Here is a 55829-nt window from a genome sequence, read left to right on the forward strand (position 1 = left end):
AGGCGGCTCCGGCTCCGGCTCCCGAGGCGGCTGCAAACGCTCCGGCTCCGGCACCGGCGGGACCGGCTCCTGCGCCCGCACCGGAAGGCGCCGCGCCGGCTCCGGCACCTGCACCGGGCGGCGCGCCGACCTTCAGCCCGGACAGCCCGCCGACACAGGACTTCATGTACCCATCGATCAGCAACGGGTGCACGAAGGACGGCGGAAACGTTCTCGCGACGGCGATCTCGGTGGCCGGGCCGGCGAAGATCCCGACACCGGGGCCGGGCCCGGGGCAGACCGCCTACGTGTTCACCGCGGTCGGCACGCCCGGACCCGCGGCCGAGCAGGCGTTGCCGCTCAACGTCACCTGGGTCAACCTGACCACCGGCAAGTCCGGGAGTGCAACGCTCAAGCCGCACGCCGACATCAACCCGCAGGGGCCGACGACGATGACGGCGATCGCCGACACCGGGTCGGGCAGCATCATGTCGACGATCTTCGGTCAGATCACCACCACCGAGAAGCAGTGCCAGTTCATGCCGACCATCGGGTCGACGGTCGTGCCCTGACCCTGACCCTGGTACGAAACGGAATTCCCGGCCGTCGAGCGTGCTCGACGACCGGGAATTCCGTCTCTCGGGTGGTCTAGTAGGCCATGAAGAGGATGGCGTCGCGGTCGTAGTCGCGACCAGGATGCGCCTCGCTGAGGTGGGCCTGAGCCTTCTCGACCAGGTCGTCCTCGTCCTTACCGGTGATGGCTTCCCCGCACGGGCAACTCAGATGTGTCTTCATGGGTCCATTCTGCACACATGCATCACCGGGCATGTCGGGATGGGCGACGCCGAAACTGCGCCCAGGGCTGTCAGCCGGGGCGCGCCACGACCCTGTGCGCAGTCTCGCGGAAATAGTCAGGCCTTCGCGGCCTTGGCCGCCGCCTTCGCCTGCTTCTTGTACGAACGCACCCGCTCCAGCGAGCCGGCGTCGGTGACGTCGGCGACCGACATGTGCGAGCCCGCCTTCCCGTAGTCACCCGCCGCCGCGCGCCAACCCTTCGGCGTCACGCCGTACTGCTTGCCCAGCAGCGCGAGGAAGATGCGCGCCTTCTGGTCGCCGAACCCGGGCAGTCCCTTCAGCCGGCGCGCCACCTCGGCGCCGTCGGGATCGCCATCGATCCACAGCGCGGCGGTGTTGCCGTCGTACTGGTCGACGATCACCTGCGCCAGCGCCTGGATCCGCTTGGCCATCGACCCCGGGAACCGGTGCACCGCAGGGCGTTCGGCGCACAGTGCGGCGAACGCCTCCGGGTCGTACTCGGCGACCTGGCGGGCGTCCAGGCCGCCGAGCCGGTCGGCGAGCTTCTTCGGCCCGGCGAAGGCGACCTCCATCGGGATCTGCTGATCGAGCAGCATGCCGACCAGCAGGGCGAAGGGGTTGGCCTCCAGCAGAGCGTCGGCCGCCGGATCCTGAACAAGCTGCAGTTTCGGCACGGCGCCAGTCTAAGGTGACCAGAGGCTGGTGAGGTGACATGTCTGGCGAGCTCGCGTTGGTGCTGGCGGCGGTCCTGCTGCTGGCGGCGGTCGCCGCCGCGGTCGCGGTGGTGCGCACGCGCCGCGTCGTGGCCACCCCGACCGAACGCGCGGTGCACGCCGCGCTGCACACCGCGTCGCTTGCGGCCCGCGCCCTGCGACAGGGCCTCGACACCGAGTCCGCTCAGACGTCGGCGCCTTTCCTGCGCGGCCTGACCGGCGCCGACGGCGTCGCACTGTTCGGCCGCGACGGTGACCTGCTGGCCCGCGACCCCGCCGACGAACCGGTGTGGACGGCCGACGTCGTCGACGATTGCGAACGCACGGCGGCGCAGTCCATCTCCGGTGAGCGCCGGGTGCTCGAGGCCGGCCGGACATCGGCGGTGGTGGCCCAGCCGTTGCTGGCCGAGGACGGCGACGTGCTCGGCGTCCTGGTCGTGGTGACCACCCGCACGCCGGGCCCAGGCCTGCTCGGCGCTGTCGGTGAGGTCGCCCGGTATGCGGCCAGCCAGCTCGAACTCGCCGAGCTCGACGCGTCGCGGGCCCGGCTCGACCGCGCCGAGGTGCTCGCGCTGCGTGCCCAGATCAGCCCGCACTTCATCTACAACGCACTCAACACGATCGCCTCGTTCGTGCGCACCGATCCCGACCGGGCCCGCGAGCTGATCCTCGAGTTCGCCGACTTCACCCGCTACTCCTTCCGCGCGGCGGGCCCGTACACCACGCTGGCCGACGAGCTCCGCAACATCGACCGGTATCTGACACTCGAGCGCGCCCGGTTCGGCACTGCGCTGGACGTCCGCCTGCAGGTGGCTCCGGAGGTGCTTAACGTCGTCGTGCCGTTCCTGGCGCTGCAGCCGCTGGTGGAGAACGCGGTGCGACACGGCCTGGCCGGTCAGGCCGGCGGCTCGGTCGAGATCATCGCCCGCGACGAGGGGTCGGACTGCGTCATCACCATCGAAGACGACGGCGCCGGAATGGATCCCGCAGCGCTGAGGGCGGGCTCGGGCGACGCGCTCAACGCGGCGACCACCGAGTCGGCGCACGTCGGCCTGACGAATGTGGATCATCGCCTGCGGGCGGCGTTCGGCAACGATTACGGTCTGGTGGTCGAAACCGCGATCGGTGCGGGCACCAAGGTGATGATGCGGGTGCCGAAGTTCCGGTCCGGTGTCCGGGCCGGCGGAGGAGCGTTCGGGTGAAGGTCAGATGACCGGCCTGACGGTGCTCGCCGTCGACGACGAGGCACCCGCCCGCGACGAACTGGCCTACCTGCTCGGCCGCCATCCCGGCATCGCCGAGGTGCACAGCGCCGCCGACGCCACCTCGGCACTGCGGGAACTCAACCAACGCACCATCGACGCGATCTTCCTCGACATCAACATGCCGGGACTGTCCGGCATCGAACTCGCCGGTGTGCTCGCCAACTTCGCACACCGGCCTGCGGTGGTGTTCGTCACCGCGCACGAGGACCAGGCGGTCGCCGCGTTCGACGTCGGCGCCGTCGACTACCTGCTCAAGCCGATCCGCCAGGAACGCCTCGACGAGGCGGTGCGCCGCGTCGTGGCTGCGCGATCCGCCGAACCCGCGTCCGCGGAGGCCGCGGCGGCGCCGGAGTCCGACGTCATCCCTGCCGAGGTGGGTGGCGTCACCCACCTGGTGCCGCGCGAGAGCATCGGGTGGGTGGAGGCAGACGGTGACTACGCGCGGCTGCACTCGGCATCCGGCTCGCACCTGGTGCGAATCCCCCTGAGCACTCTCGAAACACAGTGGCGCAACTTCGGTTTCCAGCGCATCCACCGCTCCTACCTGGTGGCGCTGCGGCTGGTGACCGGGCTGCGCACCGCCGACGGTGCGGTGCTGGTGCGGTTGCGCGCCAATGGCGCGTCGCCCGCCGTCGAACTCCCGGTGAGCCGGCGTCAGGCCCGGGAACTGCGCGACCGCGTGGTCCGCGATCCGATGCGTCATCTCAAACCGCTGGCTGGCGATGAGTAGCCCCGACCGGCCCCAGCGCGAGCGCGTCGTGCTGGCCCACCGCCGCGGCGCACGCATGGTGCGCACCCGCGTCGAGGTGCAGGAGCAGACCCAGGTCGGCGACGCACTGGTGCGCGGCCTGGTGCGGGCGCAGTTGGGCCTTGCGCTGCGGCTGGCCGCCGTGGTGATGTCCGCCGTCACCGCGATCGTCGTGGTGAACAGCTCCTTCCCCGGCCTCGCCGACGTCGACGTGGCGGGTGTCCGGGCCAACTGGCTCATCCTCGCGGTGCTGGCCTACCCGCTGCTCTACGGTGTCGGCCGCCTCTACGTGCGGTTGGCCGAACAGGCTGAGCGGGACTTCGTGCGCGTCGTCGACAGCGAACCGTGACCGGCTCCCCGCTGACCGCGGCCGCACTGCTCGTCTCGGCGCTGGCCACCATCGCGATCGGTGCGTACGGAGTCCGGTTCTCGCGCACCACCTCCGACTTCCTGGTCGCGTCGCGCAGCGTCGGCTCGCAGTGGAACGCCGCGGCCATCTCCGGTGAGTACCTTTCGGCGGCATCGTTTCTCGGCGTCGCGGGCCTGATCGCCAAGTACGGCGCCGACGCACTGTGGTACCCCGTCGGCTTCACCGCCGGCTACCTCGGGCTGCTGCTGTTCGTGGCGGCCCCGTTGCGCCGCTCGGGCGCCTACACGGTGCCCGATTTCGCGGAGTTCCGCCTCGGCTCGGCCCGGCTGCGGAAGATAGCGATGCTCACCGTCGTGGTGATCTGCGTGTTCTACCTGGTGCCGCAGTACCAGGGCGCCGGGCTGGCACTGAGAACGCTTCTCGGCGTTCCGGTCTGGATCGGGCCGCTGGTCGTCGGCGCGATCGTCGTGACCAACGTGGTCGCAGGCGGCATGCGGTCGATCACCTTCGTTCAGGCGTTCCAGTACTGGCTGAAGCTGACCGCCGTCGCAATCCCCGCGCTGGCGCTCACCGGGTTGTTCTTCACCGGCGGCGGCGAACTCGGTGGGCCGCTGCCGCCGACCGTGCAGCAGGACACCACCGTGGCGATCGAGACCGACGTCGTGGTGCAGGTCGCCGCGCCGGCCGGGATCACCGTCGCCGGCACCCTCGACGGGAAACAGGTGGCCGACGCCGCGATCGGCACATCCGGCGAGCACACCCTGAGCGCGGGCAGCACGCTGACCCTCGCCGCCGGAACGCCCACCCCCGTGGTCGCGGGCACCCCCGGCGCGGGCTCGGAGTGGCTGGCCTCCGGCGGTGGTCTCGGCGGGCGTCATCCGCTGTACCAGGTGGTGTCGATCATCATCGCGACGTTCCTCGGCACCATGGGCCTGCCGCACGTGCTGGTGCGCTTCTACACGAATCCCGACGGCCGGGCGGCGCGCCGGACCGCGCTGGCCGTCATCGCGCTGCTGTCGCTGTTCTATCTGTTCCCGACCCTGCTCGGGGTGTTCTCCCGGTTGTACGTGCCGCAGCTGCTCATCACCGGAACCGCCGACGCCGCCGTGCTGCTCGCACCCGGCGCGGCCGTCGGCGGGCCGGGCGGACAACTGCTCGCCGCGCTGGTGGCGGCCGGGGCGATAGCCGCATTCCTGGCGACCTCGTCGGGGCTGCTGGTCAGCATCGCCGGCGCCCTGGCCACCGACGTGCTGCGCGGCCGGGTGCGTGACTTCCGCGTCGCCGCACTGGTCGGTGGCGTGATCCCGATCCCGTTGTCGCTCATCACCTCCGGCCTTGAACTGTCCCGCAGCGTCGGGCTGGCGTTCGCGGTGGCCGCCTCCACGCTGTGTCCTCTGCTGGTGCTCGGCATCTGGTGGCGCGGACTGACCGCTCTGGGGGCAGCCTGCGGGCTGGTGGTCGGCGGGCTGGTGTCCGGGACGGCGGTCACCCTCGCGATCACCGGCGCCGTCGACGAACAGGCACTGGGCGGCTGGCCAGCGGTGGTGACCGGCTATCCCGCTGCCGTGAGCGTGCCGCTGGCCTTCGCGACGATGATCGCCGTCAGCCTCTGCGACCGCCGCGGCGCACCGCGCGACGTGGCACAGATCTTCGCCCGCATGCACGTCCCGGAACGACTCGGGATGGGCATCGAACGGGTGCCCCGCGGCTGAGCCGCCGTTCGTCGTGGCCGATCGACCGCTCACCGCAGCCGACCCCGTCCTCGCCGTGTGACCTGCGGGAAAGACGGGTATGTGACCCACATCTCAGCTAGCTTCGCCGATGAGCCGGTTCACACACACGAGGTCAGGAGTCACCGTGCCCGAGACCATGCCCTCGGATCCCGCGGCCGCCATCAGCGGCCAGCGGTATCTCGAGGTCCAAGCAAGTCCGGAATTCCAGGAGCTACGAAGCAGGCTGCGCCGCTTCGTGTTCCCGATGACCGCGTTCTTCCTCATCTGGTACGGCCTCTACGTCGTGCTCGGCGCCTTCGCGCACGACTTCATGGCCACCCGGGTGTGGGGCAACATCAACGTCGGGCTGATCGTCGGCCTCGGGCAGTTCCTCACCACCTTCCTGATCACCGGAATCTACGTGCGCTTCGCCAACCGGGAACTCGACCCCCGCGCCACGAAGATCCGCACCGAACTGGAAGGTGAGCTCAAGTGACCGTCCTCGCCGCCGAGGCCGTTGGCAACACCGCCGCCAACATCGGCATCTTCGCCCTGTTCGTGGCGATCACGTTGGTCGTGGTGATCCGGGCCAGCCGCAACAACCGCACCGCCGACCAGTTCTTCACCGGTGGCCGCGGGTTCACCGGGCCGCAGAACGGCATCGCCATCGCCGGTGACTACCTGTCGGCGGCAAGCTTCCTCGGCATCGCCGGCGCCATCGCCGTCTACGGCTACGACGGCTTCCTGTACTCGATCGGCTTCCTGGTCGCCTGGCTGGTGGCCCTGCTGCTGGTCGCCGAACTGCTGCGCAACACCGGCAAATTCACGATGGCCGACGTGCTGAGCTTCCGGCTCAAGCAGCGGCCGGTCCGGGTGGCGGCCGCGACGACGACGCTGACGGTGTCACTGTTCTACCTGTTGGCCCAGATGGCCGGCGCTGGTGGCCTGGTCGCGCTGCTGCTGAACGTGAGCGACAAGGGCGGGCAGGCGTTGGTGATCGCCGTCGTCGGCATCCTGATGATCGTCTACGTCCTGGTCGGCGGCATGAAGGGCACCACGTGGGTGCAGATCATCAAGGCCGTCCTGCTGATCGCCGGCGCCGGGGTGATGACGGTGATGGTGTTCGTCGAGTTCGGGTTCAACTTCTCCGAAATCCTCGGCTCGGCTCAGGCCGCCATCTCCGGTGCGACCACCGAGGGCGTCGCCAGCCGCGACGTGCTCGCTCCCGGCGCCCAGTACGGCGGATCGCTGACGAGTCAGATCAACTTCATCTCACTCGCGCTCGCCCTGGTGCTCGGCACCGCGGGCCTGCCACACGTGTTGATGCGGTTCTACACCGTGCCGACGGCCAAAGAGGCGCGCCGGTCGGTGGTCTGGGCGATCGCACTCATCGGCGCGTTCTACCTGTTCACGTTGGCACTGGGTTACGGCGCAGCGGCGATCGTCGGACCGGACCGCATCCTGGGTGCCCCGGGCGGAGTCAACTCCGCCGCTCCCCTGCTGGCGTTCGAACTGGGCGGGGTGATCCTGCTCGGCGTCATCTCGGCGGTCGCCTTCGCGACGATCCTCGCAGTTGTGGCGGGGCTGACGATCACCGCGTCGGCGTCATTCGCACACGACATCTACGCCAGTGTGCTGAGAGGGGGTCCCGGCAAGGCACCGGTGACCGAGGCGGAGCAGGTACGGGTATCACGCATCACCGCGGTGGTTCTCGGCGTGCTCGCCATCGGACTCGGCATCCTCGCCAACGGCCAGAATGTGGCTTTCCTTGTGGCGCTGGCCTTCGCCGTCGCGGCGGCGGCCAACCTGCCGACCATCGTGTACTCGCTGTACTGGCGCCGGTTCAACACCCGCGGCGCGCTGTGGAGCATGTACGGCGGCCTGCTCTCGACGATCGTGCTGATCGTCTTCTCCCCCGCGGTGTCCGGAGCCAAGACGGCGATGCTGCCCGGCGTGGACTTCGCGTTCTTCCCGCTGGCCAACCCGGGCATCGTTTCCATCCCGCTGGCGTTCGTGCTCGGCATCGTGGGCACCCTCACCTCGCCGGACGACGAGGGCCGCGAGGTCGCCGCAGAGATGGAGGTGCGGTCGCTCACCGGCATCGGCGCGGAGAAGGCCGTGTCGCACTGACCACCGCGCCGGAACTGCATTCCCGGCGATCAAGCGAGTCGCTTGGTCACCGGGAATGCAGTTCCGTGCACACGAACGGAATAACCGGGGCCGTCGGCGTCGCTGTCATCAGATATGTCTGACAACGCGCCGGCGGTGCCGTCTGCCCCCACCGACTCCACGCCGACGGCCGGCCGCTTCGCCCTCCCGTTGCTGGCCTACGCCTTCGCCGCGATCATGGTGGGCACCACGCTGCCCACGCCGATGTACGCGCTCTACGCCGAGCGCATGCACTTCGCGGTGCTCACGACCACCGTCATCTACGCCACCTATGCCGGCGGCGTGCTGTTCGCGCTGCTGACCTTCGGCCGCTGGTCCGACGCGATCGGCCGACGCCCGATGCTGCTGGCGGGCGTGGTGTTCGCCCTGGTCAGCGCCGCGGTGTTCCTGGTCGCCGACTCGGTGGCGGTGCTGCTGGTCGGCCGGGTGCTGTCCGGACTGTCGGCGGGCATCTTCACCGGCACCGCGACCGCGGCGGTGATCGAGGCCGCGCCGCCGCGCTGGCGCGACCGGGCGGCCGCCGTGGCGACCGTCGCCAACATCGGCGGCCTCGGCCTCGGCCCGCTGCTGGCCGGGCTGCTCGTGCAGTACGCGCCGCAGCCGTTGCACCTGGCTTTCGTCGTCCACATCGCGATGGCTGTACTCGCCGGGATCGCGGTGTACGTGGTGCCGGAGACGTCGAGTCGGGCCGGACGGATCGGCGTGCAGCGGCTGTCCGTGCCCCCGGAGACGCGGGCGGTGTTCGTCGTGGCCGCACTGGCGGCCTTCGCGGGGTTCGCCGTCACCGGGTTGTTCACCGCGGTCGCCCCGTCGTTCCTGGCCGGCGTGGTGGGTATCGACAACCACGCGGTGGCGGGTGCGATCGCGTGCTCGATCTTCGCGGCGTCGGCGGTGGCGCAGGTGGTGGCCCGCCGGACCGCACCGCAGCGGGCCGTCGCCCTCGGCTGCGTGATCCTGTTCGCCGGCATGGTCATCCTCGCTGTGGCGCTGGCGTTTTCGTCGCTGCCGGGACTGCTCGCCGCCGCGGTGGTGTCCGGCGTCGGTCAGGGCATCAGCTTCAGCCGCGGGCTGGCCGCCGTCGCCGAACGCACCCCGCCCGACCGGCGCGCCGAAGTCAGCTCCACCTACTTCGTGGTCGCCTATGTCGCGATCTCGGTGCCGGTGGTGGGCGAGGGCCTGGCCGCCCAGCACCTCGGCCTGCGCACCGCGGGATTGAGTTTCGCGATCGCGGTGGCCGCACTGGCCGCGGTCTGCCTGCTCGCGATCCTCGCCCAGGAGCGACGGATGAGGTCGAGCACGTACGCCGGCTGAACCGTCGTCACGGATAGGGCAGCGGCGCGCCGTCCCGATGCGCGAGCAGTGTCGTCATCACCTGGATGTCCTGCGCCTGCTCGTTGATCATCACCGCGGCGGCCCGCCGTACCGGGTCGGTGGCGGTCTGCCGCACGACGTATGACGCCATGTCGATTCCGCCCTGGTGATGGCGCACCATCAGTTGCAGGAACAGCACCTCGTTGTCGCGGCCGGTGCTGCGCTGCAGCCGGGTGAGCTCGACGGGTGAGGCCATCCCGGGCATCGCCGTCGGTGCGTCACCGGGATGGTCGTGTCCGTCGTGGCCCATCCACGCCATCGGGGTGGTCGCCGCAGGCGGTGCGTCGACGAGCTGAAGCCAACCGGTCATCTGCCCGATCTCGGTGAGCTGGGTGAAGCGGATCTGCTCGGCGAGTGCCCGCACGTCGGGCCCGACGTCGCCGACGAGCATGTCGGACATGGTGACCGCCTGTTGGTGATGCGCCGACATGTCCTGGGCGAAGCCGATGTCGACGGCCGTCATCAGCACCGGGCGCGGCGGTGGCTGGCGGTACGCGAGCACGATTGCACCGCCGAGCGCCGCCGCGGCGAGCAGCGCCACGATCCGCACCACGACCCTCCGCGTCATCGTGGCGGGTACACGGCGGGGTCGAGCCGCAACGCCATGAAGCCGTTGTCCGAGCAGGACACGAAGAGCATGTTGCCGCGGAACTCCGGCGGCGACATGCACCAGTCGGCCGACAGGTCGAGCCCGATGATGCGGCCGTCCCGGATGATGTCGTTGCCGTTGATCTGCCCGTTGAGGATGGCCTGGGCGATGGCGATCGCACCGCTGGCGGGCGGAACGATGATGCCGCCGAACCGGACGTGCTGCGAGTTGGGCAGCCGGTCGTTCTTGCCGGTCTGCGCGGGTGGGTTGAAATAGGCGATTTCTCTGATGTTCTCGGGATCGCGGACGTCGAAAACCCGGATGCCGGACTGCGTCCACCCGCATGCCAGCGCCTGCGGATTCTCCCGTCGGTCCACCGCGCAGTAGTGCGACTCGTAGCCGAAGGCGCCGCTGCTGGAGGCGGTCGCGGCCCACGTGTCGAGGTTCTGCGGCAGGTTGATCTCGAGCTTGACGGTGTTCTTCAGCCGGAGGTCGGCGGGGTCGGCGGCGTCGAAGACCTTGACACCGCCGGAGCCGAACTCGTCGACGTTGAACAGGTGCGGCGTACCGGCATAGGTCACGTAGATGCTGTGCTGGCTGATCAAGCCGTCCCGCCAGTGTTTGTAACCGCGCAGCGGCAACAGCTGGTGCATGGTCGTGCCGGGCGCCACCCGGTCCTGGATCGCCGAGGTGTCCAGGATGTTGAGCCCCTGGGCGGTGGACATGTACATGGTGTCGCCGTCGGGGGTGAATTCCATGCCGTGGCTGGCGAATCCGGCGGGCGCACTCCACACCACGGCCGGGTTCGCGGGATCGGCGATGTCGACCGCGCTGGCCCACATCTGCCCCGAGGCCCAGTAGGTGTTCCCGTCGGGCGAGAATCCCCCTTCGTGGGTCAGCATCGGGATCCGCACGCCGGGCAGCGAACCGCGCCCGAGGTTCAGCAGGCGCGGATGCGCGCAGTCGGTGGAGATGTCGTAGATCGAGATGTAGCCCAGCCCCATCACGAAGGGCACCCCGGTGCCGGCCAGTAGGCCCCGAGCTTCGTTGACCTTCAGCGACTCCCAGGTGCCGTTCACCATCGCCGGCTCGCTGAGCATCGCCGTGGGCCGCGGATTCGTCGGATCCGAGACGTCGAGCACCTGCACGCCCTGGGTGCGAGGAAACGTCGACCCGATGTAGACGCAGTTCTTGTACGACGCGCTGGTCCACCCGGCGCCCGGCCCCTGGAACTGGCCGAGCAGGTCGATGTTGCAGTGGTATCCCTCGGTGCTGCGGCGGGAGTCGCGGTCGGCGAGCGGCACCTCGCCCTGCAGGCCGGTCTCGGTGCGGTCCCCGGGACGGCACGTGGCCGCGGGCACCGACGTCGGCCAGATGTCCTTCGACTCGTCGAAGCCCGGGGGAAGCGTCGCCCAGGCGTTCGTCCCGCCGGCCCCGATGAGCATCATCAGCACCGTCATGACCACGAGGACCCGCTCGAGCGCCCGCCCGCCGATCCAGCGGCCCTCCCCCGCCGGAACACATCTCCCCATGACCGGAACGTAACATTCTCTAATCTATTAGAGAACATAATGCGAAGAATGGATATCTGTCGCAAGTGACAATTGCCGTCCGCCGCAGCGACTCGCAGGTCGGCTGGGACCGCGCTGCAATAGACTCGAAACATCGCAGCACGCAGGAAGTACGACGCACCGCAGCGCCGGCGGGACCTCGCCGACGCGGGTATCGCCCTACTGGGCACCCAGGGCTCGCGCGGTCTGAGCCATCCGCGCGTGGACCGGCATGCCGGCGTCCCGGCGGGCACCACGTCGTTCTACTTCCGCACCCGCAAGGCTCTGCTGCTGGCCATCGGCAACCGCATCACCGAGCTGGATGTCGCCGACCTGTCGCTGATGGCGGAGTTGGGTCATGACGAGGCCGGCGGCTACTCGGGCACCCTCGGGCTGGCCCAGCTGGTGATGTTGTCGGGCACCGAGCCGTATCTGACGCGGACGCGGGCACGATTCGAGATCGTCCTCAGTGCCCGCCAGGATCCCGAGCTCGACGAGACGTTCCGCAACTACGGCATACGCTTCTATGCCCTGGCTCGCGATGTGATCGCGCAGTGGTACGACGATCCCGACGTGCCGGACAGCGTGATCGAGGAGCGGGCCGTCACCGTCCTGACGTTCATCAGCGGTGTGATGACCAGCTTCGTCAACGGCTATTCCGTCGTCTCCGACGCCGCCCATCTCGACCGGCTGATCCGCCAGATACTCCAGAGCAGCGACCTGGCGTGACGATCAGGACAGGAACCGACTGACGTACGGCGCGAACCGCTCTCGCAACTCCTCCTCGTCGATGCCGAAGTCCTGCCACGACGTCGAGATCCGGCCGAGCCGGCCTCGCTGATGCCCGTCGAGGTAGCCGGCCATCGCCGCGCGCGCCTCGTCGGTCAGCGGTTCTCCGGCCAGCGCGTACACCGCATCGGCGACGCGCATCTCGTCGGCCATGAAGTCGTCGAACCGGACGTCGATCGAGCAATCCGGTCCGAGCAGGTCGCGATCCCGGATCAGTGCCGCGAGCATCTGTTCCAGCCGCTCGACCCACATCGCCGCCGTGTCGTGCACCGGGACCGGATCGCGGTGCATCCGTGCCGAATAGGTGATCATCGCGATCATCGACAGTGCCACCGGCACCGGATCGCGGTGCGTGCACACCACCACCGCGCCGGGGAAGATCCGGTCCAGCACCGGTAGTTGCTCGAGATGCTGCGGCGATTTGAGCAGCCAGCGCCTGCCGCCGCGCAGGTACTGCATCGCCTTCAACTGCGTTGCGAGATAACGGTAGTGCGGGCCCTGATCGTGACGCTGATAGTGGTCGCGCCAGCGCGGCACGTCGGCCATCGTCTCGAACAGCATCGTCGAGAAGTCGTTGGCCAGCAGCTGGATCTCCTCGTGCACGTGGTCGGTGGTCATCTCGTGCATCAGCCGGAAGTGCGGCATCACGACGTCCATCACGGTCACGGCGGCGTCCATCCGCAGCCGGCGGGGATCGGGTTCGACGCCCTGCTCACCCGGCATCGGGAATGGCTCGACACTCTCCCAGTACGGCATCGTGCGGAAGGTGGTCGGCGCTGCCAGCAGATTGTGCAGATGGGTGGTGCCGGTTCGCGGGAGGCCGGCGATCACCACCGGCGGCAGCAGTTCGATGTCGTGGATCTCGGGATGGCGGTTCAGCAGGTCGTTGAGCAGCAGCCGGTTCTTCAGCAGCTGCACGAGCATGACGTGGAAGTTGACCACCCCGGGACCGTGTAACCCGGAGATCTCTTGCAGCGCAGCGAGATAGACATCGAGACGGTCCCGGTAGTCGTCGGCGCCGAAGTCGTGCAGCCCGGTCTCGGCACTGGCCTTGGCGTGCAGCGCGGCCGCGTCCAGCGGGCAGTCCGCCGCCATCATCGCCATCATGTCGCGGATCTGCTGCGCGTCGGCGCTGAACCGGGGGTGGGCGAGGTCGTCGAGCTGGACGACTGCGCCTGTGGTGTCGCTCACAGCGAGTTATGTTACTCTGAGTTACGTAATGACGACAGACCTGGGTCGCCCCCGGAATCCCCGCATCGACACCGCGGTCCTCGAGGCGACCGTCGACCTGCTCGGCCGTACCGGCTACGCGGCGCTGTCGGTCGACGCGATCGCACGCCGGGCGGGCACCAGCAAGCCGGCCATCTACCGACGATGGCCGAGCAAGGCTCACCTGGTGCACGAAGCGGCCTTCCCGCTCGACGCCGCGGTGGAACTGCCCGCCACCGGGTCTCTGCCGGACGACGTCCGGGAAATGGTGCGCCGCACGGCCGCAGTGCTCACCACCCCCGCCGCACAGGCGGCACTGCCCGGCCTGATCGGCGAGATGGCCGCCGACCCCACGCTGCACACCGCGCTGCTCGAGCGGTTCGGCGACATCCTCGGCCGGGGGCTGTCCGAACGGTTGGCCGACGCCGCCGCCCGCGGCGAGGCCCGGCCCGACGTGGCCGCCGGCGACCTCACCGAAGCGATCGCCGGCATCACCCTGCTGGCCTTGCTGAGCCGGGGCGCCCTCCTGGACGCCGCCTGGGTCGAACGCACCGCCACCCTCATCACGAAAGGCATCAGCGCATGACCGGAAGCACCCACGAGTCCACCGCCGCCTGGCGCGAACTGCTCGACACGCTGGGCAGCCTCGACCGCACCTTCCTCGAGGGCGACCGTGCGGTCACCGACGACCGCCACATCGCCGACGGCTACCGGATGCTCGCGACGACGCTGGGGGTGGCCTTCGACACCTACCTCTTCGCCGACCCCGCCCGACCGCGCTGGCTCGAGGTGAACTCACCGTCGCGCCCCGACCGGCGGTGGGGCGGCGACAACACCGACGCCTACTACTTCATGTGCCCCGTCGACCCGCAGCGCCGCTACCGCATCAGCGGCAACCGCGGCGACAGCGTCTACTTCTCGGTGACCGCGTACAACGAACCCGCGCCGGGCGCATGGTCGGACCGCATCGTGGCGATCGTGCGCGACGACGACCTCGAGTTCACCCCCGACGGCGACTTCACCTTCGACTTCGGCCCGGCCCCCGACGCCGCGGTACTGATGACCCGCGACTACCAGGCCGATCCGCGCACCGGCCGACCGGTGCGCTGGGAGATCGAGGCGCTCGACGAGCCACCGCCGTTCCGACACGGCGACGCCGAGACCGCATCGGCGCTGCGCGCCTCGGCGGCCTGGCTGCGGACGATGTTCGCCATCCTGCCGCTGGCCGTCGGTGTGCGCACCGACGACGCCCTCTCGCACGGTCACGAGATTGCCTCGGTGGCAAACGAATTCGCCGACCCATACCAGGTTCCCGACGCCAACTTCGGCTGGTCGGCGCGCGACGCCTGCTATGCCTACGGAAGTTTCGTGCTCGAGGACGACGAGGCCCTCGTGATCACCCACCGCCCGCCGCCGTGCCGGTTCTGGAACCTCGTGGTGTGGAACCAGTTCATGGCCACCCCGGGAGTGGCCGACGCACGAAGTTCGATCAACGGTCACACCGCGGTGCCCAACGCCGACGGCTCGGTGACGATCGTCGTCTCACCCGGCAGCACACCGCACCCGAACTCCGTTACCACGCTCGGCTATCCGCGCGGCAACCTGGCATTCCGGTGGTTCCTGGCCGACGAGGTGCCTGCCCGGCCGCAGGTGCGGTTGGTCAAGGCGGCGGACGCCCCGACAGAAATTTGAGTAGCACTACCTAGCCGGTCGCGGCATACCGTTTTCGCATGCCAGAACGCATGTCTGAGTCCCGGGTCGCGTCGCTCCTGCCCGCGGGATTCCCCACCCCCGCCGAGGTCGCCGCCGGCACCCCCGCCACCCGCGACCGGGCCATCGACGTCATCCGCATCACCGCCCTCGTCGGCGTGGTCCTCGGCCACACCGTGATGGCCACCAGCACCATCCGCGACGACGTCTTCATCTGGAACAACCTGCTCACCGCCTCGCCGGTGTTCCAGGCGCTCACGTGGGTGTTCCAGATCATGCCGCTGTTCTTCTTCGCGGGGGTTGCGGCGTGCGTGGACTCCTGGAAAGCCGGGACGTCCTGGGGCAACTGGCTGCTGCGCCGCTGCACCCGGCTGTACCGCCCGGTGTTCTACTACCTGGCGTTCTGGGGCGTCGCCCTGGTGACACTGCGCGTGGTGCTGCCCGAACACGTCTACGAACCGATCGCCGGGATCAGCATCCAACTGCTCTGGTTCCTCGGCGCCTACGTGCTCGTGCTGGCCGCCGTCCCGCTGCTCACCCACATCACCACCACGGCCAGGCTGGCGGCGGCGGTGATCGGCGCCTACGCGTTCGTCGCGGCGATCGACGTGCTTCGCATCAACCTGGAGATGCCGAAGCTGGTGTCGTACCTGAACATGGCGGCCTGGCTCATCCCCGGCATGCTCGGGGTGGCCTACCGGCGACGCCTGCTCGACGGCCGCACCGCACTGGGTGTCGGCATGGCGATGCTCGGGGTGAACCTGGCGCTGCTGTGGTGCGGCCCCTACGAGCTGAGCCTGGTCGGCATCGAGACCCAGCAGCTGAAGAACATGACACCGCCCTCGCTGCTGCTGGCCGGACACGCGATCATGATGTGCGCGTTCGCGATCGCCGCCGCTCCCGCCATCAACCGGTGGGCGCAGCGGCCCCGGGTGTGGTGGCTGGCCGCGATCGGCAACTCGGGGGCGATGACGCTCTACCTGTGGCACATGCCGGCGCTGCTGGCCATGCATTTGGTGTTCGATCACCTCGGCATGCCCCGGTTCGACCCGGCCGCAGACGGTTTCGTCCTGCTGTCGGTGGTTCAGCTGGCGGTCATGGCGGGGCTGATCGGCCTGGCCTTCGTGACGCTGCGCCCGCTGGAGAACGATCCGCTTCCGTTGTGGGACGGCGGCCTGGTGTCGCGGCCGGGGCCGCGCAGCGCCGCGGTCGGTGCGCTGCTCTGCGTGGCCGGCGCCGCCACCCTGGCCTCGGTCGGCTGGGGGCTCAAGGATCTGGGCCTGTGGTGCGTCGCGGTGATGCTGGTCGCGCTGGTGGGCGCCCGCGGGCTGGCCAATGACGCGGCGGTGAGCTTGCCGCGTGTCACCAAGCGTGCGGTCACGGCGATCTGACCGCCGGATCGTCGCACTGACCGCACTCTCGACGAGTAGGTCAGCGGGTCTAACCGCTCTTGCGGCGGAACTCCCTACGGCTCTCCTGCGGGCCGTGCGCCCTTGGCTGCTTGCGGCCGCCGTCCTTGTGCGCTGCCCCGCCGCCCGCGTTCGCCTTCTTGCGTTCGAGTGCTTCGCGGAATTTCTGCCTGGTGTCGTCGTCCGGTGCGGCGGCTCCGGTCGCTTCGCCGTTGCTCTCGGTTACCGGTTCGTCAGCCATGAGCGCAGCGTAGCGTGCCCGCCCGCCGCCGTCGCGAGGTTTACCGCCGTCCCGGCGGCATGCCGTAGACATGCGAGATCGGCAGTGTCAGCAGCACCCGCCGATCGTCCACCATCGCCCGCCGGTAGTCGTCCCAGTCGGGATGTTCCCCGGCGATGTTGCGGTACAGGGCAATCAGTGCCTCGACGGTGTCGTCCCGGGGGTCGGCGGCCGGTGCGGTCAGCGCCGCGGTGCCCTCGGCCACCGCGTACGACCACCCGTCGTCGGAGCTGACGTGCAGCGAGGCTCGGGCGTCGCGGCGCAGATTGCGGGTCTTGGCCCGCGGTTCGGTGATCGAGACCGACACGACGAGCGCGCGCGGGTCGAAGTGGTAGCTGACGTTCGACAGCTGTGGCCGGCCGTCGCGCTTGATGGTGGCCAGCACGCCCAGCGAGTTGTTCGCGATCAGCGCCAACAGCTTGTCGTCGAACACCTGACGGACCATGGAGCGAGCCTACGTCTTTACCATCGATCGGATGACGGCGATCGACGGCAACACTCTCGAAGGCGTTTCGGCCACCACCCTGTGGACGTTGCACAACCGCGGCTCCGAGGCCAAGAGGTCCGACGGCGTGATCCGCGATCCGTGGGCGGTGACACTGTTGGACGCCATCGACTACGACTACCGCAAATTCGGAAGGCCCAACCAGTCGCACGGGCTGCGGGCCCGCGCGTTCGACGACGCGACCGCCGACTATCTGCGCACCCGCCCTGGCGCATCGGTGGTGGCGCTCGCCGAAGGCCTGCAGACCAGCTTCTGGCGCCTGGACCGCCTCGGCGTCGCCGACGAGGTGACGTGGTACTCGGTCGATCTGCCCCCGGTGATGACCCTGCGCGAACAGCTGCTGCCGCGCGACGACCGGATCGTCGAGCTGGCCCAGTCGGCGCTCGACCGCAGCTGGATGGATCGGGTCGACGCGTCGCGGGGAGTGTTCATCACCGCCGAGGGCCTGCTGATGTACCTCGAACCCGGCGACGTGCTCGACCTCCTTCGCGATTGCGCGGCGCGCTTCCCGGGCGGACAGATGATGTTCGACTCGATCCCGCACTGGCTCAGCAGGCGCACGCTCAAGGGCCTGCGGCTGTCGGACCGCTACGTCACACCCCCGATGCCGTTCGCGCTCACCGCCGACGAAGGCGTCGCCCTGCCCGGACGCGTCCCCGGCGTGCGCGCGGCCCGCGACATCGCCATGCCGCGCGGTCGCGGACTCTTCAACGTGCTGTTCTGGCCGTCCCTGGACCGGCTTGGGTTCCACCGCCGCAACCGGCCCAGCATCACCCTGCTCGAGTTCGGCGGGTGAGCCGCTGCGTCACGCTGGGCGCAGTGTTGCGGTGGGTACATTCGCGTAGGTGACAGGTACACCCCCCGCCAAGGTCGACGCCAGCGCACTGAAGGACGTCTCGGAGACCGCCCTGCTGACCCTGCAGGTGCGGGCACACGAGGCCAGGCGACCCGACTCCCTGATCGACGATCCGATGGCCGTCCGACTCGTCGACTCGATCGACTTCGACTTCGCCAAGTTCGGCTTCACCCGCCGCCAGGACATGGCGCTGCGCGCGAAGACCTTCGACACCTACACCCGCCGCTATCTCCTCGACCACCCGAAGGCGACGGTGGTGGCCCTCGCCGAGGGGTTCCAGACCAGCTTCCACCGCCTCGACGCCGCGGGTGTGGGCAATGAGTTCCGCTGGCTCACCGTCGATCTGCCGCCGATGATCGCGCTGCGCGAGAAGCTGCTCCCGCCGTCTGACCGGGTGCGGATGCTGGCCCAGTCGGCGCTGGACTATTCCTGGATGGACGCCGTGGACGACTCCGACGGCGTGTTCATCACGGCCGAGGGCCTGTTGATGTACCTGCCGCCGTCGGACGCGATGGGGCTGATCAACGCCTGCGCCACCCGGTTCCCCGGCGGCCAGATGATGTTCGACCTGCCGCCGCCGTGGTTCGCCGCGATCACCCGCCGGGGTATGCGGACGTCGCGGCGCTACAAGGTGCCGCCCATGCCGTTCAGCCTGACGGTGTCGCAGGCCGCGGAACTGGCCGACACCGTGCCGGGCGTGCGCGCGGTGCACGACGTGCCGATCCCGGAGGGCCGCGGGCGGCTGTTCAATGCGCTGGCCTGGACGGCGCAGCGACTCCCGGCGTTCGACTCGGTGCGCCCGGTGACCACGCTGCTCGAGTTCGGCTAGCGCTAGTCGAAGGCCGATTCGACGTAGCGCAGCGCCTCGGTCTTGTCGACGCCGAGCGCCCGCGCCGCCGCCACGAAGGTGTGCGCCGCGGTCGCCATCGCGGTGTCGGCGGGATCCACCCTCGCGACGAATGTGCCGAACCGGCCCCGGGTTTCGAGGATGCCCGCCGTTTCCAGTTCGCGGTAGGCGCGAGCCACGGTGTTGACGGCGAGGTTGAGCTGACCGGCGAGTTCCCGCACGGTGGGCAACCGGGTGCCCGGCGGCAGCCTGCCCTCACGGACACCGTCGATGATCTGCTGCCTGAGCTGGTCGAAGAGTGGCCGTGCTGCTTGCGCGTCGATCCGCACCCAATCCCCCAATTCGGCCACGTGCCCAGTATTGCTCACAGCCGCTACTTTGGTCATGTGCAGGTGACGGTGCTCAGCGGGGCAGGCATCTCGGCCGAGAGCGGCGTGCCGACGTTCCGCGACGTCGAGACGGGCCTGTGGGCCAAGGTCGACCCCTACGAGATCTCCAGCGCTCACGGCTGGGCGAATCAGCCCGAGAAGGTGTGGGCGTGGTACCTGTGGCGCCACCACATGATGGACGCGGTGGAACCGAACAACGGCCACCGCGCGGTCGCGGCGTGGCAGGACTACGCCGACGTGCACGTCGTCACCCAGAACGTGGACAACCTGCACGAGCGGGCGGGCAGCCGCAACGTCTACCACCTGCACGGCAGTCTGTTCGAGTTCCGTTGTGCGGCGTGCGGCGGGCAGTTCGAGGGCGTGCTGCCCGCGATGCCCGAACCGGTGGAGTCGGTGGACCCGCCGCAGTGCCCGTGCGGCGGGCTGATCCGCCCGAACGTGGTGTGGTTCGGCGAGGCGCTGCCCGAAGACGCATGGCAGCGGTCGGTGGCGGCGGTGACAGCCGCGGACGTGGTGATCGTGGTGGGCACGTCGTCGATCGTCTACCCGGCCGCCGGGTTGCCCGAGCTGGCGCTGGCCAACGGCACGGCGGTGGTGGAGGTCAACCCGGAGCGCACGCCGCTGTCCGACGCCGCGACCGTCAGCCTGCGCGAGTCGGCGGCCGGCGCGCTGCCCAACCTGTTGCAGCGGCTGCCGCAGCTGCTGGGTTAGGTCGTCGTGGGCGGCTGGGCGGGCCGCTGCTCGAAGTGGCGTCGCATGCCCGCGAGCATCTCCTCGTGGGCCTTCACCGCTTCGCGGTGCGCATAGCCGATCAACGGGCGCGGCGCGACGAGCCGCAACCGTTCGACGACTTCGGTGCCGCCGTCGACGGCCTCGAAGCTCACGACGTCACGGAGTCGCACACCGAGGTGCGCCTGCGAGTCGCCGATTACGTCGCCGTCGACGTCGACGTCCATTTGCACCGAGTACCACATGCGAATTGCCAGTGGTCCGAAGGCGTTTCGCTCCTGCACGCGCCAACGCCCGGGAGCGATCTCGCGCACCGTCAGGATCAGCGGATGGACCGCCTTCAGGTTCTGCAGGTCCGTGTAGAAGGCTCGGATCGTCGCGGGATCGGTGGGCACGAACTCGGTCAGCGTCCACTCCGAGCTCGCGCGCCACCAGCTCACGGTCAGTCCCTGACCGCCCGGCCCAGTGCCACCTCAGCGACCGGCAGCGGCGCCCAGGACGGCAGCACCCACTCGCGCCGCGCGTCGTCGACGCGGAAGCCCGCCCGCGTGATCGACGACTCGGTGTCGCGGTGGGTGTGGCAGTTGCCGAGCAGCCGCGGCCAGACCGTCGCGTCGGCGATCCGCTGCAGCCGCGCCCGCATCCCGGTGCCCGCGACGTGCTCCATGTAGCGCAGCTCGCCGCCCGGCCGTAGCAACGAATAAAGCTGTCGCACAACCGCGTCCGGATCATCGACCGAGCACAGCACCAGGGAGCACACGATCGCGTCGAACGGTTCGCGGGCGGCGAACTCCTCGACGGCGTCGCCGCTGACGGTGATCGGAACGGGTGCCTGCGCGGCCGCCTCGCGGGCCGTTTCGGCGAGCCGGTGCTCGGGTTCGAGCGCGACGACCTCGGCCACACCCGGCGGGTAGTGCGCGAAATTCGTGCCGGTGCCGGCGCCCACCTCGAGCACCCGTCCGGTCAACCCGGCCAGGTTCTCGGTGCGCAGGCGGCGGACGGTCTCCGGTTCGTGTCCGGACATCGCGGTCCACACCCGCGCGAAAAACGGATTGTCAACGAGGTCGCTCATCGGCCATCTCCTTCATCAGGGCGATCGTCTGCTGCGGTGGCGTCTCGACATCGATGATCGTCGACATGATGTGCCCGCAACAGACCGCCCGCAGCACGCGGTCGGCGAACGCCTCGACGTCGCCCCAGGGCAGGTAGGGCCGCGAGATCAGCATCGCCGCCACCCCGTGGGCGGCCGTCCACAGTTCCAGCGCCAGCATGGTGGGGTCGCCGGGCGGATAGATGCCCTCGGCGATCAGCTCCTCGATCGAGCCGCGCATATGGACGAACGCCGAACTGTTCAGCGTCACGTCGACGTCGCTGCCCGGTCTGCCCTCCCCCATCGTCGCGATCCGGTACAACTCGGGAGTCTCGGTGGCGAACCGGACGTAGGCCAGACCCTGCGCGCGCAGCACGTCGATCGCGGACGGCTGACCGGCCGCCACCCGCTGCATCTCCTCGTCGAGCTTCTCGAAGTAGCGGGCACACACCGCGTCCAGCAACGCATCCTTATCGGCGAAGTGCAGATAGATCGACGGCGGGGTGACCCCGACGCGCTGCGCCACCGAGCGGATTGACACCGCCTTGGCGTGGCCGGTCTCCAGCAGCAGATCGGTGGCGGCGTCGAGGATCTCCTCGCGCAGGTGCTCACCGGACCCGCGAGGGGCCCGGCGACGCTTCACTTCGGCCGGCCCGCTCACGTCATCCAGTGTCCGACACGGCGAGCCGCGACCGGTCATCGACCCCCGCGGGGCGCTCCGGGACCGACTCGCTGATCCCGATGCGCTCGTGCAGCCGGGCCAGCGGCGCGGGCGCCCACCAGTTCCACCGGCCCAGCACGTGCATGAATGCCGGCACCAGCAGCATCCGGACCAGCGTCGCGTCGGCCAGCACCGCGAGGGTGAGGCCCACCCCGAACATCCGCATGAACGACACCTGCGCGGCGATCAGCGCGGCGAAGCTGATCGACATGATCAGTGCCGCGGCGGTGACGACGCGTCCGGTGCGGGCCAGCCCGAGCGCGACTGCTTCGTCGTTGTCCTCGGTCGTCCTACCGGGTGATCTCAGCCAGTACTCCCTGATCCTGGAGACGAGGAAGACCTCGTAGTCCATCGACAGACCGAATGCGATGCAGAACATCAGCACCGGCATGTTGGCCACCAGGGTTCCCGTCGGGGTGGTGCCGAACGCGCCGAGGTGACCGTCCTGGAAGATCCAGACCAGCGCGCCGAACGCCGCGGACAGCGAAATGATATTGAGCAGCAGGGCTTTCAGCGGTATCACCACGCTGCCGCTGAGCAGGAACAGCAGCACGAACGTCACCGCCGCGATCACGCCGAGCACCAGCGGCAACCGCGATGTGATCGACTCCGAGCTGTCGCGGTTGATCGCCGCGACACCGGTCAACTGCACCGGCCGGTCGCCGGGTGGGGCCACCGCGTGCAGGTCGTCGAGTTGCGCGTCGGATGCCGCGGTGAACAGCGGTGCCTCGCTCGTCACGGTGAGATAGGCTGCGCCGTCCCGCATTCCGGTCGATGCCGCAGGCGGCCCGACCGGTGAACCGTCGACGAACGCGCCACCCGGCGCGGACACCGAGGCGACCTGGGGCACCCGTGACAGGGCGGCGGCATAGCGGTCGAACCCCTCGGGTGTGACGCCGGCGGCGTCGGGCAGCACCACCGTGACGTTGGCCGCCGAGTCGACTGCGAAGCCGTTGCGCAGCTCGTCACCGACCTGGCGCGCCGACGCGGACTCGGGCAGCACCCGGTCGTCGGGGAACCCCCACTTGATGCCGAGGAACGGCGCTCCGAGCAGGAGCAGCAGGGTGACGACGGCCAAACCGATGACGATCGAGCGGCGCATCACGAACCTCGTCGAGCGGTACCAGAAGGTCTGCTCGACCGGACGCGGGACGGGATCGGGCCGGCCCAGGATCCGCCGCATTCCGCGCCGCACGTCGAGGGCGTCGATGCGATCACCGAGCAGCGCGATCGCCGCGGGCGCCACCACCAGTGCGGCCGTCGCGGCGAACACCACCACGGCGATCCCGGCGTAGGCGAACGACTTCAGGAAGTACATCGGGAACAGCACCATCGCGAGCATCGACAGCGCGACCGTCATCGCCGAGAAGAGCACGGTGCGGCCTGCCGTCACCATGGTGCGCACCAGCGCGCGGTCCCGGTCGGCGCCGTCGGCGAGTTCGTCGCGGTACCGGCTGATGATGAGCAGGGTGGAGTCGATGGCGATGGCCAGCCCCATGGCGATCGAGAGGTTGAGCGCGAAGATCGACACGTCGGTGAACAGGGTGACGGCCCGCAGCGCCGCCATCGTGCCCAAGATCGCGAAGGCGCCGACGATGAGGGGCAGCGTGGCGGCGGCCATGCCGCCGAACACCCACAGCAGCACCAGGAAGCTCAGCGGGATCGCGATCGACTCCATCAGCAGCAGGTCTTTTTCGCTCTGCCCGTTGACCTGCACGTAGGTCATGGCCTCGCCGCCGGCCCGCACGGTGACGCCGTCGCGGTCGTGGACCACCTGCTCGACGAGCGCCTTGGCGTGTTTCTGGGCGCCGCTCTCGCCGCCGGTGATGCCGGCGACGATCAGGCCGGTGCGGCCGTCCTCGCTCACCAGCGCCGATGCCGCGGCGGGCGGCGCGGTCCACGCCGAGCTGACCTGACCGACGTTCGGCGAGGCTTCGAGCTCACGCACGATGTCGTCGCCGACGGCACGGGCGGCGGAATCTCGCGCGCCCGCCTCTGAGGTGACACTGATGACCAGATCCATGTCACCGCGGTCGAACTTGTCCACCAGCACCGCGGTTGCCCTGGCCGACTCGGAGGTCGGATCCTGGAATCCGCCGGCGGACAGGTTCTTGGCCACCGGGATGCCGAAGATCCCGGCCGCGACCATCACGAGTGCGGCGATGACCAGGATCCGGCGGGGCGCGGCGATCGCGAATTCGGCCATCCGTTGCAGCATCGTCGCGTCCTCCCGACCGATCCGTGGACTTACCGGCGCTAACTTAACAACGGTAACCCGAGACGTCAACGCCTGCCCGCCGGATTGCCGCCGGCGCCCGGTCGAACCACCCGGAACGGCACGCGATTGGCCCGATCGGGCAAACCAGGACCGTTCGGGGTGCCCACTTCGCCCCTGCCTGCGATGATTCGCCCGTGACCACCTCAGTCGTCGGCCGCGCGAGCGACTCTCGCGTGGTCGCCGACTTCCTCGCCGCGGCGTCTGAGCAACCATCCGGCCTCGGCATCGAGGGTGAGGCGGGCATCGGCAAGACGACGCTGTGGCTGGGCGCGGAGGACCGGGCACGCGGCCTCGGTTTCCAGGTGTTGTCCGCGCGCGCCGTGCATGCCGAGTCCTCGCTGGCCTATGCGGCGCTGGCCGATCTCCTGCGCGACGTACCTGCCTCGGTCATCGACCGGCTGCCCGAGCCGCAGCGCATCGCGATCGACCGGGTCATGCTGCGCGGCACGGACACCGGGCCCGCCACCGACCAGCGTGCGGTGGCCGCCGCATTCGTCTCCGTTGTCGAGACGATGACGGCCGACGCGCCGGTGCTGGTGGCGATCGACGACGTGCCGTGGCTCGACGCATCGACCCGCGCGGTCGTCTCCTACGCCGCGCGCCGCGTCGCCGGGCCGGTCGGAATCCTCGTCACGGCACGCACCGAATTCGACGATCCCGACGCCCTGTCGTGGCTGCGGCTGAGCCGGCCCGACGCCATGCGGCGGCATCGGGTCGGCCCGCTGAGCCTGGGCGGTCTGCACAATCTGCTCTTCGAGCGGCTCGACCGGACGTTTCCCCGCCCGGCCCTGGTTCGCATCGCGGAGATCTCCCGCGGTAACCCGTTCTATGCACTCGAATTGGCGCGGGCGTTCGACGGGCCACCGCGGGCCGAGGCCGAGCTGCCCGCCGGCCTCGCGGAGCTGATGCGCAACCGGATCGGCAGGCTGGACCGCGACGCAGGCCGGGTGCTGCTCGCCGCCGCGTGCACCGCCCAGCCCACGGTCCAGCTACTCGCCGAGGCGACCGGCAACACCGTCGATCGGGTGCTCGAGGTGCTCGAGCACGTCGAGACGAACGGCATCATCGGCATCGAGGGCTCCCGGGTGCGGTTCGCCCATCCGCTGCTGGCGCACAGCGTCTACACCGACGCCAGCCGTCCGGACCGTCGCCGGATGCACCGCACGCTGGCCCAGATCGTCACCGAGCCCGAGCTCAAGGCGCGGCATCTGGCGCTGGCCGCGGTCAGCGAGGACCCGGCAACCCTGGAGGCGCTCGACGCCGCGGCCGAGGTGGCGCGGCGCCGGGGAGCGCCCGCGGCCGCAGCGGAACTGCTCGAGATGGCGTTCCGGCTCGGCGGCGACGACCCGGTCCGCCGGCTGCGCGCGGCCGAACACCACTTCGAGGCGGGCAGCACCGACCGCGCCGTCGAACACCTCGACCCCACGATCGAGCTGCTGCCCGGTGGACCGATCCTCGCCATGGCGCTGATCCTGCGAGCCGGCCTGCGCATCTACGACAACCGCTTCGCGCTCGCCGCGCAGCTCCTCGAGCGCGCGCTCGCCGCAGCCGGCGACATCCCGAAGCTGCGGCTGCGAACCCTGCTGCTGCTCTGCATGGCCCGGGGCATGGCGGGCGACTTCGACGCCTCCACCCGTGCCGCCGATGACGCCGTGCGCATCGCCGAGGAGATCGGCCGGCCGGCGCTGCTGAGTCAGGCGCTGGCCCTGCAGGTGCACGCCGGCCTGCAGTTCGGGCATCCCTTCGACGAGGCCGCCCTCCGTCGCGCCGTCGAGTTGGAAGACCCCGACTACAACGGCCCGATCCTGTTCCGCGCCCACGTCGTCAACGCGTTGTCGATGGCCCACGTCGGCCGGCTCGAAGAAGCCGCCGTGCTCATCGCCGAGGCCCGCCGACGGTGCGACGAGCGGGGCGCGGAGAGCGATCTGATGGCCATCGCCGGCTGGAGCACGCTGATCAGCATCTGGCGCGGACGTTTCGAGGAGGCCGCGGGATATGCCGAGGAGGCCGTCGAGCGGGCCGAACAGCTCGGCGGCGACTCGGTGCTGGTGATCCCGCGAACCGTGCGGGCGGCCGCCTACTCCTATCTGGGTCGTTTCGAGGAGGCCCACGCCGACGCCAAGGCGGCCTACGAGTGCGCCGTCGAGTGCGAGGCGGAACGGATGACCGAGTGGCCGCTGATGACACTCGGCTTCATCGAGGTGTCACAGGGCAATTACGCCGAGGCGCTGACGGTCATGGCCCCGTTGATCGCGATGTTCGACCGGATCCCGGGCACCGAGATGATGTCGTCGATGCATGTTCCCGATGCCGTCGAGGCGATGGCCGCGCTGGGCCGCCTCGACGAGGCCGAACCGATGGTCAGGGAGATGGAGAGCAATGGCCGGGCCCACGACCGGCCGTGGATGCTCGCCGTCGGCGCCCGCTGCCGCGCCATGGTGCAGGCCGCGATGGGTGACGTGGAGGCCGCCGAGCAGACGGCCTGTCGTGCGCTGACCGAGCACGACCGGCTGCCGATGCCGTTCGAGCGGGCCCGCACCGAGCTGCTGCTGGGGCAGCTGCAGCGCCGACTGCGTCAGAAGGATCTCGCGGCGGGCACGCTGCGATCCGCCCTGCTGACTTTCGAATCGCTCGGCGCCCAGCTGTGGGCCGGCCGGGCCCGCGCCGAGCTGGCCCGGACCAACGTCGGGCCGGGCGGCCAGGCCGCGCTCACGCCGTCCGAACGGCGCGTCGCCGAACTGGCCGCCTCGGGGATGACCAACAAGGATGTCGCTGCCGCGCTGTTCATCAGCCCGAAGACCGTCGAGCACAATCTGGGGCGCGTCTACCGCAAGCTGGGAATCCGGTCGCGCGCCGAACTTGGCCGGCTCATGGGTGGCTCGGAGGCCTCCGACCAGGGTTCTTTCGATCGAAAGCACCCTCGGCAGGATTAGGGAAACGCCCGATTCGATCGTCGCGGCCCGGCGATAACTTGAGCGCTATGGCCGCCGCCGCACCGCACCTCTGCTGTTTCCTCGCCGAGTGGTACCGGCCCGAGATGACCCGGCCTGCCGTCGAGGACCTCCTGGGCGAGCTGGATGCGGCGACCGCCTCGATGGCGGCTGAGGGCAAGTCGGTGCAACTGCTGCTGACCTTGGCCGTACCGACCGACGAGGTGCTCTACGGCGTGTTCACCGCCGACACCCCGGAGGTCGTCAGCGAGGTGTGCGCCCGGGCCGGCATCCCGGTCGCGCGGCTCAGCACCGATGTCGACGCCCGTCTGAGCTCGTGGTGACCCCGCGGCGATGACTATCGCGGGCTGCGGCAGTCTGACTGATCATGAACACCGCCACTGAGAGCACCGCACCCACCGCGACACCTGCGACCACCGACGCCTCCGCCAACATCGCGCTGCTGATCCTGCGCCTCGGTGTCGGCGCGGCGATGCTGCAGGCCGGCCTGCGCAAGGCACTGGACTTCCCCACGACCGCGGGCTACATGGAAGCCGGCGGCTGGCGGCTGCCCGAGCTGGCGGCATTCATGGTGACCGCGTCGGAGACGCTCGGCGGCATCGCCCTGATCCTCGGCGTGCTGACGCAGCTGGCCGCATTCGCGGTGGTCGCGGCGATGATCGACGCGTGGGCCGTCAACGTCTCCGGCGCCGCGTTCTGGTCGGACCCGTTCAACGCGCCGTTCATGATCGGTCTCGGCGCCGTCGCGCTGCTGTTCGCCGGCGCCGGCGCCTACTCGCTGGACGCCAGGCTTCGGGGTCGTACCGTCTGGCCGGTGCGGATCGCCGTCGGCCTGCTGGCGGCCGCCTTCGTCGTCGCCATCGTGACCTGGATCGCACTCAACGGCACCAACCCGATCCACCTCACGACACCTACTGGCTAGAAACCTACCGAGAAGTAGGATTGCCACCATTTTCCGAACCGTGACTCAATGAACTCTTAATGGTGACCCATACAGTCAGTGTCATGTGGATCGACGACACCAGTGCCGATGTCATCAAGGTCGACTTCGAGGCGCTCTACCACGGGGACTTCCTCGTAGAGGGCGACACCTCGGAGCAGCTGGACGACCTGGCCCAAGCCGTGTGACCACGCGCGCCTGATCGGCGCGCGTGTCACCCGTCAGCCTTTGCTGCCCGCCGGGGCGCCTCCGGTCATCTCACGATGACCCACGGCGCCTCAGGCGGGCACTTTTTCTTCCTGGCCCGCGGTCACCATCCCCGCCAACCGGGCGGTGATCAGCTCCTCGGCCTCCGCTACCATCCGCGACACCAGTTCTCCGCAGGTCGGGATGTCGTTGATCAGCCCCATCGACGTGCCCACCGACCAGATGCCTGCGTCGAGGTCGCCGAGCTCGTAGACCTTGTTGCCGCGCACACCGGCCACCAGATCCTTGACGTCGGGGAACTGGCCACCGTTGTTGAGGATCTCGACCACCTCGCGTGACACCGCGTTGCTGGCCACCCGGGCGGTGTTGCGCAGCGGCCGGAAGATCAGCTCGGTGTCGAGCTCGGTGCCCGCGACGATGGCTTCCTTGACGTTCTGGTGGATCGACGACTCGACGGTGCACATGAACCGCGACCCCATGTTGATGCCGTCGGCGCCCAGCGCCAGTGCCGCCACCAGGCCGCGGGAGTCGGCGAACCCGCCCGAAGCGATCATCGGGATGTCGATCTTCGCCGCCGCCGCCGGGATCAGGATCAGGCCGGGGATGTCGTCCTCGCCGGGATGGCCGGCGCACTCGAAGCCGTCGATGCTGATGCCGTCGACACCGAGGCTCTGCGCCTTGACCGCGTGCCGCACCGACGTGCACTTGTGCAGCACCTTGATGCCGTTGTCGTGGAACATCGGCAGGTGCGGCGCCGGGTTGGATCCCGCGGTCTCGACGATCTTGATGCCGGCGTCGACGATCACCTGGCGGTACTCGTCATAGGGCGGCGGGTTGATCGTCGGCAGGATCGTCAGGTTGACGCCGAACGGCTTGTCGGTGAGCTCGCGGGTCTTGTCGATCTCCTTGGCGAGGTCCGCGGGCGTCGGCTGCGTCAGCGCGGTCAGGAAGCCCAGCGCCCCGGCATTGGCGACGGCCGCCACCAACTCGGCGCGACCCACCCACTGCATCCCGCCCTGCACGATGGGATGTTCGATCCCAAAGGTCTCGGTGAACTTCGTGTTGAGGGTCATCGGGTCACCTCGGGGCCATGCGGATGGCGCCGTCGAGGCGGATGACCTCGCCGTTGAGCATCGGGTTCTCCACGATGTGCACGGCCAGCGCGCCGTACTCGTCGGGGTCGCCGAGGCGGGCGGGGTGCGGCACCTGCTGTCCGAGCGACTTCTGCGCCTCCTCGGGCAGCGAACCCAGCAGCGGCGTCTTGAACAGGCCCGGGGCGATGGTGCACACCCGGATGAGGCTGCGCGACAGGTCGCGCGCGATCGGCAGCGTCATACCGACGACGCCGCCCTTGGACGCCGAGTACGCGGCCTGGCCGATCTGGCCCTCGAAGGCGGCGACCGACGCGGTGTTGACGATCACGCCGCGCTCGTCGCCGTTCTTGCCGGCGAGCGGCTCGGTCTTGGCGATCCGCTCCGCGCTCAGCCGCAGCACGTTGAACGTGCCGATCAGGTTGACCTCGATGGTCTTCTTGAACACGTCGAGCGGGAAGGGCCCCTCCTTGCCGAGGGTCTTGATCGCGCTGCCGATGCCCGCGCAGTTCACGTTGATGCGCACCGGGCCCAGCGACTCGGCGACGTCGAGCGCCTTGGTGACGGCGGCCTCGTCGGTCACGTTGGTCTCGACGAAGGTGGCGCGGTCACCGAGGTCGGCGACGGCCTCCTCGCCTCGCAGGTCCAGCACCACCACCTGTGCGCCCGCGTCGAGCAGTCGCTTGGTCGTCGCCAGGCCCAGGCCCGATGCCCCGCCGGTGACGACGGCTACGGCGTCTTTGATCTCCACTGATGTACTTCCTCTCCGGCCGGCCAGCGCCGCCGACCTACTGGTTGGTTGGGGACTATACCCAGTCGTTCAGCACGGATTCGGTGTCCGCTCCCGGCGCTCCCGGCGCCTTCGGCAGATCCGGTGCGGTGCGCGAGAACCGCGGGGCGGGCGCCGGGTACAGCGAGCCGTCCTCGCGGTAGAACGTGTCGCGTTCGGTGTTGTGCGGTTCGTCCTCGACCTCGGCGAAGCTCAGCACCGGCGTGACGCACGCGTCGCTGTCGGCGAACACCTTCGCCCAGTGATCGCGGTCATGGGCGGCGAAAGCCTTGGTGAACACCTCGCGCAGTTCGGCCCAGCGCCCCATGTCGTTCTGGTCGGGCAGCTCGGCGCCGTCGAGGCCGAGTTTCGCCAGCAGTTCGGCGTAGAACTGCGGCTCGATCGCGCCCACCGCCACGTATTTGCCGTCCGCGGTCTCGTAGGTGTCGTAGTACGGCGCGCCGGTGTCGAGCATGTTCACGCCGCGCTCGTCGCTCCACATCCCCATCGACCGGAACGCCCACATCATCTGTGCCAGCACGCTGGAGCCGTCGACCATCGCCGCGTCCACGACCTGGCCCTTGCCCGAGCGTTCCCGCTCCCAGAGCGCCGAGAGGATGCCGACGAGCAGGAACATCGACCCGCCGCCGAAGTCGCCGACCAGGTTGAGCGGCGGCACCGGCCGCTCACCCGCGCGGCCGACGGCGTGCAGCACGCCGTTGAGGGAGATGTAGTTGATGTCGTGGCCGGACCGCTGACTGCGCGGGCCGGTCTGCCCCCAGCCGGTCATGCGCCCGTAGATGAGCCGGTCGTTGACCTTGGCGCAGTCGTCGGGGCCGAGCCCGAGACGTTCGGTGACGCCGGGCCGGAAGCCCTCGATCAGCACGTCGGCCTTCGCGATCAGCCGCAGCACCAGATCGCGACCCTCGTCGCTCTTGAGGTCGGCGGACACCGACCGCCGGTTGCGGAGCAGATGGTCGCGGCCCTTGGTCGGAATGCCCGGGCCCTTGCCCGGCCGTTCGACGCGCACGACGTCGGCGCCCAGATCGCCGAGGATCATCGCGGCATGTGGCCCCGGGCCGATACCGGCCAACTCGACGACACGCAATCCCTGGAGTGGACCCGCCATGCTTACCGCCCTTCACCTGTGGTTGACCGCCGACATAGCTTACTTGTATAACCTTCTGCAGTGATCGCGGGTCGTCGACTCGTCGAAACGCCTACCGGGACTGGTGCCGATATGACCTCAACCGAAACGTATCTGAGCCTCGACGACCTCACGGTCGTCCTGCGCGACGGCGTCCTGACGGTCACCCTGAACAGGCCGGACAGCCTCAATTCGCTGACCGCGGAGATGCTCGGCGGCATCGCCGACGTCCTGACCCGGGCGGCCGCCGATCCGGCGGTTCGGGTGGTGCGGCTCGGCGGCGCCGGCCGCGGCTTCAGCTCCGGCGCAGGCATCAGCGAGAACGACCAGACCGCCGACGGCCACGACGCCAAAGCGGTGCTCGACGCCGCCAACCGCGCGGTGGCCGCGATCGTGGCGCTGCCCAAGCCGGTGGTCGCCGCCGTGCACGGACCCGCGGCGGGGGTCGGCGTGTCGCTGGCGCTGGCCTGCGACATCGTCCTTGCCTCGGAGAAGGCGTTCTTCCTGCTCGCCTTCACCAAGATCGGGCTGATGCCCGACGGCGGCGCGTCGGCGCTGGTGGCCGCCGCGATCGGCCGGATCCGCGCGATGCGGATGGCGCTGCTGGCCGAGCGGCTCTCCGCCACCGAGGCCCACGAGTTCGGACTCGTCAGCGGTGTCTACCCCGCCGACGATTTCGAGACCGAGGTCGACCGGGTGCTCGCGATCCTGGTGGCCGGCCCCGCCGTAGCCCTGCGCAAGACCAAGCAGGCGATCAACGCCGCCACGCTCACCGAGCTCGAGGGCGCCTTCGACCGGGAGAGCGAAGGCCAGCTCCAGCTGCTCGGTTCGCATGACTTCCGCGAGGGCACAAGGGCCTTCCAGCAGCGCCGGTCCGCGGAGTTCACCGACAGCTGAGGTCACCTCCGCCCGAAAATCGTTGGACCGAGGGCCATCCGGTCGGCGACCATCGAGCGCGTGAGCACACACTTCGATCTCGAGCAACCGGCGCCGGCCGGCGGCTGGCGCGTGCTCGCACCCTTCCGTTCCCGCGAGTACCGCCTGCTGATCGCGGCGGTCTCACTGTCCATCTTCGCCGAGGGCATGTGGACGGTCGTGATGGCGCTGCAGGTCATCGCGATCGACAACGATCCTGCGTCGCTGTCGCTGGTCGCGACCTGCCTGGCAGGCGGACTGGTGGCGTTCGTGTTGGTCGGCGGGATCGCGGCCGACCGAATCAGTCAGCGCGCCATCATCATTGCCGTTGCGGCCGTCAACTTCGGAGCCGTCGCGACGGTCGCGGCGCTGGGACTGCTCGGCACGCTACGGATCTGGCACCTCGCGGTGGCCGCCGCCGTACTGGGCATCGCGGCCGCGTTCTTCTTCCCCGCCTACAGCGCCATCCTGCCGCGGATCCTGCCCGCCGAACAGCTGCTCGCCGCCAACGGCGTCGAGGGCGTGGTGCGGCCGGTGTTCCAGCGCTCGGTCGGCCCGGCAGTCGCGGGTCTGGTGGTCGGCGCGACGTTCCCGTCGGTCGGCGCCGTCGTGGTCGCGGGACTGTTCGGGCTGGGACTGCTGCTGCTGATCGCGACGCGCCCGGCGACCCGGGCCGTCGAGCCATCCGTCGGCGAGAAGCCGCGGATGCTGCGCGACCTGCGCGACGGCTTCGTCTTCATGGTCGCCACGCCGTGGCTGCTGTGGACGCTGTTGTTCGCGAGCCTGTTCGTGCTCGTGGTGCTCGGTCCGATCGAGGTGCTGCTGCCCTTCGTCATCGCAGACCGATTCGAGGACGGCGCCCGCATGTACGGCTTCGTGCTGGCGTTCTTCGGAGTGGGCAGTGCGATCGGCGCGCTCGCGGTGTCCTCGCGGCGGCTGCCGCGGCGCTACCTCACCGTGATGATGGCGATGTGGAGCGTCGGGTCGATCCCGCTCGTCGTCATCGGCACCACTTCGTCCTTCCCCGTGATGGCGGCGGCGACCTTCGTCATCGGCGTGACCGACGGTGCGGGACTGGTCATCTGGGGCACGGTGCTGCAGCGGCGGGTGCCGCGGCACATGCTGGGCCGGGTCTCGAGCCTGGACTTCTTCGTGTCGCTGGCATTCATGCCGCTGTCGTTCGCGGTCGTCGGCCCGCTGTCGAAGGTGGTGTCGATGCAGACCATCTTCTGGGTCTCCGGTGTGGTGCCGGTGCTGCTGGCGGTGGTCGCCGTGCTCGCGGCCCGGATGCCGCGCGACGAGGTGGCGAACCCGCTGCGCTGACTGTCAGACGCCAAAGATGGGCGGAAGCGCGAGCACCATCACCAGGCCCCAGAAGAAGTGGGTAAGCATCGGGGCGAGCACGCCGCCGGTCGCGCGGCGTTCGAACGCGCAGATGGTGCCGAGGATGATGGCCGCGAACGCCAGCATCGGGTTCTGCGTGCTGACGCCGGTGACGATGACGTAGACGAGCGTCGTGACGATGAACGCGAACCAGCCGTTGTTCCGTTTGCCCAGTGAGGAGTACATCGAGCCGCGGAAGAAGATCTCCTCGGCCAGGCCGTTGATGACGGTGATCGCGACGATCACCGGCAGTGAACCCTGGTTCGCGAATTCGAGCACCTGGACGATGTAGTCACGCACGGCAGGGATCTCACGCGCGACCAGGCCGCCGACCACGAATGCGCCGCCGAGTACCAGGCCGATCGCGGTTCCGGTGATCACGGGCCGTTGGTTGCGTCCGCGGAAACAGATGCGGCCCAAATGAACCGGGCCGGAGACGAAGGCGCCCACGGTCCACCACGCCGCCAGCCCCATCGTGAACCAGTAGAAGGCCGGGTCGCCAGGGGGCAGCCGCAGCGAATACCCCAGCAGCACGAACCCGCCGACGACGAAGATGGCCACGAAGATCCGCCTGCGGCGGATGGTTGCCGGCCCCTCGTTGTGCGGTTCGGCAGTGCCGGTGAGGATGCGGCGTGCCTCGGAGAAGAAGCCGCTGCGTTCGTCACACGACTTCGTCGACACCTCGGTCATCAGTGGCCCACCTTCGGGGCAAGGCCGATGACGGTGTCCAGGCCGGTGCGCACCGCCGCGGCCACCGGTCCGGGTACGGCGCCGAGCAGTCCGAGCGCCGGCCGCGCGATCGGCAGGGTGAACGGGCGGATCAGTTGGGTGATCCGCTGCACGTCACCACCGGCCCAGTCCGGATCGGTGTCGGCCAGGTGGTGGACGTCGGCGAGCGCGTTGACCGGGCGTGGTCGTTGCCTGGCCAGCGAAAGCGTGATCGCCTCGTCGACCGAGGTGAGTCCGCCCGGCGGGTCGGGCACCAGGTCGCGCAGCCCGTCGCCGGACGCCGTCATCGGATGATCAAGGGACTCAACGAGATCGGCAGCCAGTCCGCCCGGCACGGGCAGCACCAGGCCGGTGACCTTGGAGACGATCGAGGTGTCGATGCCGCGGACCGGAAGCGGCGCCCGCCACTTGCCGGCGATGTGCGCGTACTTCGTCAGCAGTTCGCCGTAGGTCGTGGTCTCGGGACCGGAGATGTCGTAGGCGCCGGCGGGAACCCGGTCGGTGTCGGCGGCGGCCACCAGGTAGTGCAGCGCGTCGCGGATCGAGATGGGGTCGATCGGATTGGCCGCCCACTTCGGCAGCGGGATGACGAGGAACCGGTCACCGACGTAGCGCAGCATCTCGAAGGAGGTCGATCCGGCGCCGATGATGATCGCCGCGCCGAGCCACACGACGTCGGCGCCGCCCTCGATGCTCAGCGCCTCGGCGACCTCGGCGCGGCTGGCCAGGTGCTCGGACAGTGTGTCGTCGGTCGGGACGAAACCGCCTAGGTAGACGATCCGCTTGACGCCTGCGTCCCGGGCGGCGGCCGCGACGTTGGCGGCGGCGCGGTTGTCGGCGTCGCGGAAGTCGGGCTGGCCGATGCCGTGCACGAGGTAATAGATGACGTCGATCGGCCCGGCGTCGGCGAGGGCCTGCTTGACCGATGCCGGGTCCCCGGCGTCGAGGGAGACGCCGGTCACGTCGGCGTGCCAGCCGAACGTCGCCAGCCGGTCGGGGTTGCGAGTGGCGGCGACGACCTTGTCACCGCGCTCGACGAGGGCGCTCACCAGCCGCGATCCGACGTAGCCGGTGGCGCCGGTGACCAGGATCCGCATGTTGCTCACCGTAGGCCTGTACCCGGAGCGCAGCGTCGGGAACCCTGAGGTGCGGCGGCTCACTGTGACGCGGCACACACACGCGCCGTGGCCGCGAGAACCGTTGCGCCGGCCGAGGATCGGCGGCTACTCAGGCGCCGGGCCGACCACGGTGGCCCCGCGGTGGTGGTCGATGAGCCGCTGGTAGACCTCGGCGTTGTAGCGGTTGGCGGCGACCTCGGCGTCGCTGAGCTCGCGCCGCACCTTGCCCGGCACTCCCGTCACCAGGGACCGGGGCGGGATGACCGCACCCTGCGGGATCAGCGCACTGGCGGCCACCAGGGAGCCGGCGCCGATGTGTGCGCCGTTGAGGATCACGGCGCCCATGCCGATCAGGCAGCCCTCCTCGATGGTGCAACCGTGCAGCACGGCGTTGTGGCCGACGCTCACCGCCGTGCCGATGCACACCGGGAACTCGGGGTCGCAGTGCACGGTGACGCCGTCCTGGATGTTGGATCCGAACCCGATCTCGATCGGCTCCACCTCGGCGCGCAGCGTGGCGCCGTACCAGACGCTGGCCCTGGCCGCGAGCGTCACCTGGCCGATCACGGCGGCGTACGGGGCGACCCACGACTCGGCGTGCAGCTTCGGGGCGTGTCCGCGAAGGGCCAGGATCAGCGGCTGCGACATGGGCGACATCGTAGGAGCCGATCGCGGTGACGTGGTCAGGAACCCCGAAAGACCTTGCGGTAGCCGGTCGGTGACATCCCGACGCCGCGGCGCAGATGGTGCCGCAGGTTTCCACCCGTTCCGAGCCCCGAGAGCCGGGCCACCTCGTCGACGGGCAGATCCTCGGACTCGAGCAGTTCGCGGGCACGGTCGACGCGCCGACCGCGCACCCATGCGCCGGGGGCCTGCCCGGTCTCCTCTCGGAAGCGGCGGATGAACGTGCGCGGGCTCATGTGCGCATGCCGGGCGAGGCGCTGCAGGGTCAGCGGCTCGTCGAGCCGGCGCAGCGCCCACTCGCGGGTGGCCGCCGTCGAGACTCCCCCGCCGGCCGCGGTGTCGTCGTGGCGCCGGTCGATGAACTGCGCCTGCCCGCCTTCACGCCACGGCGGGACCACGCAGTGCCGGGCCACCGCATTGGCGACCGCGGCGCCGTGGTCGGTGCGGATGACGTGCAGGCACAGGTCGATGCCCGCGGCCAGGCCGGCGGAGGTGAGCACGTCGCCGTCGTCGACGTAGAGCACGTTCTCGTCGATGCGCACGGCCGGATACAGCCGCCGCAATTCGTCGGCGTGCTGCCAGTGGGTGGTCGCCGGACGGCCGTCGAGCAGGCCCGCCGCCGCGAGCACGAACGCACCGGTGCAGATCGACACCAGGCGGGCCCCGGTCGGGATGGCCGCAAGCGCCTGCCTCGCCTCGGGGGGCAGCACTCCGTCGACCCTGGCCGGTGGGTAGCGCGTGCCGGGGATCACCACGGTGTCCGCGGTGGCGAGCGCCTCCGGACCCGCCGTCGGGAGGACGGCGAACCCCGTGGTCGACGGCACCGGGTCCGCGGTGAGGCCGCAGGTGACCAACTCGTAAAGGGGTTCGCCATCGGGGCCGGCGGCGGCGCCGAACAGCGTCGGCGCGATGGCGGCGTCGAACCCGATCACGGGCGGCAGCAGCAGGACGGCGATCCGGTGCACCCGTTCATGTTGGCATGTTTTTAACGAATAGTGTCCTTCTTGCCACTGGTCGGCCCCCGGCCGTGCGGGTCAGAGTGATTCGGTGACTGTCACAGCTCGACCCGGCACGGGCAGCCGCGTCCACTGGGCGTGGGTGGTCGCGGCGGTCAGCTTCGTCGCCCTGCTGGGCGCCGCAGGCTTCCGCTCGGTGCCGGGCGTGATGATGAATCCGCTGCACCAGGAGTTCGGCTGGACGCACGGCACCGTCGGCCTCGCCATGTCGGTGAACATGACGCTGTTCGGACTGACGGCGCCGTTCGCGGCCGCGCTGATGGACCGCCTCGGCGTGCGACCCGTGCTGACCGGCGCGCTGCTGCTCATCGCGACCGGTTCGGCGCTTTCCGTGACGATGACGGCGAGCTGGCAGCTGGTGCTGCTGTGGGGCGTGCTGGTCGGCGTCGGCACCGGTGCGATCTCGATGGGCTTCGTCGCCACCGTGGCCACCCGCTGGTTCGACGCCCGCCGCGGCCTCGTCACGGGCGTGCTGACAGCCGCGAGCGCAACGGGCCAACTGGTCTTCCTGCCGCTCGTCGCGGTCGTGACCACGACACACGGCTGGCGGTGGGCGTCGCTGATCGTGGCCGGGGCCGCCCTCGCGGTGGTGCCACTGGTCGTCGCGTTCATGCGCAACGCACCGCAGGACAAAGGTCTGCTGCCGTACGGCGCGACCGCTCCTGCCCCGCCGGCGCCGGTCCCGGCGAGTGGATTCCGCGCGGCGTTCGAGGGGCTGGCGATCGGTGCGCGGGTGCCGGCGTTCTGGCTGCTGGCCTCGAGCTTCGCGATCTGCGGCATGACGACCAACGGCCTGATCGGCACCCACTTCATCCCGGCGGCCAACGACCACGGCATGCCCACCACCGTGGCGGCCGGGCTGCTGGCCACGATCGGCGTGCTCGATGTCGCGGGCACGGTGTTCTCCGGCTGGCTGACCGACCGGGTGGACCCGCGGTTGCTGCTGGTCGTCTACTACACCGGGCGAGGGGTGTCGCTGCTGCTGTTGCCGTCGCTGCTCGCGCCGCACACCGAGCCGGGCACCTGGGTGTTCGTCATCTTCTACGGCCTGGACTGGGTGGCCACCGTGCCACCGACGATCGTGCTGTGCCGCGAGTACTTCGGCGCCCGCGCACCGGTGGTCTTCGGCTGGGTGTTCGCCTCCCACCAGCTGGGCGCGGCCGTCGCGGCGGCCGGTGCGGGCTGGCTGCGCGACCGCAGCGGCGACTACGACACCGCGTTCTTCCTGGCGGCGGGGCTGTGCGGGGTGGCGGCGCTGCTGTGCCTAGGTATCCGGCGGACTGTGACACATCCGACGTAACGATCGCTCGATCCCGTGCTCAGAGCGTGTTTCGGCGCTCGCCGCAGGCCGGCGACCCTCGACCTCGACTTGGCCGTTACCAATTCGTGGCTTTACCCTACGAGACGGCGCCGCACCGGTGGCCGGACATCTCCGCCCATCGGGGAGGGCGTTCTGACGAGCTGAGGAGCCTGACGTGAAGACTCGCACCAGTAGAGCACTGGGCGCGGCCGTGGGAACCGCGGCCATCGCCCTGTCGCTGCCGTTGGCGGTCAATGCCTACGCGCAACCCGAACCGACGCCGTCCAAGCCGGTGGAGAACCCGCTGCCCAATCTCGAGGGCGACTGCGACCCGTTCCGGGCCACGAACACCAACTGGAAGAACTACGCCGCCCAGCCCGTCAGCCAGGTGCTGGCGCAGATCCCGGAGATCAAGACCTTCAACTCCGCGGTCTCGGGCCAGCTGAACCCCGCCGTGAACATCACCGGGGTGCTCGACAACGGCCCGTACGTGGTGTTCGCGCCGACCGACGAGGCGTTCGCGAAGCTGCCGCCCGAGCAGCTCGAGAACCTCAAGACGAACGCGAACGCGCTGACGGACCTGGACTACTACCACGTCTTCCTCGGCCTGCTCGGCCCCGCCGACGTGAAGGGTCAGCGGCCCACCCAGCAGGGCGCCGAGATCAAGGTCGAGGGCACCAACGGCGACATCAAGGTCAACGACACCGCCAAGGTGATCTGCGGCGGCATCCCCGCCCAGAACGCGCGGATCTACCTGATCGACACGGTGCTCGACCCGGCTGCCCCGCCGGAGGCGCTCACCCCGACGCCGAAGTCGCCGACCAGCACCACCACCACGACGACCCCGACGACACCCCTGCCGGCGGAGATGCCCGCCGCGGACGCGCCGATCGGCTAGCTGTTCATAGATTTCGGCGCGCTCGCGTTCGGTGAACGAACGTGAGCGCGCCGAATTCGTCGGTTACAGGCCGAGGTCGCGGCCGATGATCTCCTTCATGATCTCGGTGGTGCCACCGAAGATCGTCTGGATGCGTCCGTCGACGTAGTCGCGCGCGACGCGGTACTCCATCATGTAGCCGTAGCCACCGTGTAGCTGCACGCACCGGTCGACGACCTTCTTGGCCACCTCGGTGGCCCACCACTTCGCCTTGGCGGCCTCGACCGCGGTCAGCTCGCCGTCGACGACACCCTGCAGGCAGCGGTCGATGTACTGCTCGGTGACGTCGAGCTCGGTGTCCATCTCGGCCAACAGGAACCGGTTGTGCTGGAAGCTGCCGATCGACTGCCCGAACGCCTTGCGGTCCTTCGCGTACTGCAGTGTCTGCCGCCAGGTTTCGCGTGCGCCCGCGATCGCGGAGATGGCGATCGAGAGCCGCTCGGACGGCAGGTTCGTCATCAGGTGGTAAAAGCCGCGGCCCTCCTTACCGAGCACGTTGGCGTTCGGCACCCGCACATTCTCGAAGTGCAGCTCGGAGGTGTCCTGGGCATGCAGGCCCATCTTGTCGAGCTTGCGGCCACGGGTGAAGCCGGGCATGTCGCGCTCGACGACCAGCAGCGAGAAGCCCTTGTGCCCGGCCTCCGGGTCGGTGCGGGCGACCACGACGCACAGGTCGCAGTTGATGCCCGACGAGATGAAGGTCTTGGAGCCGTTGACGATCCAGTCGTCACCGTCCCGGACCGCCGAGGTGCGGATGCCGGCCAGGTCGCTGCCCGCGCCCGGTTCGGTCATCGCGACCGCGATGATGGTCTCGCCGCTGGTGATGCCGGGCAGCCAGCGCTGCTTCTGCTCGTCGTTGGTCAGGTCCTTGAAGTACGGGCCGACGACGTCGTTGTGCAGGCTCAGTGCGGGTGCGGGTACGCCGGACTTGGCGATCTCCTCGTCGATGATCGCGTTGAACCGGAAGTCGTCGGTGCCGCCGCCGCCGAACTCCTCGGGCATGTTGAACCCGATCAGCCCGTGCTTGCCCGCCGCCACGTAGGCGGACCGGTCGACGAGGCGGTCGGCCTCCCACTTCTCGGCGTTCGGGACGAGTTCACTGTCGATGTAGCCCCGCACGGTGTCGCGGAAGGCCTCGTGCTCGGCGTCGTAGATCGTTCTCTTCATTGTTGTTTCCTCACTTGGCTTTCCATACTGGCTCGCGCTTCTGCGCGAAGGCCAGCGGTCCTTCTTTGGCGTCCTCGGAGCTGAAGACGACGGCGACTTCGCGCCTCGTGCGTGTCCAGCCGGGCTCGTCGTCTGCCACGACGCGGTCGTCGGCGCCGATGGCGACCCTCTTGCTGGCCTGCACGGCCAGCGGAGCGTTGACGGTGATCCGTTCGGCCAGCGCCAGCGCGGCGTCGAGTACTGCGCCTTCCTCGCCGTCGGGCACCACCTCGTTGATCAGGCCCCACTTCAGCGCCTCGTCCGAGGTGATCGGTTCTCCGGTGAACATCATCTGCAGCGCGACCTTGCGCGGGATCTGCTCGACGAGACGGAACACCCCGCCCGCGGCCGCTATCAGTCCCCGCTTGACCTCCGGCAGACCGAATTTGGCACTCTCACCGGCGACGACGAGGTCGCTCGCGAGTGCGAGTTCGGTGCCACCGCCGAGCGCCGTGCCGTTGACCGCCGCGATCGTCGGCTTGTCGATGAAGTGGCGGACGTATCCGGCGAAGCCCCACGCGGGCCGGTCGGGGTGACCGATGTTCTCGCCCCGCGACAGCGCCTTGAGATCGGCTCCCGCACAGAAGGATTTGTCACCCGCCCCCGTGACCACGACCACCCGGACATCCGGATCCTGCTGAGCCTGCTCGAGGGCGTCGCCCAGGGCGATCGACACGGCGGAGTTGATGGCGTTGCGCGCCTCCGGCCGGTTGATCGTGATGACCATGACGTTGCCCCGGCGCTCGACGAGGGCGCCGGGGGCCGTCGTGGTGTCGGCTCCTGTCACAGCAGCTCGAGGATGGTGGCGTTGGCCTGGCCGCCGCCCTCGCACATGGTCTGCAGGCCGTACTGAATTCCCTTGTCCCGCATGTGGTAGAGCAGCGTGGTCATGATGCGCGCACCCGAGCCGCCGAGCGGGTGACCCAGCGCGATCGCGCCGCCGTTGGGGTTGAGGTTCTTCTCGTCGGCGCCGATGTCCTTGAGCCAGGCCAGCGGCACGGGAGCGAAGGCCTCGTTGACCTCGAACGCGCCGATCTGGTCGATGGTCAGGCCCGATCGCTTGAGCGCCTTCTGGGTGGCCGGGATCGGGGCGGTCAGCATGATCACCGGGTCGGCGCCCGCCAGCACCGCGGTGTGCACCCTGGCCAGCGGCTTGAGGCCGAGCTCCTTGGCCTTCTCGGCGGACATGAACAGCAGCGCCGCCGATCCGTCGGAGATCTGCGAGGAGTTGCCGGCGTGGATCACGCCGTCCTCCTTGAACGCCGGCTTGAGCTGACCCATCTTCTCCAGGGTGGTGCCGCGACGGATGCCTTCGTCCTTGAGCACCGGGTTGCCGTCCTGGTCCTTGATCGCCACGATCTGGTCGTCGAACGCGCCGGCATCCTGGGCAGCGGCGGCCTTCTCGTGCGAGTCGAGGGAGAACTGGTCGAGCGTCGCGCGGTCGAGGCCCCACTGCTCGGCGATCATCTCGGCGCCGATCCCCTGGTTCGGGGTCTGCTGGTAGCGGTCCTTGAAGCCCTGCGGGTACGGGTTGCCACCACTGGCCAGCGACGCGCCCATCGGTGTGCGCGACATGGCCTCGACACCGCCGGCGACGACGACGTCGTAGTGGCCTGCGACCACGCCTGCGGCGGCGAAGTGCACCGACTGCTGGCTCGACCCGCACTGGCGGTCCACGGTCACCCCGGGCACCGACTCCGGCCAGCCGGCCGTCAGCAGGGCGGTGCGGGCGATGTCGAGCGCCTGCTCGCCGGCCTGCATGACGCAGCCCCAGATGACGTCGTCGACCAGTGCCGGGTCCACGCCGGCGCGCTCGACGAGGCCGTTGAGCACCTGCGCGGAGAGTTCGGCGGGGTGCACGCCCGACAGACCGCCGTTGCGCTTGCCGACAGGCGACCGCACGGCCTCGACGATGACGGCTTCAGCCATGGAAGTTCTCCTTTGAACGCGACCTTGGAGCCCGGGCAGGGCCCTGATGAGCATTGCCACCGAAGGTAGACGAGTAGGTTTACTAGGTCAACCTACTGGTTGGTAGAGTCGGACTCGCGCCCGTCGCCCGGGCCGCACATGGTTTACTGAGTTGTACAGCTGGCCTGGATGCCAGGTCAAACACCGAACCGGAAGAGAACGCGTGCCTCGAACCACACCACTGGCTCCGATGATGGGGGCGAGTGCCGTGATGTCGGGGAACACCGTGCGCTCCCCCAAGACTGCCGAACTGGTGGCGGGCACGCTGCGCCGGATGGTGGTCGACGGTCAGCTCAAGGACGGCGACTTCCTGCCGAACGAGGCCGAGCTGATGAGTCACTTCGGCGTCAGCCGCCCGACGCTGCGCGAGGCCGTCCGCGTGCTCGAGTCCGAGCGCCTGGTCGAGGTGCGCCGCGGTTCGCGCACCGGAGCCAGGGTGCGCGTCCCCGGGGCGGAGATCGTCGCCCGGCCCGCGGGGCTGCTGCTCGAACTGAGCGGCGCGACGATCGCCGACGTGATGACGGCCCGGTCGGGCATCGAGCCGATGGCCGTGCGGCTGCTCACCGAGGCCGGTGACACCGCCGCCTACGACGAGCTGGAGCGGACGCTGGCCGAGGACGTGCCGATCGGCTGGGACACCGGCCGGCTGGCCGAGACCACCGGCGAGTTCCACCGCCGGATGGTCGAGCTGTCGGGCAACGCGACGCTGAACATCATGGCGGGCATGCTGCACGAGATCACGGTGCGCCACACCGCCTTCGCGATGAGCGAGAGCAATCCGCCGTCGAAGGCCGACTACGAGAAGCTGATGCGGTCCTACCGCCGACTGTTGCAGTTGATGCGCTCGGGTGACGGCGCGGCCGCGGAGGCCCACTGGCGCAAGCACCTCGACACGGCCCGGGGCCTGCTGCTGCAGGGACTGGAGACGGTCAAGGTCCGCGACGTGATGGGGTGAGGAGCTTGCGGATCACCCCCGAAGTGCTGGGCTGAGGCTCACGTAGCGTCGGCGCCGTCCTTCTGCCACGTGACGTGCACCGGCGCGGTGTCGTCCCACGGTTGCCGCGTCACCAGGTCGGCCACCTCGACGTAGCCGCGTTCGAACTCGCCGGTGGCCGCGTCGACCAGTCGGTACTCCTGGCGCTGCCGGTGGATGGGCTGACCGTCGATGAGAACGACCCTGACCTCGCCGGGTTCGAAATGGCACCGCTTCTGCATGGCGGCGATCAGCTGCTCGTTGTGCATGTGGCCGTCGCCGAAGTTCCACCCGATCGCGGTGCTGCAGATGCGCTCGCCGTCGGTCAGCACGTAGTCGTCCTCGTTGTGCCCGGCCATGGCGCGGTGCGCCAGGGCGAACATGGCCCGGCCGTGGCTGTTGAACGACCGGAACGCGTACCCCATGTAGAGGTACATCTCCGCGGTCTCCTTGCTGCCGTAGTACTTCTCCATCTGCGCGGCGGGCATGGCGGCGATCGCGACGAGGCCCGCGGTGATCTTCTCGGCCGCCGACGGCTTCACGCACCACAGCGTGGTGTCCCAGTTGCCGGCGTAGTACCGCATGCCGGGCAGGAAGGACACCTTGCGCGGGAACAGGTTCCCCAGCACCACGGTGCCGGCGACGACGGCGAAGAGCACGATCGGCCACGGACTCTGCAGGTCGCTCAGGCCGATGCCGGCATGGCCGACGAACAACGCCAGCACGCTGAACATCATGAAGACGTTCCACTCCAGCGGCACCCCCATCGGGATCGACGACAGGATGCCGAAGTGGAACACCAGCATGATGAAGGCCGCGATCGCACCGGCCCAGCCGCCGTGGCTGAAGAACAGCACCAGCGGCACGAGTCCCTCGACGGCGGTGCTGAAGTGGGCGAGCCAGCGCGAGGCCCGGCCCGGCCGCAGGTCGTCGGGGAAGTGCTCGAAGAACCTGCGCTTGATCCAGCGCGGGCGGAACACCGGGTTGTTGCTCATCATCGTCGAGATGACGAACGGGAAGTGCTTGTTGAGTTTCGACGTCGCCGCCCCCAGCCAGATGACCAGGCACACCAGCTTGGCGGCGATGATGATGTCGGCGCCGCTGAACAGGAAGCACACCGCGAGGGAGGCGTACACCTCGCCGCGGGCGGCCAGGAAGATCACCTTGTCGCGCAGGCCGATGACGGCGAGCAGGCCCAGCACGGCCGCGGTCTGCCAGATCGGCAGCACGCCGACCTCGGTGCCGAGTGCCGGGATGGGACCGGTGCCGTCGGAGAACAGCGCGACCACCAGCATCACCAGCAGCGCGCCGTAGACCGCGACGTCGAACGGGGTGCGGCTGTCGCCCTTGGTCAGCGGGATGCGATCGGGCCACGGTGGCAGACGAATGGTCTTCGGCCGCAGCCAGTACAGGATGGAGCCCATCGGCGGGAAGAACCGGTTGTTGAGCGGTCCGAAGCCGCAGCCGAGGCCGACCACCTCGAATAGCATCGTGTACAGCACGACCTTCTGGAAGACGATCGGCTCGGCGTACCACGTGGCCACGGCGGTGAACCCGTCGATGCCGTCGGTGCTGAGCACGATCAGCCAGGCGACCAGCACATACAGCAGGATCTTGACGACGTAGAACAGGTGCAGCACGCCCGGCGTGCCGAAGCCGACCTCGGCCCAGTGCCGGGCCATCGGCACGATCCTCTCGGCGCGGGTGCCCTTGCTCCATTCGGCATAGTCGACGACGGGCGCGTCCTGTTTGAGAAAACCCATGCCGGACAGATTAGAACGTGTTCTAGTCCCGCGGTCCCACTTGGTCCGATGACCGTTGCATCGCCGGCTCGCGCCGGGCCGGGATCAGCCCGCGGTCTTGGCGGGCGGCCGGAAGAAGATCGCCAGCTGCCCGATGCCGCCGGCCAGGCCGAGGACCACCGCGACGGCCAGGCCACCCCAGCCCTGCACGTAATCCCAGACGGCGGTGCCGTGGAACAGCGCGTAATCCAGGCTCAGCTTGCCCGCGCCGATTCCGGCGATCGCGACGGCCGTCACGGCCAGGATCAGGTTGTACTCCCAGCCCTCCTTGACGATGAAGAAGCCGTTGTGGCGGTGCACCGTCCATGCGGCCACCAGCATCAGCGCCACGAAGCCTGCGGCAGGCACCGGGGTGAGCAGCCCGACGGCAAGGCCGATGCCCGCGGCCATCTCCGTGCTGGCGGCCACCCGGGCGTGGAACGTGCCCGGCTTCATGCCGATGCTCTCGAACCAGCCCGCGGTGCCGGGGATGCGCCCGCCGCCGAAGAACTTGTTGTAGCCGTGCGCGGCCATGGTCAGGCCGAGCACGACGCGCAGCACCAGAAGGACGAAATCGTAGGCATCCACGTAACAGAATCTAGGGCATCTGTCACACGGCTGCCCACCCCCCGTCGATGGACAGCACAGCGCCGTGGATGTTCGACGCGTCGTCGGCGGCGAGGAACACCACCGCGGCGGCGACCTCCTCGGGGGTACTCATCCGCCGCGACGGGATGCGCGCCAGCATCGGCCCGACGTGCTCGGCGAACTCCACCGCGCGTTCGGTGGCGATCGGTCCGGGCGCCACGGCGTTGACCCGAACCCCCGACGGCCCGTACTCGTCGGCCCACGACTTGGTGAAGGAGTGGGCGATCGCCTTGCTGCCGGAGTACACGGCCGAACCGGCGCTGCCGCGCAGGCCCGTGTTGGATCCGATGTTGACGACCGCGCCCTCACCGCGCTCGGCCATCGCGGGCGCGAGCAACCCGGTCAGCAGAAGCGGTGCGAACACGTTGACGCCGAACACGTCCCGCAGTTCCTGCTCGGTGATGTCGGACGTCGGCTTCGGCATCAACAGGGTCGCGGCGTTGTTGACGAGGATGTCGAGCCGGCCGCCCGCGGCAGCGACGGCGTGCTCGGCCAGCGCTTGGACGGACTCCGCTCCCCCGCCCAGATCGGCCGTGACGAAGGCCGCTTCGCCTCCTGCGGTGCGGATTTCGGCGACGACCGCGTCACCGCGTTGCTTGTTGCGGCCGGACACGACGACGAAGGCTCCGGCGTCGGCGAGCGCCCGGGCGATGGCTGTTCCGAGGCCTCCGGTGGAGCCGGTGACCAGCGCGGTGCGGCCCGCAGGCCGCGTATCGTTTGTGCTCATGAGTCCGACAGTGCTCCGATGAAAATGGACCCGCAAGTCCAGAAATTCACCGCGAAGGGACGCGCCACCCGGCAGCGGATCATCGATGGCGCCGCAGCCGAGATCCGCGTCAGCGGTGCGGTCGCCACCACGCTCGACGACGTGCTGGCTCGCACCGCGACCTCGAAGAGTCAGCTGTTCCACTATTTCCCGGGCGGCAAGGAAGAACTGCTGCTCGCCGTCGCCGCGCAGGAGGCCGACCGGGTGCTGTCCGACCAGCAGCCGCATCTGAGCAGGCTGACGTCGTGGGCGGCCTGGCAGCGTTGGCGCGACGTGGTGGTCGAGCGGTACCGCAGGCAGGGCCGGATGTGTCCGCTGTCCACGGTGATGTCCGAAATCGGCCGCACGCCCGGCGCGCACGCGGTGACGACGACACTGGTCGACCGCTGGCGGATGGAGATCGAGGCCGGCGTACGGGCGATGCAGGCGCAGAACAAGATCGCCGCGTCGGTGGATCCGCAGCGTGCCGCTGCGGCCCTGCTGGCCGGCATCCAGGGCGGGGTGTCGGTGCTGCTCAGCACCGGCGACCTGAGCTACCTGGAGGCCGCGCTCGACGTGGGGATCGCCTCGTTGCGCGCCTCTCAGCCCAGCGCCGCGGCCAGCCGCGCCGTGTAGGCGTCGACGTCCCCGATCGCCGACTCGGCCGCATGCACGCTGACCGCGATGGTGTCGCCGATGCCGTGCACACCGTGGGCCAGTCCCACCATCGGCGAGAGTTCGGGGAATCCGGTGGTGACCACCACCGGCGCGCCCCCGAAGCTCAGGTCGGCGGCCCCCCTGTCGACGCTCGAGACGACGGTGTTGCCGATGACGAGCGGCGCCCGCACGTCGGGGTCGAACTGAGCGACGCCCCAGCGCAGCAGCGGGGCCGGCGTGGCGGCGAATGCCAGGCCGGCTGCCCGCATGCCCGGATGCGCGGCACGGCGTCTGCGGTCGGCGAGGTCCTGCGCGATCCGGTGGGCCCGGCCGACGAAGTCGAGCTCAGGGTGCAGATCGACGCCGACGTTCCCGAAATGATTGTGCGCCAGCCTTTTCCCGGCCGTGGCCATCGGCACCTCGGCGCCGAGGGTGGCGGGGTCGTCGCCGAGTTCGCGCAGCTGCGCGGCCAGCGCACCCGACACGGCCGCCAGCACACCCGTCGTCACCGTGGGCCCGGGCAGCGCCTGTCGGCGCCGGACGATCGTCCGGACGTGCCGCTCACCGGACGGCCTGGCGTTGGTGCGCAGCGGTGGACGGGTATCCGCCTGCGGCGGTGTGTGTCCGGCGGCGACATCGCGCAGCAGTCGGCGATGGGTCCGTGCGGCTTTGATTGCCCGGCCGGGCAGTCGGGACGCGGGCCAGCATGCCGTCGGCACCGGCTCGACGCCACCGGGCCTGCCGAACAACAGGGCGGCCAGCGCCGAGCTGCGCACCCCGTCGGCGAGAGCGTGGGTGGTCTGCAGCACCGCGACGGTGCCCGGGCGGTCGGCGCCGGGGATGGCCTCGACAGCGCCGAAAAGGTGCAGCCGCCAGGTCATCTCGCGGGCGTCGAGCTGGCCGTCGGCGAGCCGGCGGATCGCGGCCAGACAGTTGGGCCAGCTGCGGTGGTCGAGTTCGTGCACGCAGAATTGGCGGTCGTCGATGTCGGCGCGCGCCCACTCGGGGTAGGTCAGCGGCCCGTGTTCGCGCACCCGCAGCCGCAACTCGCCGCAGCCGCGGGCACGTTGACGCACCGGCTCGAGCGCCTCCCGCGGGTCGTCGGGGCCGCCCGCGAAGCCGTACACCAGGAATTGGTCGCTGGGCATCTTGGCGGACAGCCAGTGGGTCTGGGCGTCGGCCGCGGCGAGCCGGCGCATCGCTATCGCGCGGCGCCGACGAACCCGACGATGTGGCGGCCCACCTCGTCGGGCTGCTCGAGCTGCAGGAAGTGGCCGGCCCGCGCCACGATCGCCATGTCGCTGCCCGCGGGCAGGACCGGCTGCACCCATTGGGCGTAATCCGGTGCGGCGCAGCCGTCGTCGGCGCCGTGCAGGTACAGCGTCGGCAGCTTGGGCGCGGACAGCCAGTGCCGGTGCAGTTCGGCGTACTGCTCCGGTGGCTTGGTGTTGCGCACTGTCGCGCGGTAGTAGCCGAGCGCGGCCCGCCAGCGCTCGGGCGCGCCGATCGCCGCGTCGACGTGGCGGATGTCCTCACCGGCGGAGTAGCCCGGAGACCACTGCCGCCACAGGCGGGGCACCACCCAGGAGGCGGACCGGTCGGGCAGGAACGGCAGCTGGAAGTAGGTGATGTACCAGCTGCGCATCAGCTGGCGGGGCAGCTGGGCGGCCAGCCTGCCGCGGTCCGGCAGCCGGCCGATCGGCTGGAAGCTGGCCGGCGGGGGCACCGACATGATGACGGTCTTCGCGAACGGACTGTCGGGCATCGCCGCCAGCCCCGCGGTCGCGATCGCGCCCCAGTCGTGGCCGATGACGACGTCGCGCCCCGTCGGGCCTGCGGCCTGCAGCACCCGGAGGGCATCGTCCATCAGGGCTCCGACGTGGTAGCTCCCGTCGGACGGCAGGGACGACGGCACGTAGCCGCGCATGAACGGCGCCACCACCCGCCATCCGGCGGCGACGAGCGCGGGCGCCAGTTTCCGCCAGCCGTACGCGGTGTCCGGGAAACCGTGCAGGCACAGGGCGACCGGGCCGTCCTCGGGACCCCATGTCAGCGCCCGCAGCCGTCCCGCGGGGACGCTCACGTCGAGCCAGCCGGGTTCACTCATGCGCTCACACCGGCTCGAACTGCGAGACGAGCCACCGATCGCCGACCTTGTCGAGGGTCACCCGCACCGTCGACAGGTTGTCGGTGGGCATCTGCCCGCCGACGCTGACCTTCTGATTGACGTAGAGCATCGTGACCGCACGGTTCTTGTCGACCGATTCGATCGCGGCGCCGGGAACGGAGGCGACGGCCGTGATGCCTTGCTGCTTGGCGCCGGGGATCACGATGTCGTTGGTCATGGTGATGTAGGTGTCGCGGAAGGGGCCGGTGAGCAGATCGCGGGCTTCGGCGAGTTGCTGGTCGATCTCCGCGGGGTCGTAGGTCAGCATGAGCGCCACGGTGTTGCGCGCGGCCTGCAGGCTCTCGGCGCGGGCCGCATCGGCCTCACGCGCCTCGTTGACCTGCCACTTGAGCAGGCCCGCGGAGATCGCGAGGATCAGCGCGAGCGCGGGCAGCACACCGAAGGCCAGCACCCTGGCCCACGGGATGCCGGCCCGGGGCTCGGGCTCCGCAACCTCCGCGGTGTCCTCGGGCTCGGACGGCTCCGCGGTGGCCTCGGGCTCCGCGACGTCCGGGGTGTCGTCGGGCTCAGTGACCTCGGGGGTGTCGTCGGGCTCGGTGACCGCGGGAGTGTCGTCGGGCTCGGTGACCGCGGGAGTGTCGGACTCGGTGACCTCGCCGGCTTCGATGACCTCGGGGGCGTCGGGCTCGATGGGATCCTTCTCGGTGCTCACTGCACGAACTCCACGTCCGACACCTTCATCTGGCCGTCGACCTCGTCCACGGTCACCCGCATCCGCCAGAACCGCAGCGGTTGGTCAGGCGCGCCGGCGTTCGACGCCGCGATCGACACCGCCACGAGCACCTTCGCCGAGTCACCGGTGTCGGACACCGACTCCAGGGCGGCCTGCTGGATGGTGCCGACGGACTTCGACTGCGCCTGCTTGACCACCTCGGTGTAGGGCGCGGCCCGCCGCTGGAACTGGTCGTAGAACCCGCCGGTCGACGAGTCGAGGATGCGCTGCACGTCGCCCTCGGCCTGCTGCCAGTCCACCGAGGTCAGGTTGAGCACACCCTGGCGGCCGGTTTCGAGGAAGCGTTCGCGCTGCTGCTCGGCTTGGTGTGCCTGCCAGGCCTGGTAGCCGAGCCAGCCGGTCAACCCGGCGAGCGCAAGCACCACGACGAGGCCGGCCACGGTGGCCAGCCGGATCAGTGACCAGGGCGCTCCGCGTCGCTTCTTCCGGGCGTCCGCCGTGTCGCCGCTGTCTGCATCCTCGGATACGGACTCGACGTCGGCATCCGGCTCGCCGACGTCACCGTCGACGCCCCAGTCCGCCGGGGCGGCGTGCTTTGCCATTGGTCGCTCCTTCGCGGCACTCCGCCTTCAAAGTACGGGACGGCGATCCGCGACCTGGGCGACTCCCCGGAGGATGGGCGGCTCAGACTGCGGCGACGGCGTCCTCCAGTTCGGCGACGAGGATCTTCTGCATGCCCAGCATCGCCTTCGTCGCGGCCGCCGCGCGGGCCGGGTCGGGATCGTTCAGCAACTCGTAGAGCCGCTTCGGCACGATCTGCCAGCTCAGCCCGAAGCGGTCCTTGAGCCAGCCGCACTGCGACTCCTCGCCGCCGTCGACCAGGCTGTTCCAGTAGTGGTCGACCTCGTCCTGGTCGGCGCAGAGCACCTCGAAGGACACCGCTTCGGAGAACTGGAAGGCGGGGCCGCCGTTGATGCCGAGGAAGCGGGTGCCGTCCAGGACGAACGTGCCGTATGCCACCTCCCCGGGCGTGCCGGGCCCGGCTTCGGTGTAGCGGTACATCTGCTCGATGTGGGAGTTGGGGAACACCGATGTGTAGAACGCGGCGGCTTCCTCCACGTTGTCGTCGAACCACAGCGACGGCGTGATGGCGGGCATGGCGAATCCTTTCTGCTGGAGACCTCGTATGAAGGGAGACTCGACCCAGCCGAGAACCTCATCGCCGCCGCGATAGCGTGAGGCTGTGAGCACCGCGAAGTCCGATCAGATCCAGCCGCAGACCGTCACCTTCCGCGGCGCGGAGGGGCTGTCACTGGTCGCCGACGAGTGGAATCGCGGTGCGGAGTCCGCGGCCGGCAGACCGACTGTGTTGATGCTGCACGGCGGGGGTCAGAACCGCTTCTCGTGGAAGAAGACCGGCCAGATCCTGGCCGATCAGGGGCTGCATGTGGTCGCGCTGGACAGCCGGGGCCACGGCGACAGCGACCGCTCCCCCGAGGCCAACTACACGGTCGAGGCGCTGTGCACCGACACGCTCGCCGTGATCGATCAGATCGGCAGGCCGGTCGCGTTGATCGGGGCCAGCATGGGCGGGTTGACCGGCATCACGGTCGCGCACCGGGCGGGGCCGGAGAAGGTCACCCAACTGGTGCTCGTCGACGTGGTGCCGCGCTATGAGAAGGACGGCAGCGCGCGCATCCGCGACTTCATGTTCAGCCACGTGCACGGCTTCGACTCGCTCGAGGAGGCCGCCGACGCCGTCGCCGAGTATCTGCCGCACCGCGCCAAGCCCCGAAGTCCCGAGGGCCTGAAGAAGAACCTCCGGCAGCGCGACGGCCGCTGGTACTGGCACTGGGATCCGGCGTTCCTCACCGCCCCGAACGACGACCCGTTCGTCCGGGAGGATCAGCTCGAACAATCGGCCATCGAGTTGACCATCCCGATACTCCTCATCCGTGGCAAGCTCTCCGACGTGGTGAGCGCCGAAGGGGTCAGAGACTTCCTCGCCAAGGTGCCTGCGGCGGAGTTCGTCGAACTGGCCGACGCGGGCCACACGGCGGCGGGCGACGACAACGACGCCTTCACCGAAGTCGTGGTGTCCTTCGTCAGCCGGTGAGCAACGACCGCCGCACCGTCGGCTTCAACTTCCTCGCCGAGCCGGAACTGCCTGCGCCGCAGGTGACCGAGGCGCAGGCCGAAGAGCTGCTGAGCACGCACTACGGCGTGACCGGGCGCGCCGAGTCGCTGGGCAGCCAGCAGGACAGGAACTTCATCGTCCGCGCTGACGACGGTGACGTGCTCGGAGTGTTGAAGATCGCCAACCCGGCGTTCACCGGAACCGAACTGGCGGCACAGGACGAGGCGACCGCGCTCATCGAAGCAGCCGAACCGGGGTTGCGAATCGCGGTTCCCTTGGCGAACCGGACCGGTGCCACGTGCACGGCGGTGGACGGACTGCTGGACCGGACCGCGTACGTGCGGTGGCTGCGCTTCCTGCCCGGCGGGACGCTGTTGGACGCCGGCTATCTGTCGCCGGCCGCGGTCGGCGCGCTGGGTGACATCGCCGGGCGAGTGAGCCGCGCGCTGGCCGGGTTCGAGCACCCGGGCCTGGACCGGATCCTGCAATGGGATCTGCGCTACGGCGCGGATGTGGTGGCGGCGCTCGGCCACCACGTCGATGACCCGTCCCGTCGTGCGCTCGTCGAGCAGGCCGCGCGGGACGCCTGGACGCGGATCGAACAGCTGGCCGACGAGTTGCCCTGCCAGCCGGTGCATCTGGATCTCACCGATGCCAACGTGGTGGTGTCGCGCGCGGCCGACGGATCGGTGCGGCCGGACGGGGTGATCGACTTCGGCGACCTCACCACGAGTTGGGCGGTCTCGGAGTTGGCGATCACGGCGTCCTCGGTGCTCGGGCATCCCGGCGCCGATCCGACGTCGATCCTGCCTGCGGTGCGCGCGTTCCACGAGGTGCGACCGCTGAGTCCGTCGGAGGTCGACGCGCTGTGGCCGATGCTGGTGTTGCGGACCGCGGTGCTGATCGTCAGCGGCGCGCAGCAGGCGGCGATCGACCCGGAAAACGACTACGTCACCGAGCACGCCGACGGTGAATGGCGGATGTTCGAACAGGCGGTGTCGGTGCCGCAGGACGTGATGACGGCACTGCTGCGGGCGGAACTCGGGATGGCGGCGCCGGCCGCGCTGCCGGCCGGCACGCTGGTCGCGGGAATCTATCCGAACGAAATTGTCACGCTTGATCTTTCGGTGACATCTGATGCGTACGACGATGCCTTCGTCCCGGGCGGGTGGCTGCGCGATGACGTCGAGGACGCGGCCGCGCGCGCCGCTGTGGGCATCGGGGCTGCGTTGGCGGTCACCCGGTTCGGTGAGCCGCGCCTGAGCCGCGCGCAGAGGTTGAGCCACCGCAGCGCCGACGTCGTCCCCACGGGGATCGGGGTGTGGCCGGCGGAGGACGTCGGCCTGGTGGCGCCGTGGGACGGCGAGGTCGAGCACGTCGACGGTGCCGCGGTGCTTCGCGGTGCGGAGTTCGAGCTGAGGCTGACCGGGGTCGCCGGTGCGCCGACCGGACGCGTCGCCGCGGGTGCGTCGCTCGGCGAGGCGGTCGCGGGCCGCTGGTGTGAGGTGACGGTGCAGCCGGTCGGGGCGCCGCGAGCGCCCGCGCTGGTGCGGCCAGAGTTTTCCCGGGGGTGGCTGGCGTTGGCGCGGGATCCGTCGCCACTGCTCGGACTCGCCGCAGTCGAGTCGGACGCGGTCGACGGTGATCTGATGGCGCGGCGCGACAGGAGTTTCGCGCCCGTCCAGGAGCACTACTACCGCCGGCCGCCGCGGATCGAGCGGGGCTGGCGGCACTTCCTGATGTCGACGTCGGGGCGCTGCTACCTGGACATGGTCAACAACGTGACGGTGCTGGGGCATGCGCACCCGCGGGTGGCCGATGCCGCGGCGCGGCAGTTGCGCAAGCTGAACACCAACTCGCGGTTCAACTATGAGGCGGTGGTCGAGTTCAGCGAGCGGCTCGCGGCGACGCTGCCGGAGCCGCTGGACACCGTGTTCCTGGTGAACTCGGGGTCGGAGGCCAGTGATCTGGCGATGCGGCTGGCACTGGCGGCGACGGGTAGGCGCGACGTGGTGGCGGTGCGGGAGGCCTATCACGGGTGGACGTATGCGACGGACGCGGTGTCGACGTCGACGGCGGACAATCCCAATGCCGTTGCCACGCGGCCGGACTGGGTGCACACCGTCGACTCGCCGAACAGCTTCCGCGGGACGTACCGCGGCGAAGACGTGAACCGTTACGCGGCCGACGCCGTGGCCCGGATCGAACAGTTCGTCGCCGAGGGTAGGCCACCCGCGGCGTTCATCTGTGAGGCGGTCTACGGGAACGCCGGAGGGATGGCGCTGCCGGACGGGTACCTCGAGCAGGTGTACGCGGCTCTGCGCGGGGCGGGCGGCTTGGCGATCGCCGACGAGGTGCAGGTCGGCTACGGCCGACTCGGCCACTGGTTCTGGGGTTTTCAGCAGCAGGGCGTGGTGCCGGACATCGTGTCGATGGCGAAGTCGACCGGCAACGGATCACCGCTCGGGGCGGTGGTGACCAGCAGAGCTGTTGCCGAAGCCTTCAGGTCGCAGGGCTACTTCTTCTCCTCGACCGGCGGCAGTCCGGTGTCGTGCGCGATCGGTATCGCCGTGCTGGATGTGCTGCGCGACGAGGCCCTGCAGCAGAATGCGGCGGATGTCGGCGCGCACCTCAAGGCACGGTTGCAGGAACTGCAGACCCGGCACCCGATCATCGGTACGGTGCACGGGATCGGGTTGTACCTCGGCGTCGAGATGATCCGCGATCCGGAATCGTTGGCGCCAGCCAAGGAGGAGACGGCCGCGATCTGCGAGCGCATGCTCGAGCTCGGGGTGATCATCCAGCCGACCGGCGACCATTCGAACATTTTGAAGACGAAGCCGCCGTTGTGCATCGACGTCGAATCCGCCGACTTCTACGTGGACACGCTTGATCGCGTGCTCACCGAGGGGTGGTAACCGCTCCCGCTAGAAGGGTGGTGGTTCGTCGCCGGGTTGCGGTGGTGGCTTGGGGGCGAACAGTGCGTCGAGTGCTTGTCGGCGGGCGCGGCGGCGGGCTTCGCGGTGTTCGCGGTTCTGTTGGCGTTCGGCGGCAATGCGGGCGGCTTTGTTCTGGGCTCGGGTGCGTTGCCGTTGTGCGCTCACCGGATGGGTCGTCGTGGGTGTCGCGTCGGATGACGGCGGCTGCCGGTGCGCAGAGGCTGGGGAACAGCACGGCGCTGCCCGGCCTGGTGGTGTAGGTCTGGCCCGCCGGGCTGGTCCAGATGACGGTGCCGTCGCGGTGTTGTTGGTCTCGCCAGCCCCAGAAGGTCTTGATCAAATGGTGCAGGCGGCACAGGCATTTCAGGTTCGACGCCTGGGTCGGTCCGCCCTGGCTGTAGGGGATGGTGTGGTCGATGTCGGCCTTCCAGGCCGCCACGTCGCAGCCCGGGAATCGGCAGCCCATGTCGCGGCACCGCACGAACTCTGCCAGCTTGCGCGAGGGGGTGTAGCGCGGTTCGGGGCCGGCGTCGCCGGGATGGATCAGTGGGCGGATGGTGGCGTGCTCGGCCAGGTTGGCGATCTGTTCGGGCGGCAGGATGCCGTCGTTGTGCACGAGCGTGGCCACCGAGT

At 69.7% G+C, this 55829-nt stretch carries 58 protein-coding genes (1 of these 58 running past the window's edge); 27 read left to right on the plus strand and 31 right to left on the minus strand.

The genetic code is table 11. The features are described 5' to 3' along the window. Positions 1-551 (plus strand): Rv1157c family protein (locus tag H7I41_RS04010; RefSeq protein ID WP_443735550.1); only part of this gene is annotated, 551 nt, incomplete at its 5' end. A 76-nt stretch (positions 552-627) separates the two neighbouring features. Here the strand turns inward: H7I41_RS04010 and H7I41_RS04015 are convergent. Both H7I41_RS04015 and H7I41_RS04020 read right to left on the minus strand, forming a co-directional pair. Further along, a complete protein-coding gene (locus H7I41_RS04015; RefSeq protein WP_264011275.1) occupies positions 628-774 on the minus strand; it encodes a DUF1059 domain-containing protein in 147 nt (48 codons plus the stop codon). 116 nt (positions 775-890) lie between these two features. Continuing rightward, on the minus strand, positions 891-1469 hold the full coding sequence (locus H7I41_RS04020; RefSeq protein WP_264011276.1) for an HhH-GPD-type base excision DNA repair protein: 579 nt from the start codon (positions 1467-1469) through the stop codon (positions 891-893). A 38-nt stretch (positions 1470-1507) separates the two neighbouring features. On the opposite strand from H7I41_RS04020, the gene H7I41_RS04025 reads away from it, so the two are divergent. The 7 genes from H7I41_RS04025 (at position 1508) to H7I41_RS04055 (ending at position 9083) form a co-directional block, all read left to right on the plus strand. Further along, positions 1508-2710 carry a sensor histidine kinase gene (locus H7I41_RS04025; RefSeq protein ID WP_264011277.1) on the plus strand — a complete coding sequence of 401 codons (1203 nt, stop codon included), beginning with the start codon at positions 1508-1510 and terminating at the stop codon, positions 2708-2710. Positions 2711-2717: 7 nt separating this feature from the next. Next, positions 2718-3503 carry a LytR/AlgR family response regulator transcription factor gene (locus H7I41_RS04030; RefSeq protein WP_264011278.1) on the plus strand — a complete coding sequence of 262 codons (786 nt, stop codon included), beginning with the start codon at positions 2718-2720 and terminating at the stop codon, positions 3501-3503. After that, a complete protein-coding gene (locus H7I41_RS04035) occupies positions 3496-3870 on the plus strand; it encodes a hypothetical protein (RefSeq protein ID WP_264011279.1) in 375 nt (124 codons plus the stop codon). Before H7I41_RS04030 ends, H7I41_RS04035 begins: the two co-directional genes overlap by 8 nt. Further along, positions 3867-5603, plus strand: a complete 1737-nt coding sequence (locus tag H7I41_RS04040) for a sodium/solute symporter (RefSeq protein ID WP_264011280.1) — start codon at positions 3867-3869, stop codon at positions 5601-5603. Before H7I41_RS04035 ends, H7I41_RS04040 begins: the two co-directional genes overlap by 4 nt. Before the next feature lie 157 nt (positions 5604-5760). After that, positions 5761-6099, plus strand: a complete 339-nt coding sequence (locus H7I41_RS04045) for a DUF485 domain-containing protein (protein ID WP_264011332.1) — start codon at positions 5761-5763, stop codon at positions 6097-6099. Beyond that, on the plus strand, positions 6096-7733 hold the full coding sequence (locus H7I41_RS04050) for a monocarboxylic acid transporter (RefSeq protein ID WP_264011281.1): 1638 nt from the start codon (positions 6096-6098) through the stop codon (positions 7731-7733). The genes H7I41_RS04045 and H7I41_RS04050 overlap by 4 nt, the downstream gene beginning before the upstream one ends. A 114-nt stretch (positions 7734-7847) precedes the next feature. Then, positions 7848-9083 (plus strand): MFS transporter, encoded by a 1236-nt coding sequence (locus H7I41_RS04055; RefSeq protein WP_264011282.1) that lies wholly within the window; start codon positions 7848-7850, stop codon positions 9081-9083. Between the two features lie 7 nt (positions 9084-9090). Here H7I41_RS04055 and H7I41_RS04060 read toward each other — a convergent pair whose 3' ends face one another. Beyond that, entirely contained in the window at positions 9091-9711 is a 621-nt protein-coding gene (locus H7I41_RS04060; RefSeq protein ID WP_264011283.1) for a DUF305 domain-containing protein, read from the minus strand. Further along, the gene (locus tag H7I41_RS04065) at positions 9708-11264 is read right to left on the minus strand and encodes an LVIVD repeat-containing protein (protein ID WP_264011284.1); all 1557 of its coding nucleotides are present in this window, start codon (positions 11262-11264) and stop codon (positions 9708-9710) included. The genes H7I41_RS04060 and H7I41_RS04065 overlap by 4 nt, the downstream gene beginning before the upstream one ends. A 240-nt stretch (positions 11265-11504) precedes the next feature. Between H7I41_RS04065 and H7I41_RS04070 the strand changes: the two genes are divergently transcribed. Then, a complete protein-coding gene (locus tag H7I41_RS04070; RefSeq protein WP_308214580.1) occupies positions 11505-12011 on the plus strand; it encodes a TetR/AcrR family transcriptional regulator in 507 nt (168 codons plus the stop codon). A gap of 3 nt (positions 12012-12014) precedes the next feature. Here the strand turns inward: H7I41_RS04070 and H7I41_RS04075 are convergent, their stop codons facing one another. Then, positions 12015-13178: a sulfotransferase family protein gene (locus H7I41_RS04075; RefSeq protein WP_264011334.1), complete on the minus strand. Its 1164-nt coding sequence runs from the start codon at positions 13176-13178 to the stop codon at positions 12015-12017. 112 nt (positions 13179-13290) lie between these two features. Between H7I41_RS04075 and H7I41_RS04080 the strand changes: the two genes are divergently transcribed. The 3 genes from H7I41_RS04080 to H7I41_RS04090 are packed head-to-tail and all read left to right on the plus strand — an operon-like array spanning position 13291 to position 16381. Continuing rightward, positions 13291-13866 carry a TetR/AcrR family transcriptional regulator gene (locus tag H7I41_RS04080; RefSeq protein ID WP_264011285.1) on the plus strand — a complete coding sequence of 192 codons (576 nt, stop codon included), beginning with the start codon at positions 13291-13293 and terminating at the stop codon, positions 13864-13866. Continuing rightward, a complete protein-coding gene (locus H7I41_RS04085; RefSeq protein WP_264011286.1) occupies positions 13863-14972 on the plus strand; it encodes a DUF1214 domain-containing protein in 1110 nt (369 codons plus the stop codon). Before H7I41_RS04080 ends, H7I41_RS04085 begins: the two co-directional genes overlap by 4 nt. A gap of 38 nt (positions 14973-15010) precedes the next feature. Beyond that, positions 15011-16381 carry an acyltransferase family protein gene (locus H7I41_RS04090; RefSeq protein ID WP_264011287.1) on the plus strand — a complete coding sequence of 457 codons (1371 nt, stop codon included), beginning with the start codon at positions 15011-15013 and terminating at the stop codon, positions 16379-16381. A 49-nt stretch (positions 16382-16430) separates the two neighbouring features. On the opposite strand, the gene H7I41_RS04095 is transcribed toward H7I41_RS04090, so the two are convergent. Then, on the minus strand, positions 16431-16640 hold the full coding sequence (locus H7I41_RS04095) for a DUF5302 domain-containing protein (RefSeq protein ID WP_264011288.1): 210 nt from the start codon (positions 16638-16640) through the stop codon (positions 16431-16433). A 40-nt stretch (positions 16641-16680) separates the two neighbouring features. Continuing rightward, complete coding sequence (locus H7I41_RS04100; protein WP_264011289.1) at positions 16681-17124, minus strand: PPOX class F420-dependent oxidoreductase; 444 nt, start codon at positions 17122-17124, stop codon at positions 16681-16683. Between the two features lie 31 nt (positions 17125-17155). Between H7I41_RS04100 and H7I41_RS04105 the strand changes: the two genes are divergently transcribed. Continuing rightward, positions 17156-17980 (plus strand): class I SAM-dependent methyltransferase, encoded by an 825-nt coding sequence (locus H7I41_RS04105; RefSeq protein ID WP_264011290.1) that lies wholly within the window; start codon positions 17156-17158, stop codon positions 17978-17980. A gap of 49 nt (positions 17981-18029) precedes the next feature. Next, a complete protein-coding gene (locus H7I41_RS04110; protein ID WP_264011291.1) occupies positions 18030-18869 on the plus strand; it encodes a class I SAM-dependent methyltransferase in 840 nt (279 codons plus the stop codon). Positions 18870-18871: 2 nt separating this feature from the next. Here the strand turns inward: H7I41_RS04110 and H7I41_RS04115 are convergent, their stop codons facing one another. Further along, entirely contained in the window at positions 18872-19237 is a 366-nt protein-coding gene (locus tag H7I41_RS04115) for an Rv1152 family transcriptional regulator (protein ID WP_264011335.1), read from the minus strand. A 36-nt stretch (positions 19238-19273) separates the two neighbouring features. Between H7I41_RS04115 and H7I41_RS04120 the strand changes: the two genes are divergently transcribed. Then, positions 19274-19987 (plus strand): NAD-dependent deacylase, encoded by a 714-nt coding sequence (locus H7I41_RS04120; RefSeq protein ID WP_264011292.1) that lies wholly within the window; start codon positions 19274-19276, stop codon positions 19985-19987. Here H7I41_RS04120 and H7I41_RS04125 read toward each other — a convergent pair. From H7I41_RS04125 to H7I41_RS04140, 4 genes are read right to left on the minus strand one after another with little or no spacing between them, the layout of a single operon-like run. Beyond that, positions 19984-20445, minus strand: a complete 462-nt coding sequence (locus H7I41_RS04125) for an SRPBCC family protein (protein ID WP_264011293.1) — start codon at positions 20443-20445, stop codon at positions 19984-19986. The genes H7I41_RS04120 and H7I41_RS04125 overlap by 4 nt on opposite strands. Positions 20446-20447: 2 nt before the next feature. Then, positions 20448-21077 carry a class I SAM-dependent methyltransferase gene (locus H7I41_RS04130; protein WP_264011294.1) on the minus strand — a complete coding sequence of 210 codons (630 nt, stop codon included), beginning with the start codon at positions 21075-21077 and terminating at the stop codon, positions 20448-20450. Next, complete coding sequence (locus H7I41_RS04135; protein WP_372503667.1) at positions 21061-21795, minus strand: TetR/AcrR family transcriptional regulator; 735 nt, start codon at positions 21793-21795, stop codon at positions 21061-21063. Before H7I41_RS04135 ends, H7I41_RS04130 begins: the two co-directional genes overlap by 17 nt. Continuing rightward, complete coding sequence (locus H7I41_RS04140; RefSeq protein ID WP_264011296.1) at positions 21758-24034, minus strand: MMPL family transporter; 2277 nt, start codon at positions 24032-24034, stop codon at positions 21758-21760. The genes H7I41_RS04135 and H7I41_RS04140 overlap by 38 nt, the downstream gene beginning before the upstream one ends. Positions 24035-24228: 194 nt before the next feature. Between H7I41_RS04140 and H7I41_RS04145 the strand changes: the two genes are divergently transcribed. The 4 genes from H7I41_RS04145 to H7I41_RS04160 all read left to right on the plus strand — a co-directional run bounded on the left by H7I41_RS04145 (position 24229) and on the right by H7I41_RS04160 (position 28173). Then, positions 24229-27027 (plus strand): LuxR C-terminal-related transcriptional regulator, encoded by a 2799-nt coding sequence (locus H7I41_RS04145; protein WP_264011297.1) that lies wholly within the window; start codon positions 24229-24231, stop codon positions 27025-27027. 47 nt (positions 27028-27074) lie between these two features. Beyond that, a complete protein-coding gene (locus H7I41_RS04150; RefSeq protein ID WP_264011298.1) occupies positions 27075-27368 on the plus strand; it encodes a hypothetical protein in 294 nt (97 codons plus the stop codon). A gap of 44 nt (positions 27369-27412) precedes the next feature. Next, positions 27413-27967, plus strand: a complete 555-nt coding sequence (locus tag H7I41_RS04155) for a DoxX family protein (RefSeq protein WP_264011299.1) — start codon at positions 27413-27415, stop codon at positions 27965-27967. Between the two features lie 83 nt (positions 27968-28050). Beyond that, entirely contained in the window at positions 28051-28173 is a 123-nt protein-coding gene (locus H7I41_RS04160) for a hypothetical protein (protein ID WP_264011340.1), read from the plus strand. Between the two features lie 90 nt (positions 28174-28263). On the opposite strand, the gene H7I41_RS04165 is transcribed toward H7I41_RS04160, so the two are convergent. Genes H7I41_RS04165 through H7I41_RS04175 form a run of 3 tightly spaced genes read right to left on the minus strand, consistent with a single transcriptional unit; the run spans position 28264 to position 31181 of the window. After that, positions 28264-29265 (minus strand): NAD(P)H-dependent flavin oxidoreductase, encoded by a 1002-nt coding sequence (locus tag H7I41_RS04165; protein ID WP_264011300.1) that lies wholly within the window; start codon positions 29263-29265, stop codon positions 28264-28266. A gap of 4 nt (positions 29266-29269) precedes the next feature. Then, positions 29270-30034, minus strand: a complete 765-nt coding sequence (locus H7I41_RS04170; protein ID WP_264011301.1) for a 3-hydroxyacyl-CoA dehydrogenase — start codon at positions 30032-30034, stop codon at positions 29270-29272. A gap of 55 nt (positions 30035-30089) precedes the next feature. Continuing rightward, positions 30090-31181, minus strand: coding sequence for a CaiB/BaiF CoA transferase family protein (locus H7I41_RS04175; RefSeq protein WP_264011302.1), 1092 nt, complete (start codon positions 31179-31181; stop codon positions 30090-30092). Positions 31182-31292: 111 nt separating this feature from the next. On the opposite strand from H7I41_RS04175, the gene H7I41_RS04180 reads away from it, so the two are divergent. Together H7I41_RS04180 and tet(V) are read left to right on the plus strand one after the other, a co-directional pair. Further along, positions 31293-32096: an enoyl-CoA hydratase gene (locus H7I41_RS04180; RefSeq protein ID WP_264011303.1), complete on the plus strand. Its 804-nt coding sequence runs from the start codon at positions 31293-31295 to the stop codon at positions 32094-32096. Positions 32097-32156: 60 nt separating this feature from the next. Beyond that, the gene (gene tet(V) / locus H7I41_RS04185; protein ID WP_264011304.1) at positions 32157-33437 is read left to right on the plus strand and encodes a tetracycline efflux MFS transporter Tet(V); all 1281 of its coding nucleotides are present in this window, start codon (positions 32157-32159) and stop codon (positions 33435-33437) included. 3 nt (positions 33438-33440) lie between these two features. Here tet(V) and H7I41_RS04190 read toward each other — a convergent pair whose 3' ends face one another. The 4 genes from H7I41_RS04190 to H7I41_RS04205 all read right to left on the minus strand — a co-directional run bounded on the left by H7I41_RS04190 (position 33441) and on the right by H7I41_RS04205 (position 36993). Beyond that, positions 33441-34187: a CPBP family intramembrane glutamic endopeptidase gene (locus H7I41_RS04190; protein WP_264011305.1), complete on the minus strand. Its 747-nt coding sequence runs from the start codon at positions 34185-34187 to the stop codon at positions 33441-33443. Further along, positions 34187-35332 (minus strand): NAD(P)H-binding protein, encoded by a 1146-nt coding sequence (locus H7I41_RS04195; RefSeq protein WP_264011306.1) that lies wholly within the window; start codon positions 35330-35332, stop codon positions 34187-34189. The genes H7I41_RS04190 and H7I41_RS04195 overlap by 1 nt, the downstream gene beginning before the upstream one ends. Positions 35333-35449: 117 nt before the next feature. Then, on the minus strand, positions 35450-36001 hold the full coding sequence (locus H7I41_RS04200; RefSeq protein ID WP_264011307.1) for a gamma carbonic anhydrase family protein: 552 nt from the start codon (positions 35999-36001) through the stop codon (positions 35450-35452). A gap of 26 nt (positions 36002-36027) precedes the next feature. Next, positions 36028-36993: a GlxA family transcriptional regulator gene (locus tag H7I41_RS04205; protein WP_264011308.1), complete on the minus strand. Its 966-nt coding sequence runs from the start codon at positions 36991-36993 to the stop codon at positions 36028-36030. Between the two features lie 82 nt (positions 36994-37075). On the opposite strand from H7I41_RS04205, the gene H7I41_RS04210 reads away from it, so the two are divergent. Both H7I41_RS04210 and H7I41_RS04215 read left to right on the plus strand, forming a co-directional pair. After that, the gene (locus tag H7I41_RS04210) at positions 37076-38344 is read left to right on the plus strand and encodes an MFS transporter (RefSeq protein ID WP_264011309.1); all 1269 of its coding nucleotides are present in this window, start codon (positions 37076-37078) and stop codon (positions 38342-38344) included. A gap of 175 nt (positions 38345-38519) precedes the next feature. Next, positions 38520-39242 carry a fasciclin domain-containing protein gene (locus tag H7I41_RS04215; protein WP_264011310.1) on the plus strand — a complete coding sequence of 241 codons (723 nt, stop codon included), beginning with the start codon at positions 38520-38522 and terminating at the stop codon, positions 39240-39242. Positions 39243-39305: 63 nt separating this feature from the next. Here H7I41_RS04215 and H7I41_RS04220 read toward each other — a convergent pair whose 3' ends face one another. Genes H7I41_RS04220 through H7I41_RS04230 form a run of 3 tightly spaced genes read right to left on the minus strand, consistent with a single transcriptional unit; the run spans position 39306 to position 42416 of the window. Beyond that, positions 39306-40448, minus strand: coding sequence for an acyl-CoA dehydrogenase family protein (locus H7I41_RS04220; RefSeq protein WP_264011311.1), 1143 nt, complete (start codon positions 40446-40448; stop codon positions 39306-39308). Between the two features lie 10 nt (positions 40449-40458). Further along, positions 40459-41274, minus strand: coding sequence for a crotonase/enoyl-CoA hydratase family protein (locus H7I41_RS04225; RefSeq protein ID WP_264011312.1), 816 nt, complete (start codon positions 41272-41274; stop codon positions 40459-40461). Next, the gene (locus H7I41_RS04230) at positions 41271-42416 is read right to left on the minus strand and encodes a thiolase family protein (RefSeq protein ID WP_264011313.1); all 1146 of its coding nucleotides are present in this window, start codon (positions 42414-42416) and stop codon (positions 41271-41273) included. The genes H7I41_RS04225 and H7I41_RS04230 overlap by 4 nt, the downstream gene beginning before the upstream one ends. A 202-nt stretch (positions 42417-42618) precedes the next feature. Here H7I41_RS04230 and H7I41_RS04235 point away from each other — a divergent pair, with 202 nt between their 5' ends. Continuing rightward, positions 42619-43410 (plus strand): FadR/GntR family transcriptional regulator, encoded by a 792-nt coding sequence (locus H7I41_RS04235; RefSeq protein WP_264011314.1) that lies wholly within the window; start codon positions 42619-42621, stop codon positions 43408-43410. A gap of 38 nt (positions 43411-43448) precedes the next feature. Here the strand turns inward: H7I41_RS04235 and H7I41_RS04240 are convergent, their stop codons facing one another. The 3 genes from H7I41_RS04240 to H7I41_RS04250 form a co-directional block, all read right to left on the minus strand. Then, positions 43449-45191, minus strand: coding sequence for a DUF3556 domain-containing protein (locus tag H7I41_RS04240; RefSeq protein WP_264011315.1), 1743 nt, complete (start codon positions 45189-45191; stop codon positions 43449-43451). A gap of 84 nt (positions 45192-45275) precedes the next feature. After that, positions 45276-45797: a DoxX family protein gene (locus H7I41_RS04245; protein ID WP_264011316.1), complete on the minus strand. Its 522-nt coding sequence runs from the start codon at positions 45795-45797 to the stop codon at positions 45276-45278. Between the two features lie 22 nt (positions 45798-45819). Then, complete coding sequence (locus tag H7I41_RS04250) at positions 45820-46584, minus strand: SDR family NAD(P)-dependent oxidoreductase (RefSeq protein WP_264011317.1); 765 nt, start codon at positions 46582-46584, stop codon at positions 45820-45822. A gap of 24 nt (positions 46585-46608) precedes the next feature. Between H7I41_RS04250 and H7I41_RS04255 the strand changes: the two genes are divergently transcribed. Next, positions 46609-47238 carry a TetR/AcrR family transcriptional regulator gene (locus H7I41_RS04255; protein ID WP_264011336.1) on the plus strand — a complete coding sequence of 210 codons (630 nt, stop codon included), beginning with the start codon at positions 46609-46611 and terminating at the stop codon, positions 47236-47238. Here H7I41_RS04255 and H7I41_RS04260 read toward each other — a convergent pair. The 5 genes from H7I41_RS04260 to H7I41_RS04280 all read right to left on the minus strand — a co-directional run bounded on the left by H7I41_RS04260 (position 47205) and on the right by H7I41_RS04280 (position 51278). Then, a complete protein-coding gene (locus tag H7I41_RS04260; RefSeq protein WP_264011318.1) occupies positions 47205-48458 on the minus strand; it encodes a WS/DGAT/MGAT family O-acyltransferase in 1254 nt (417 codons plus the stop codon). The genes H7I41_RS04255 and H7I41_RS04260 overlap by 34 nt on opposite strands. Positions 48459-48460: 2 nt before the next feature. Further along, entirely contained in the window at positions 48461-49366 is a 906-nt protein-coding gene (locus H7I41_RS04265) for an alpha/beta fold hydrolase (protein ID WP_264011319.1), read from the minus strand. A gap of 4 nt (positions 49367-49370) precedes the next feature. Continuing rightward, entirely contained in the window at positions 49371-50099 is a 729-nt protein-coding gene (locus tag H7I41_RS04270; protein WP_264011320.1) for an Rv1363c family protein, read from the minus strand. Continuing rightward, positions 50096-50722 (minus strand): Rv1363c family protein, encoded by a 627-nt coding sequence (locus tag H7I41_RS04275; RefSeq protein WP_264011321.1) that lies wholly within the window; start codon positions 50720-50722, stop codon positions 50096-50098. The genes H7I41_RS04270 and H7I41_RS04275 overlap by 4 nt, the downstream gene beginning before the upstream one ends. 82 nt (positions 50723-50804) lie before the next feature. Next, the gene (locus H7I41_RS04280) at positions 50805-51278 is read right to left on the minus strand and encodes a VOC family protein (protein ID WP_264011322.1); all 474 of its coding nucleotides are present in this window, start codon (positions 51276-51278) and stop codon (positions 50805-50807) included. A gap of 85 nt (positions 51279-51363) precedes the next feature. Between H7I41_RS04280 and H7I41_RS04285 the strand changes: the two genes are divergently transcribed. Further along, positions 51364-52236 carry an alpha/beta fold hydrolase gene (locus H7I41_RS04285; RefSeq protein ID WP_264011323.1) on the plus strand — a complete coding sequence of 291 codons (873 nt, stop codon included), beginning with the start codon at positions 51364-51366 and terminating at the stop codon, positions 52234-52236. Next, on the plus strand, positions 52233-55175 hold the full coding sequence (locus H7I41_RS04290) for an aminotransferase (protein WP_264011324.1): 2943 nt from the start codon (positions 52233-52235) through the stop codon (positions 55173-55175). The genes H7I41_RS04285 and H7I41_RS04290 overlap by 4 nt, the downstream gene beginning before the upstream one ends. Here H7I41_RS04290 and H7I41_RS04295 read toward each other — a convergent pair. Continuing rightward, positions 55159-55829 carry part of the coding region annotated (locus H7I41_RS04295; RefSeq protein ID WP_264011325.1) for an HNH endonuclease signature motif containing protein on the minus strand (this coding region is incomplete at its 5' end). The annotated region continues 287 nt past the right edge of the window, so 671 of the 958 annotated nt are shown. The two genes, H7I41_RS04290 and H7I41_RS04295, sit on opposite strands and share 17 nt — an antisense overlap.

Origin of the sequence: [Mycobacterium] manitobense (genome assembly GCF_025821665.1) — a bacterium.
Classification (GTDB): domain Bacteria; phylum Actinomycetota; class Actinomycetes; order Mycobacteriales; family Mycobacteriaceae; genus Mycobacterium; species Mycobacterium arseniciresistens.

Coding starts and splice junctions, on each gene's coding strand:
- H7I41_RS04015 (WP_264011275.1), bottom strand. CDS start 774: ATGAAGACACATCTGAGTTGCCCGTGCGGGGAAGCCATCACCGGTAAG.
- H7I41_RS04025 (WP_264011277.1), top strand. CDS start 1,508: ATGTCTGGCGAGCTCGCGTTGGTGCTGGCGGCGGTCCTGCTGCTGGCG.
- H7I41_RS04030 (WP_264011278.1), top strand. CDS start 2,718: ATGACCGGCCTGACGGTGCTCGCCGTCGACGACGAGGCACCCGCCCGC.
- H7I41_RS04035 (WP_264011279.1), top strand. CDS start 3,496: ATGAGTAGCCCCGACCGGCCCCAGCGCGAGCGCGTCGTGCTGGCCCAC.
- H7I41_RS04045 (WP_264011332.1), top strand. CDS start 5,761: ATGCCCTCGGATCCCGCGGCCGCCATCAGCGGCCAGCGGTATCTCGAG.
- H7I41_RS04055 (WP_264011282.1), top strand. CDS start 7,848: ATGTCTGACAACGCGCCGGCGGTGCCGTCTGCCCCCACCGACTCCACG.
- H7I41_RS04060 (WP_264011283.1), bottom strand. CDS start 9,711: ATGACGCGGAGGGTCGTGGTGCGGATCGTGGCGCTGCTCGCCGCGGCG.
- H7I41_RS04065 (WP_264011284.1), bottom strand. CDS start 11,264: ATGGGGAGATGTGTTCCGGCGGGGGAGGGCCGCTGGATCGGCGGGCGG.
- H7I41_RS04075 (WP_264011334.1), bottom strand. CDS start 13,178: ATGATGGCGATGATGGCGGCGGACTGCCCGCTGGACGCGGCCGCGCTG.
- H7I41_RS04080 (WP_264011285.1), top strand. CDS start 13,291: ATGACGACAGACCTGGGTCGCCCCCGGAATCCCCGCATCGACACCGCG.
- H7I41_RS04085 (WP_264011286.1), top strand. CDS start 13,863: ATGACCGGAAGCACCCACGAGTCCACCGCCGCCTGGCGCGAACTGCTC.
- H7I41_RS04090 (WP_264011287.1), top strand. CDS start 15,011: ATGCCAGAACGCATGTCTGAGTCCCGGGTCGCGTCGCTCCTGCCCGCG.
- H7I41_RS04095 (WP_264011288.1), bottom strand. CDS start 16,640: ATGGCTGACGAACCGGTAACCGAGAGCAACGGCGAAGCGACCGGAGCC.
- H7I41_RS04100 (WP_264011289.1), bottom strand. CDS start 17,124: ATGGTCCGTCAGGTGTTCGACGACAAGCTGTTGGCGCTGATCGCGAAC.
- H7I41_RS04105 (WP_264011290.1), top strand. CDS start 17,156: ATGACGGCGATCGACGGCAACACTCTCGAAGGCGTTTCGGCCACCACC.
- H7I41_RS04130 (WP_264011294.1), bottom strand. CDS start 21,077: ATGAGCGACCTCGTTGACAATCCGTTTTTCGCGCGGGTGTGGACCGCG.
- H7I41_RS04135 (WP_372503667.1), bottom strand. CDS start 21,795: ATGACCGGTCGCGGCTCGCCGTGTCGGACACTGGATGACGTGAGCGGG.
- H7I41_RS04140 (WP_264011296.1), bottom strand. CDS start 24,034: ATGCTGCAACGGATGGCCGAATTCGCGATCGCCGCGCCCCGCCGGATC.
- H7I41_RS04150 (WP_264011298.1), top strand. CDS start 27,075: ATGGCCGCCGCCGCACCGCACCTCTGCTGTTTCCTCGCCGAGTGGTAC.
- H7I41_RS04155 (WP_264011299.1), top strand. CDS start 27,413: ATGAACACCGCCACTGAGAGCACCGCACCCACCGCGACACCTGCGACC.
- H7I41_RS04160 (WP_264011340.1), top strand. CDS start 28,051: ATGTGGATCGACGACACCAGTGCCGATGTCATCAAGGTCGACTTCGAG.
- H7I41_RS04165 (WP_264011300.1), bottom strand. CDS start 29,265: ATGACCCTCAACACGAAGTTCACCGAGACCTTTGGGATCGAACATCCC.
- H7I41_RS04175 (WP_264011302.1), bottom strand. CDS start 31,181: ATGGCGGGTCCACTCCAGGGATTGCGTGTCGTCGAGTTGGCCGGTATC.
- H7I41_RS04180 (WP_264011303.1), top strand. CDS start 31,293: ATGACCTCAACCGAAACGTATCTGAGCCTCGACGACCTCACGGTCGTC.
- H7I41_RS04190 (WP_264011305.1), bottom strand. CDS start 34,187: ATGACCGAGGTGTCGACGAAGTCGTGTGACGAACGCAGCGGCTTCTTC.
- H7I41_RS04200 (WP_264011307.1), bottom strand. CDS start 36,001: ATGTCGCCCATGTCGCAGCCGCTGATCCTGGCCCTTCGCGGACACGCC.
- H7I41_RS04220 (WP_264011311.1), bottom strand. CDS start 40,448: ATGAAGAGAACGATCTACGACGCCGAGCACGAGGCCTTCCGCGACACC.
- H7I41_RS04230 (WP_264011313.1), bottom strand. CDS start 42,416: ATGGCTGAAGCCGTCATCGTCGAGGCCGTGCGGTCGCCTGTCGGCAAG.
- H7I41_RS04240 (WP_264011315.1), bottom strand. CDS start 45,191: ATGGGTTTTCTCAAACAGGACGCGCCCGTCGTCGACTATGCCGAATGG.
- H7I41_RS04250 (WP_264011317.1), bottom strand. CDS start 46,584: ATGAGCACAAACGATACGCGGCCTGCGGGCCGCACCGCGCTGGTCACC.
- H7I41_RS04255 (WP_264011336.1), top strand. CDS start 46,609: ATGGACCCGCAAGTCCAGAAATTCACCGCGAAGGGACGCGCCACCCGG.
- H7I41_RS04260 (WP_264011318.1), bottom strand. CDS start 48,458: ATGCGCCGGCTCGCCGCGGCCGACGCCCAGACCCACTGGCTGTCCGCC.
- H7I41_RS04265 (WP_264011319.1), bottom strand. CDS start 49,366: ATGAGTGAACCCGGCTGGCTCGACGTGAGCGTCCCCGCGGGACGGCTG.
- H7I41_RS04275 (WP_264011321.1), bottom strand. CDS start 50,722: ATGGCAAAGCACGCCGCCCCGGCGGACTGGGGCGTCGACGGTGACGTC.
- H7I41_RS04280 (WP_264011322.1), bottom strand. CDS start 51,278: ATGCCCGCCATCACGCCGTCGCTGTGGTTCGACGACAACGTGGAGGAA.